General features: G+C 64.2%; 43 protein-coding genes and 1 pseudogene. 22 read left to right on the plus strand and 22 right to left on the minus strand.

The features are described from left to right. Positions 1–192: 192 nt before the first annotated feature. Positions 193–1,398 carry a multidrug effflux MFS transporter gene (locus NKJ37_RS28545; RefSeq protein ID WP_352776014.1) on the minus strand — a complete coding sequence of 402 codons (1,206 nt, stop codon included), beginning with the start codon at positions 1,396–1,398 and terminating at the stop codon, positions 193–195. A 188-nt stretch (positions 1,399–1,586) separates the two neighbouring features. Here NKJ37_RS28545 and NKJ37_RS28550 point away from each other — a divergent pair, with 188 nt between their 5' ends. The 4 genes from NKJ37_RS28550 (at position 1,587) to NKJ37_RS28565 (ending at position 3,386) form a co-directional block, all read left to right on the plus strand. Further along, complete coding sequence (locus NKJ37_RS28550; protein ID WP_128306088.1) at positions 1,587–2,276, plus strand: TetR/AcrR family transcriptional regulator; 690 nt, start codon at positions 1,587–1,589, stop codon at positions 2,274–2,276. A 118-nt stretch (positions 2,277–2,394) separates the two neighbouring features. Continuing rightward, a complete protein-coding gene (locus NKJ37_RS28555; RefSeq protein ID WP_128306087.1) occupies positions 2,395–2,937 on the plus strand; it encodes an SspB family protein in 543 nt (180 codons plus the stop codon). A gap of 16 nt (positions 2,938–2,953) precedes the next feature. Next, positions 2,954–3,151: a DUF4169 family protein gene (locus tag NKJ37_RS28560; protein WP_127260259.1), complete on the plus strand. Its 198-nt coding sequence runs from the start codon at positions 2,954–2,956 to the stop codon at positions 3,149–3,151. A gap of 10 nt (positions 3,152–3,161) precedes the next feature. Beyond that, entirely contained in the window at positions 3,162–3,386 is a 225-nt protein-coding gene (locus NKJ37_RS28565; RefSeq protein ID WP_128306086.1) for a ribbon-helix-helix domain-containing protein, read from the plus strand. Here NKJ37_RS28565 and NKJ37_RS28570 read toward each other — a convergent pair. After that, positions 3,383–5,185: a chloride channel protein gene (locus NKJ37_RS28570; protein ID WP_023813095.1), complete on the minus strand. Its 1,803-nt coding sequence runs from the start codon at positions 5,183–5,185 to the stop codon at positions 3,383–3,385. The genes NKJ37_RS28565 and NKJ37_RS28570 overlap by 4 nt on opposite strands. A 156-nt stretch (positions 5,186–5,341) precedes the next feature. On the opposite strand from NKJ37_RS28570, the gene NKJ37_RS28575 reads away from it, so the two are divergent. The 3 genes from NKJ37_RS28575 to NKJ37_RS28585 all read left to right on the plus strand — a co-directional run bounded on the left by NKJ37_RS28575 (position 5,342) and on the right by NKJ37_RS28585 (position 7,109). Continuing rightward, positions 5,342–5,779, plus strand: coding sequence for a MarR family winged helix-turn-helix transcriptional regulator (locus NKJ37_RS28575; protein WP_352442266.1), 438 nt, complete (start codon positions 5,342–5,344; stop codon positions 5,777–5,779). Between the two features lie 126 nt (positions 5,780–5,905). Beyond that, complete coding sequence (locus NKJ37_RS28580) at positions 5,906–6,211, plus strand: hypothetical protein (protein WP_128303532.1); 306 nt, start codon at positions 5,906–5,908, stop codon at positions 6,209–6,211. Positions 6,212–6,227: 16 nt separating this feature from the next. Next, the gene (locus NKJ37_RS28585; RefSeq protein ID WP_128303531.1) at positions 6,228–7,109 is read left to right on the plus strand and encodes an RNA polymerase sigma factor; all 882 of its coding nucleotides are present in this window, start codon (positions 6,228–6,230) and stop codon (positions 7,107–7,109) included. Between the two features lie 34 nt (positions 7,110–7,143). On the opposite strand, the gene NKJ37_RS28590 is transcribed toward NKJ37_RS28585, so the two are convergent. Then, positions 7,144–11,106 carry an AsmA family protein gene (locus NKJ37_RS28590; RefSeq protein WP_352442265.1) on the minus strand — a complete coding sequence of 1,321 codons (3,963 nt, stop codon included), beginning with the start codon at positions 11,104–11,106 and terminating at the stop codon, positions 7,144–7,146. Between the two features lie 131 nt (positions 11,107–11,237). Here NKJ37_RS28590 and NKJ37_RS28595 point away from each other — a divergent pair, with 131 nt between their 5' ends. Further along, a complete protein-coding gene (locus NKJ37_RS28595; protein ID WP_352442264.1) occupies positions 11,238–12,224 on the plus strand; it encodes a Dyp-type peroxidase in 987 nt (328 codons plus the stop codon). Positions 12,225–12,254: 30 nt separating this feature from the next. Here the strand turns inward: NKJ37_RS28595 and NKJ37_RS28600 are convergent, their stop codons facing one another. Both NKJ37_RS28600 and NKJ37_RS28605 read right to left on the minus strand, forming a co-directional pair. Further along, on the minus strand, positions 12,255–12,776 hold the full coding sequence (locus NKJ37_RS28600) for a hypothetical protein (RefSeq protein WP_352442263.1): 522 nt from the start codon (positions 12,774–12,776) through the stop codon (positions 12,255–12,257). Between the two features lie 119 nt (positions 12,777–12,895). Further along, the gene (locus NKJ37_RS28605) at positions 12,896–14,308 is read right to left on the minus strand and encodes an FAD-binding oxidoreductase (protein ID WP_352776019.1); all 1,413 of its coding nucleotides are present in this window, start codon (positions 14,306–14,308) and stop codon (positions 12,896–12,898) included. Positions 14,309–14,410: 102 nt separating this feature from the next. Here NKJ37_RS28605 and NKJ37_RS28610 point away from each other — a divergent pair, with 102 nt between their 5' ends. Then, entirely contained in the window at positions 14,411–14,890 is a 480-nt protein-coding gene (locus tag NKJ37_RS28610) for a thioesterase family protein (RefSeq protein ID WP_023813101.1), read from the plus strand. A 235-nt stretch (positions 14,891–15,125) separates the two neighbouring features. Next, positions 15,126–15,323: a hypothetical protein gene (locus NKJ37_RS28615; RefSeq protein WP_013531006.1), complete on the plus strand. Its 198-nt coding sequence runs from the start codon at positions 15,126–15,128 to the stop codon at positions 15,321–15,323. 16 nt (positions 15,324–15,339) lie between these two features. Here the strand turns inward: NKJ37_RS28615 and NKJ37_RS28620 are convergent, their stop codons facing one another. After that, positions 15,340–15,819, minus strand: a complete 480-nt coding sequence (locus NKJ37_RS28620) for an Lrp/AsnC family transcriptional regulator (protein ID WP_352442261.1) — start codon at positions 15,817–15,819, stop codon at positions 15,340–15,342. A gap of 89 nt (positions 15,820–15,908) precedes the next feature. Here NKJ37_RS28620 and NKJ37_RS28625 point away from each other — a divergent pair, with 89 nt between their 5' ends. After that, positions 15,909–16,817 (plus strand): EamA family transporter, encoded by a 909-nt coding sequence (locus tag NKJ37_RS28625; RefSeq protein ID WP_352442260.1) that lies wholly within the window; start codon positions 15,909–15,911, stop codon positions 16,815–16,817. Positions 16,818–16,827: 10 nt separating this feature from the next. Here the strand turns inward: NKJ37_RS28625 and NKJ37_RS28630 are convergent. Further along, a pseudogene (locus NKJ37_RS28630) lies at positions 16,828–17,715 on the minus strand (dienelactone hydrolase family protein). 432 nt (positions 17,716–18,147) lie between these two features. On the opposite strand from NKJ37_RS28630, the gene NKJ37_RS28635 reads away from it, so the two are divergent. After that, on the plus strand, positions 18,148–18,582 hold the full coding sequence (locus NKJ37_RS28635) for a hypothetical protein (RefSeq protein ID WP_013530999.1): 435 nt from the start codon (positions 18,148–18,150) through the stop codon (positions 18,580–18,582). Positions 18,583–18,717: 135 nt separating this feature from the next. Here the strand turns inward: NKJ37_RS28635 and NKJ37_RS28640 are convergent, their stop codons facing one another. Further along, positions 18,718–21,033, minus strand: a complete 2,316-nt coding sequence (locus NKJ37_RS28640; protein ID WP_352776023.1) for a glucose/quinate/shikimate family membrane-bound PQQ-dependent dehydrogenase — start codon at positions 21,031–21,033, stop codon at positions 18,718–18,720. 252 nt (positions 21,034–21,285) lie between these two features. On the opposite strand from NKJ37_RS28640, the gene NKJ37_RS28645 reads away from it, so the two are divergent. Further along, positions 21,286–23,949, plus strand: coding sequence for an ATP-dependent helicase (locus NKJ37_RS28645; RefSeq protein WP_352776026.1), 2,664 nt, complete (start codon positions 21,286–21,288; stop codon positions 23,947–23,949). Positions 23,950–24,236: 287 nt separating this feature from the next. Here the strand turns inward: NKJ37_RS28645 and NKJ37_RS28650 are convergent, their stop codons facing one another. The 5 genes from NKJ37_RS28650 to NKJ37_RS28670 all read right to left on the minus strand — a co-directional run bounded on the left by NKJ37_RS28650 (position 24,237) and on the right by NKJ37_RS28670 (position 29,220). Next, positions 24,237–25,286, minus strand: coding sequence for an ABC transporter permease (locus tag NKJ37_RS28650; protein WP_127293063.1), 1,050 nt, complete (start codon positions 25,284–25,286; stop codon positions 24,237–24,239). Then, positions 25,283–26,080, minus strand: a complete 798-nt coding sequence (locus NKJ37_RS28655; RefSeq protein ID WP_013530993.1) for an ATP-binding cassette domain-containing protein — start codon at positions 26,078–26,080, stop codon at positions 25,283–25,285. The genes NKJ37_RS28650 and NKJ37_RS28655 overlap by 4 nt, the downstream gene beginning before the upstream one ends. A gap of 89 nt (positions 26,081–26,169) precedes the next feature. Continuing rightward, entirely contained in the window at positions 26,170–27,183 is a 1,014-nt protein-coding gene (locus NKJ37_RS28660) for a substrate-binding domain-containing protein (RefSeq protein WP_352776029.1), read from the minus strand. Between the two features lie 100 nt (positions 27,184–27,283). Then, positions 27,284–28,192, minus strand: coding sequence for a sugar phosphate isomerase/epimerase family protein (locus tag NKJ37_RS28665; protein WP_352776031.1), 909 nt, complete (start codon positions 28,190–28,192; stop codon positions 27,284–27,286). Then, entirely contained in the window at positions 28,189–29,220 is a 1,032-nt protein-coding gene (locus NKJ37_RS28670) for a Gfo/Idh/MocA family protein (protein ID WP_352776033.1), read from the minus strand. The genes NKJ37_RS28665 and NKJ37_RS28670 overlap by 4 nt, the downstream gene beginning before the upstream one ends. Positions 29,221–29,416: 196 nt before the next feature. On the opposite strand from NKJ37_RS28670, the gene NKJ37_RS28675 reads away from it, so the two are divergent. Then, complete coding sequence (locus NKJ37_RS28675) at positions 29,417–30,442, plus strand: LacI family DNA-binding transcriptional regulator (RefSeq protein WP_352776035.1); 1,026 nt, start codon at positions 29,417–29,419, stop codon at positions 30,440–30,442. Positions 30,443–30,583: 141 nt separating this feature from the next. Here the strand turns inward: NKJ37_RS28675 and NKJ37_RS28680 are convergent, their stop codons facing one another. Together NKJ37_RS28680 and NKJ37_RS28685 are read right to left on the minus strand one after the other, a co-directional pair. Further along, positions 30,584–32,137 carry a trimethylamine methyltransferase family protein gene (locus NKJ37_RS28680; RefSeq protein ID WP_352776037.1) on the minus strand — a complete coding sequence of 518 codons (1,554 nt, stop codon included), beginning with the start codon at positions 32,135–32,137 and terminating at the stop codon, positions 30,584–30,586. A 12-nt stretch (positions 32,138–32,149) separates the two neighbouring features. After that, positions 32,150–34,561 (minus strand): GcvT family protein, encoded by a 2,412-nt coding sequence (locus NKJ37_RS28685; protein WP_352776039.1) that lies wholly within the window; start codon positions 34,559–34,561, stop codon positions 32,150–32,152. A gap of 218 nt (positions 34,562–34,779) precedes the next feature. On the opposite strand from NKJ37_RS28685, the gene NKJ37_RS28690 reads away from it, so the two are divergent. After that, positions 34,780–36,258, plus strand: coding sequence for an esterase-like activity of phytase family protein (locus NKJ37_RS28690; RefSeq protein ID WP_352776041.1), 1,479 nt, complete (start codon positions 34,780–34,782; stop codon positions 36,256–36,258). Between the two features lie 170 nt (positions 36,259–36,428). Continuing rightward, complete coding sequence (locus tag NKJ37_RS28695; protein ID WP_502902027.1) at positions 36,429–37,901, plus strand: MATE family efflux transporter; 1,473 nt, start codon at positions 36,429–36,431, stop codon at positions 37,899–37,901. A 33-nt stretch (positions 37,902–37,934) separates the two neighbouring features. Here the strand turns inward: NKJ37_RS28695 and NKJ37_RS28700 are convergent, their stop codons facing one another. Together NKJ37_RS28700 and NKJ37_RS28705 are read right to left on the minus strand one after the other, a co-directional pair. Continuing rightward, entirely contained in the window at positions 37,935–39,146 is a 1,212-nt protein-coding gene (locus tag NKJ37_RS28700) for an MFS transporter (protein ID WP_352776045.1), read from the minus strand. A gap of 184 nt (positions 39,147–39,330) precedes the next feature. Then, complete coding sequence (locus NKJ37_RS28705; RefSeq protein WP_023813119.1) at positions 39,331–39,732, minus strand: SH3 domain-containing protein; 402 nt, start codon at positions 39,730–39,732, stop codon at positions 39,331–39,333. A gap of 242 nt (positions 39,733–39,974) precedes the next feature. Here NKJ37_RS28705 and NKJ37_RS28710 point away from each other — a divergent pair, with 242 nt between their 5' ends. Further along, entirely contained in the window at positions 39,975–40,550 is a 576-nt protein-coding gene (locus NKJ37_RS28710) for a TMEM175 family protein (RefSeq protein WP_127293041.1), read from the plus strand. Positions 40,551–40,603: 53 nt separating this feature from the next. Here the strand turns inward: NKJ37_RS28710 and NKJ37_RS28715 are convergent, their stop codons facing one another. Then, positions 40,604–40,885, minus strand: a complete 282-nt coding sequence (locus tag NKJ37_RS28715) for a hypothetical protein (RefSeq protein WP_023813121.1) — start codon at positions 40,883–40,885, stop codon at positions 40,604–40,606. Between the two features lie 188 nt (positions 40,886–41,073). Here NKJ37_RS28715 and NKJ37_RS28720 point away from each other — a divergent pair, with 188 nt between their 5' ends. Further along, positions 41,074–41,940 carry an SDR family NAD(P)-dependent oxidoreductase gene (locus NKJ37_RS28720; protein WP_128303508.1) on the plus strand — a complete coding sequence of 289 codons (867 nt, stop codon included), beginning with the start codon at positions 41,074–41,076 and terminating at the stop codon, positions 41,938–41,940. 2 nt (positions 41,941–41,942) lie between these two features. Here NKJ37_RS28720 and NKJ37_RS28725 read toward each other — a convergent pair whose 3' ends face one another. Further along, entirely contained in the window at positions 41,943–42,368 is a 426-nt protein-coding gene (locus NKJ37_RS28725) for a low affinity iron permease family protein (protein ID WP_352722485.1), read from the minus strand. Positions 42,369–42,775: 407 nt separating this feature from the next. Here NKJ37_RS28725 and NKJ37_RS28730 point away from each other — a divergent pair, with 407 nt between their 5' ends. After that, the gene (locus NKJ37_RS28730; protein WP_352776047.1) at positions 42,776–43,876 is read left to right on the plus strand and encodes a hypothetical protein; all 1,101 of its coding nucleotides are present in this window, start codon (positions 42,776–42,778) and stop codon (positions 43,874–43,876) included. Positions 43,877–43,981: 105 nt separating this feature from the next. On the opposite strand, the gene NKJ37_RS28735 is transcribed toward NKJ37_RS28730, so the two are convergent. From NKJ37_RS28735 to NKJ37_RS28745, 3 genes are all read right to left on the minus strand, one after another. Then, complete coding sequence (locus NKJ37_RS28735) at positions 43,982–44,275, minus strand: hypothetical protein (RefSeq protein WP_352776049.1); 294 nt, start codon at positions 44,273–44,275, stop codon at positions 43,982–43,984. 190 nt (positions 44,276–44,465) lie between these two features. Next, positions 44,466–45,107: a DapH/DapD/GlmU-related protein gene (locus tag NKJ37_RS28740; RefSeq protein WP_352551811.1), complete on the minus strand. Its 642-nt coding sequence runs from the start codon at positions 45,105–45,107 to the stop codon at positions 44,466–44,468. Between the two features lie 68 nt (positions 45,108–45,175). Continuing rightward, positions 45,176–45,667, minus strand: a complete 492-nt coding sequence (locus tag NKJ37_RS28745) for a CreA family protein (RefSeq protein WP_352551976.1) — start codon at positions 45,665–45,667, stop codon at positions 45,176–45,178. A gap of 228 nt (positions 45,668–45,895) precedes the next feature. Here NKJ37_RS28745 and NKJ37_RS28750 point away from each other — a divergent pair, with 228 nt between their 5' ends. From NKJ37_RS28750 to NKJ37_RS28760, 3 genes are all read left to right on the plus strand, one after another. Then, positions 45,896–46,474 carry an SCO family protein gene (locus NKJ37_RS28750; protein WP_128303538.1) on the plus strand — a complete coding sequence of 193 codons (579 nt, stop codon included), beginning with the start codon at positions 45,896–45,898 and terminating at the stop codon, positions 46,472–46,474. Between the two features lie 10 nt (positions 46,475–46,484). After that, entirely contained in the window at positions 46,485–47,357 is an 873-nt protein-coding gene (locus NKJ37_RS28755; RefSeq protein ID WP_352776051.1) for a 50S ribosomal protein L11 methyltransferase, read from the plus strand. A gap of 146 nt (positions 47,358–47,503) precedes the next feature. Further along, a complete protein-coding gene (locus tag NKJ37_RS28760; protein WP_352776053.1) occupies positions 47,504–49,348 on the plus strand; it encodes an aminopeptidase P family protein in 1,845 nt (614 codons plus the stop codon). Positions 49,349–49,638 lie beyond the last annotated feature (290 nt).

The raw sequence follows: 49,638 nt of genomic DNA on the forward strand, positions 1-49,638 counted from the left end.
GCCAGCAAAACTACCCGCACACCTCATCCGATTAAGACAACGGCTGGGAGACCTCATCCTCCCAAAAACACGGGGGCGATCATGCTCCCGTGTCGTCAAAAAGCTACCAGCCAAATATCCTGTCAGAACACTGAAGGTGCCTAAGTGAACTGCATTAGGGATGAACCCGGCCTTTTTCATTTGTTTGGTTGCTTATTCCGCCGGTGCCTCGGCAACCTCGCGCGAGCGGCCGAGCGTGATCTTGGCCAGCGTGAAGGAAATCACCGCACACAGCGTGATGCCGGCCACCATCGGCAGCGGCGTACCGTCGAAGAACACGCCGGCGACACCCATGGCGAGCGCGCCGATGGCGAAATGCAGCGTGCCCATTAGAGCAGACGCCGTACCGGCGATCTCGCCATGCTCTTCCATGGCCAGCACCGAGGTGGTCGGAATGACCAGGCCAAGGAAGCCGTAGCCGACGAACAGCAGTGCCGCCATCACGTCGAGCCGGTCGATGCCTGTCGCCATTACCGCGAACAGCACCACCATCGTCGTCGCATAGCCGGTCACCGCGATGCGCACCACGCGCCTCAGGCCGAAGCGCTCGGCCAGCAGCCCCGTCATCTGCGACATGCCGATGAAGGCCACCGCGTTGATCGAGAAGAACACGCTGTAGACCGAAGGCGACAGCCCGTAATGGTCGATCAGGATGAACGACGAACTCGACAGATAGACGAAGAAGCTGGCAATGCCGAAGCCGGCGATCGCCGTCAGACCGAGGAAGTTGCGATCACCCATCAGGAAGCGGTAGGCCGACAGCGCGGTGCCGAACGAGGACCCGGCGCGATCTTCCACCGGTCGCGTCTCCTTGAGCGAAGTCGCCAGAAGGATGGTGGCCAGCAGAGCCGCGCCCGTCACCGTCCAGAACACGGCGCGCCAGCCGAAATTCTCGATGATCACGCTGCCGGTCAGCGGCGCCAGGATCGGCGACACCGAAAACACCAGCATCAGCAAGGACATCAGCTTGGCGGCCTCATTACCGGTGTGCAGGTCGCGCACGATGGCGCGCGGAACGGCCATGCCGGCGCTGGCGCCAAGCCCTTGCAGGAAACGGAAAGCGATCAGCCATTCGATGGTCGGCGCCATTGCCGAACCGATGCCGCCAACCATGAACAGCGCAAGACCGCCATAAAGCGGCAGCTTGCGGCCGACCATGTCGGAAATCGGCCCGACGGCGATCTGGCCAAACCCCATCGACAGGAAGAAGATCAACAGGCTCATTTGCACGGCAGCGGTGCTGGCATGCAGATCCGCGCCGATCGACGGCAGCGCGGGCAGATACATGTCGATGGCGAACGGGCCGATGGCGGACAACAAGCCGAGCACGACCGCGATGCGGAGGAATTTGGGACTCATGATAAAGGCTTCTTTCAAATCTGGTTGCCGCCGCCAGGCGACGTCTAACCTAGGACGTTCCCTCCCGTGAGATTCCGACACCTCAAGAGCGAATTCTATTCGTCTCTCTCACGCGAAATCTCTTTATCTTGTGTCCACAAATTTAGACACTCTTGTCTAAATCGTCAATCACCTCTATATAGTTTTTTATGAAGCTGCACGTTTCTCCTGACATTTTCCCGCCACGCGGCCATGAGGCCAAGCGCCTCTCGATCGTCGATTCCGCGGCTGCCGTGTTTTGCCGCGAAGGTTTCGCCGGCGCCAACATCGATCTGATCGCGGCCGAAGCCGGCGTTTCGCGCCAGACGATCTACAACCATCATGGCGACAAGCAGAAACTGTTCGTCGCCGTGGTCCGCGACCTCACCGAACGCTGCAATGCCGGCATCTTCGCCACCATTGCCACCTTCCCCGACCAGCCCAAGGATCTCGAAGCCGATCTGATCGGCTTTGCCGTGCGCTTGAACCAGAATTGCATCTGCAACCGCGACGGAAAATTCCTGCGCAAGCTGATCCAGACCGAAGGCGAGCGCTATCCCGAACTGTTTGCCGAATGGCGCGAACAGGGACCGGGCAGAACATGGCCGGCAATCGCCGCCCGCTTGGCCCGCCTCGCCTATGGCGGCTATCTCACGATCGAGGACCCGGATGTGGCGGCACGCCAGTTCCTTGGCCTCGTCAATGCCGAACTGCAGACCACCTTCATGCTTGGCGGCTCGCCGCGCGAGGACGAGGTGCTGCAATCCGCGACCAATGGCGTGCGCACATTCCTGCGCGCCTTCGGCAAGCGCCGGTCCGCGGCATCGTCCGAAAAGCAAAGCGCGCTCGCCAGCGCCTGAGCGATCAAATCGCTGGCAATAGTCTTCGCTTCCGCGCGAGGGTGATCTATATGCGGTTTACGCCGCCCTCAAGCTTGATTACAGCTATGCGGACGATTCAACGGAACCCGACCGCCACATGGCCGACGACCACATCCGCTACGACATTCTGGCCCAGGAGGCGTTGCGCGGCGTCATGCGCAAGGTCCTGGCCGAGGTCGCGCGCACCGGCCTCCCCGGCAACCACCACTTCTTCATCACCTTCCTGACCGGCGCGCCGGGCGTACGCGTGTCTTCGCGGCTGCGCGAGCGCTATCCCGAGCAGATGACCATCGTCATTCAGTTCCAGTATTGGGACCTGAAGGTGACCGATACCGGCTTCGAGGTTGGCCTGTCCTTCTCCGATGTGCCGGAAAAGCTCGAAATCCCGTTTTCGGCCGTACGCGGCTTCTATGATCCGTCGGTCAATTTCGAACTCGAATTCGACGTCAAGACGGATGGCGCGGCAGCCGAGGAACCAGCCGCTCCAGCCTCGCCTGAGCCGTTGACCATCGTCTCCGAGAAAAAGCCGAAGGCGGAGAAGAAGGCAGCTGCCGCCGAGGCGGAGAAGAAGCCCGCAGCGGCGGACGCCAGCACCAAGGGCGCCGAAGTGGTCTCGCTCGACGCCTTCCGCAAGAAATAGGCCTGCGGTTCACGCCATGGCTGACATCGTCAATCTCCGCCAGGCTCGCAAGCAGAAGGCGCGGGACGAGAAAGTGCGCGTCGCCGAACAGAACCGGGCACTGTACGGTCGCTCCAAGGCAGAGAAGCAACGCGACCGCATAGTCGCCGACAAGGCCGAAAATTTCGTCGCTGGGCACCGCCGCGAGCCATCCGGCGCCGAAGACGACCAGTGAGCTGTCACCAGTGAGCGCGGTCGAAAAGCGCTCGGTGACCATTCGTGGTCACCGCACCAGCTACTCGCTTGAAAAGCCCTTCTATGAGGACCTCGTCGCGATCGCGGCGACCAGGGAGCTGACGCTCGCTGCGCTTGTCGCCGAAGTCGACGAGACGCGGCCCCGCGACACCAACCTGTCCTCGGCGCTGAGGCTCTATGTGCTGGAGTGGGCGAAGCACGCAGAGAGAATCTAAAGGCTTTCGACGGCGTCGTTCTTTTTCGTGTGTCTGGTGCCGAAGCCAAGCAAGGTCGAACGCTCGCGCTCCTCGGCTTGTTTCCTGGACCGCACGCGCATCAAATCCTTCCAGCCGACATAGCCGACCAGCAACGAGCCTTCGCGAGTGACGACGGGCAGATGAGAGACGTTGGCCAGCAGCAGTTTGTCGGAGAGGCCTTCGAGATATTCGTCCGGATAGGCCAGCGTCACCTTGCTGCCGGCCAGCAGTTCGCCAAGCGTGGTGGTGCGGTGCGTGCCGGCGCGTCTCCAGCGCAATATCGCCGGCGGATCGATGAGGCCCAGCACATGGCCGCGCTCATCGACCACCGGGAAACTCGGATGCCGTGTTTCCGGCGCTGTCAGGAACGCTGCCGCGCCATGCAGCGTCATCGTCGCCGGCACGCTTTCGACTTGTGACGTCATCACCTCGCGCACCCTGGTCAGGGCGAAAGGGTCGACGCGGTATTCGCGAACCAGATGATGTCCCCTTCTGGCGATCTTTTCGGTCAGGATCGATCGCTTCATCAGAAGCACGGTGACGGCGTGCGCCGCAGCGCAGGCAGCAATCAGCGGCACCAGCATATGCGTGTTGCCGGTCAGTTCGACGGCGAAGAACGTGGCGGTCAGCGGCGCACGCATCGTGCCGCCCATGGTGGCGGCCATCGCCAGCAGCGCCCAGAAACCCGGATCCGCGGCAGGCAGAACGCCGGCGAGCACAGCGCCCATGGCCCCGCCCATGATCAACAGCGGCGCCAGCACACCTCCCGACGTTCCCGAGCCGAGCGCTACCGACCAGATGATCGCCTTCACCACCAGCAGGAGGAGTGCTGCCGTCGCGACGGTGCGGCCGTCCAGCATGTCAGTGATGTTGTCATAGCCGACGCCGAGCGCGTGCGGCTCGATCAGCCCGCCGATGCCGACCACCAGTCCGCCAAGCATCGGCCACCACATCCAGTGGATCGGCAGCTTCTGAAAACCGTCCTCGCAGGCATAGACCATCTGCGTCAGCAGCCCCGACAAAAGTCCTGCACAAACGCCGATCGCCACCCAGCCGGCAAGGCCGACAAAGGACACCTCCATGCCGCCCTGAAACGGAAAGATCGGTCCGGGCAGATGCAGCATGGTGCGCTCCACCTCGGCGATAACAGCCGCGACCGCCACCGGGATGAAGCTGCGCGGAGTCCATTCGAAAAGCAGCAGTTCGACCGCAAGCATGATGGCGGCGATCGGGGTTCCGAACACCGTGGTCATGCCCGCCGCAGCACCGGCCACCAGCAGCGTCTTGCGTTCGTTGTCGCTGACCGGCAGCATCTGCGCGATCAGCGAACCGATCGCGCCGCCGGTCATGATGATCGGGCCCTCGGCGCCGAACGGTCCGCCGGAGCCGATCGAGATCGCCGACGACAGCGGCTTCAGGATCGCCACCTTGGCGTCGAGTCTGGAACGCCCGAGCAGGATGGCCTCTATGGCTTCGGGAATGCCGTGACCGCGGATCTTCTCGCTGCCGAAGCGCGCCATCAGGCCGATGATCAGCGCACCGATCACAGGGACGATGACGGAGGCATAGCCCAGCGGCGTGTCCTCGAGCTTCAGATCGGCGAGCGTGAACTGGCCAAAATAGGCGATGTTGGTGGCCAGCCGGATCAGCTTCAAAAGCGCGATGCCGGCAACCAGTCCAGCTGTCGCCACCACCACGGCAATGGCGGCGACGAACAGCACCCTGGCATCCGTGGTGAAATCGCGCAGATGCTCCGGGTTCGAGTGAGGGGTCTTCATGGCAGTTTGCTTCCTGGCGGCGCGCCGTATGTCTGAGATGCGGCACGGTCGAAGCGGCCAGCCGGGCTTGTTGGTGGATATGTATCGTAACACGATATAAATATTCAAGCCGGTTTCGCCCGAAATCCGTTTGAGCTTTCGCCGGAAAACGAACACATGTCTGATATGTCGCAGCCACAAAAATCACGCCCCGCCATCAGCCAAGCCGATTACCAGCGGCTATCGGAGTTTCGCTACCTGATCCGCCGCTTCCTCGAATTCAGCCAGGTCCAGGCGGAAGACGCCGGCCTGACCCCGCGCCAGCATCAGGCGCTGCTGGCGATCAAGGGATTCCCCGGCGGCGGCCCGGTGACGGTTGGCGATCTCGCGGAACGCCTGCGCATCCGCCACCACAGCGCCGTCGAACTGGTCAACCGCCTTTGCGAAGCAGGGCTGGTCGCCAGAAATCAGGACAAGGACGACCACCGCCGCGTGCTGCTGCAACTGACCGAGCGCGCCGACGATTGCCTGGCCGAGCTGTCGGCGGCACATCTCGACGAGCTTTCACGCATCGAACCGATGCTGCGCCGGCTGCTCGATCGGGACCATGCGTAAGGCTCCAGACCTTGCACGAAAACGGCACCGAACTATTTTCCCGGCCTCCCGAATCCTTTGGCTTCGCCACAACGTCTCGGACGTAAGCGGCCCGCAAAGCGCAGGGCACGAAGAGGAAAAAACGCGATGAAACGCCACCTGATACGCTACAAGACGAAACCGGAACGGACCGATGAGAATGAACGGCTGGTCAAGGCCGTGTTCCAGGAGCTGCGGGAAAAGTCGCCGGAAGGTGTTCGCTACATGACATGGCGGTCCGACGACGGGACCTTTGTCCATCTGGTCGAGACGGAAACCGAGGCCCATGCCGACATCATCACCGGGCTGGCGGCATTCGAGGCCTTCCAGAGCGGCATCAGGGATCGCTTGATCGAGCGTCCGCAGCGCGAGGAAATGACCGTGGTGGGCCACTACCGGATGCTGGACCAGTAACGGCAAACAGAGGTGCATGAACATTCCTGGCGAGATCCGCGAGCCTTTTGACCGCCTGTTCGGCGAAATGCGTCCCAAACTGCACCGCTACTGCGCCCGCATGGCCGGCTCGGTCATCGACGGCGAGGACGTGCTGCAGGAAGCCCTGGCCAAGGCGTTCGAGGCGCTGCCGGATGCCGGCCCGATCGCCAACCCGGAGGGCTGGCTGTTTCGCATTGCCCACAATGCTGCGCTCGACTTTCTGCGCCGGCGAGCCCGCGAAAAGGCCTTTTCCGATGAGGACCCGGATATGATCGTCGACCCGGCCAATCCCACCGCCGATCGTCAGGCCGCCGCGGCCAGCCTGCACACTTTCATGCGCCTTCCCGTCACGCAGCGAAGCAGCGTCATCATGATGGACGTTCTGGGCTATTCGCTGCAGGAAATCAGCGCCACGCTCGATACCAGCATCCCCGCCATCAAGGCGGCGCTGCATCGTGGCCGCCACCGACTGCGCAATCTTGCGGACGAACCGGACGACCGTCCTGTTCCGAGACTGAGCGCCGCGCAACGTCTGCTGCTCGACGCTTACATCGACCGCTTCAACGCCCGCGACTTCGATGCGGTGCGCGACATGCTGGCCGATGAGGTGCGGCTGGAACTGGTGGCCAGGGCGCGGCTGAATGGCCGCAAGGAGGTCGCCACCTACTTCAGCAACTATTCCCGCGTGCAGGATTGGCATCTTATGCTCGGCTTCGTCGAAGACAGGCCAGCAGTCCTCGTCCGCGATCCCAATGACCCAACAGGGCGCCCCACCTATTTCATCCTGCTGGCCTGGCAGGACGGCAGGCTTGCCGCCATCCGCGATTTTCGCCACGCCCGCTACACCACCGACGGTGCCGAACTGTTCGTTCTTTGAAACGGTCTCGGGGCGGAAAGGCCTCCCCTACTGCCTACCGCAGCGACTTCAGCAGATTGTCGATCGTGAACGGATTGGACTTCGGCTTGGCCGGCGGCGGATTGTCATTGGCTTCCGGTGGCGGCGCACGCTCCACCTTCGGAGCCTGCTGCGCGGCCTTGCGTTCAGCCTCGAGCCTTGCCTTTTCCTGCGAAGCGATACGCATCGCCTCTTCCGCCTTCTGCCGCGCCTGCTCGGCTTGTGCCTTGGCCGCCTCGTCGGCGGCCTGCTGTTCGGCAGCGGCTTTGGCGTCCGCATCCGCCTTGGCTTTGGCATCGGCGTCGGCCTTGGCTTTCGCCTCCGCGTCGGCCTGAGCTTTGGCGTCGGCTTCGGCTTTCGCCTGCGCGTCCGCTTCGGCCTTTGCCTTGGCGTCGGCCTCGGCTTTCAGCCGTGCTGCTTCCTCCTGCTTGCGCAATTCCTCGGCGGCGTTCTCACGTTCGATCTGCAGCGCCGCGTAGTAGCGGACCTCGCGCCGAAGCCGCTGCTTTTCGAGCAGCGCGGCCTGCATCGCCTCGACGCGCTGCTGTTCCTTTTCCAGCGCGCGTTGGGTCAGGAACTGCGCCAGCGGCTCACTGTCGAACTCTCGTTTCACCGCGCCGAACGGCCCCTCGGCGGTGAAATTCACGACCGGCTCGGAGCCGACCAGCGCCTCGTCGCCAGGCCGATAGGTGATCGCACCCTTGGCCGACACCGTGGCCGCGTTGAGATCCGCCGTGACGTCGGCGGACAAGGTCGCCGCCGGATTTTCCAGGCTGACCGGCGGCGCCCGCAGCGTGCCGCCGGCAACCGTGAAGGCTATGTCGGTGTCTTTGGCGGCTAGACTGCCATCAGCGGCGATGTCAGGCGCGAAGCCGGCAGTCTTGGCCGCATCGATGTCACGCCCGATCGCATCCGCCTTGACGAGGAACGCACTGAACGCATCTGGATTGACGCCAGCAACTTTCACGCCCTTCAACGCCGCAGTGCCGGAGCCTGATAAGGCGGCCACCATCCCTTCGACCGATTTGCCGCTGCTTGACAGCGCTGTCGAGAAGTCGCCGATGCCGCTGATGCCGGCATCCGGCAGCACGGTCGCCAGATCGGCGCCCGCCAGTTTCATCTGGCCAGTGAACAGCCCGGTGCCGTCATTGTTCTTCAGCTCGAACAGGCCGCTGAGCGCCCCGCCAAGCAATTTCGCCTTGAGATCCGAAACGCGGATGCCTTCCTGGTCGAGCTTGAGCGAAAAAGCGGCGTCATAGGCCGTGGCGAACCGCCCGGCGGCAAGTGCTGCCGTGGTCAGGTCGAGGTCGGCGGTGAAAGGCAGGCTGGATTTCTGGCTGAACGGTGTCGCCGGCCACACGCCACCCTTGCCTGCCCCATCCTTGTCGGTCCCGTCTTTGTCGGCAAGAAAGGCGGAATCGCCGAACAGCGCCACCGCCATGGGATCGAGGTCGAGTTCGTCGAGCGCCAGCGCCCCAGCCAGATGCGGCACGCCGTTCTTTACATCGATATTGACGTCGCCGGACACCGCCGCTTCGTTGATGGCGCCGCTGAGTTCGTCCAGCACCAGCAGACCGTTGCCATAGTCGCCCTGCGCGGCGAGCGACGTCGACATGCCCGCCCCCATGCCGGGCAGACCGATGCCTGACGTCATCAGCCATGGCTCGATGTCGGCGGCATCGAGGCTGAGCTTGCCCTTGGCGGCGAAGCCCTGCGGCGTATCGGCGATCGTGCCTTCGAAACCAGCCTTGAAGTCGTTGCCGGCAAGGCTGAAATTCGTCGCCAGGCCGCCACCCAGCGTTCCCTTGGCCTGAATGTCGGTGCTTGCCTCGCCCAGCATGCCGAGCGGCAGCGCCGGCAGGCCGTAAAGGGCCAGCAGCGCGGTGGCGTCAGGGTTCTTGGCGTTGAAGGTAAGCGCCACCGGCGCTTCGAGAAGCTTGTCCACCACCCCCTTCCCCGACAGCGATGCGGAAAAGGCCGAGCCGCCGGCCTTGCCTTGTCCGCTCACCGCCAGGCCGGTGGTGCCGTCGCCATTGTCGGCCGCACTCGCCACCAGGTCGACACGCGCATCCTGGAACAGCTCGGGATAGGCAGCGGCGCGGCTCGCCAGCCCTTTCAGCACGGCACTGTCGGGATAGTGCTGGGCGGCGACGTCGACCAGCGGCTTCAGGTCGACGGCAACCACCGACGCATCGAGCTTGCCGGTCGGGCTCGCCGGGAAATCCTTGATCCTGCCGGTGGCGCTGATCGAGGCGCCGGCCAGCCCGCCCACCGACAGCCGGTCGATTTCGAGCAGCCCGTCGCGCAGCCTGAGCGCCGTGTCGACGGTATCCGCGGTCAACCCGCCAGCGTTGACCGGCCCTGCCTTGATCTGGAAATCGAGGTCGCGGTCGGCAAAGCGATTGGCGCCCTTGTCGCTGACGAAGATCGAGGCGAAGGCCGCCAGCCCGTCGACATCGAGGTCGCCCCCTTCGAGACGCATCAGCACTGAGGGCTTGGCATCGTCGGGCTGGCTGGAATCGATGCGGCCGGAAAACCTCGCCTTACCCAGGATCAATTCGAGATCGCTGAAGGCCTGGCGCTTCTGCGAGAGGTCGACCTTGGCCTTGAAGCCGGCGGCAGGCAGACGGCGGATCGCCTCGTCGACATCCTTCGACAGCCAGGCGGCAAAGCCGGAGGGTTGCGCCACGGCCAGCAGCAGCGAGCCGTTGAAGCCGAAATGACCCTCCAAATTGAGCACGAGCATGCCATCGGCTTCCAGCGTGGTGCGGCCGGGCAAGGTCGCGGCAAGCGATTTCACCGACCAGCCGCCATCGACCGGCTCGGCGGAAAGATGCACGTCGCGCACCGTGGTGTCGCCGGCCACCACCGCCGGCAGCTTGACCTCGACGGTGCCGGGGATAGTCGGCTTCGGCATGTCGAGCAGCGCCTGCTCAAACGCCGCGATGCGCTGGTCCAGCGTCAGGCCGGCGCCGGCCTCGGCGCCCACCGCCTCGTCGAACTGCACCTGCGCGCCATTGGCCTCGATGGCGAAACTCGGTTTCAGCCCGAGATCGACAGAAGCCTTGCCATCGGCGGTGTAGGGGTTGTCGAGCGGCCCGGTCTCGAAGCGGAATTCGTCGACGCCCAACTTCTGGTGGTCGAGCGAAAACTTGCCGTTCAGCCGAAAGCCCGGATCGGGCTTGCCGGCGGAAACCTTCACCGTCTCACCGTCGGTGCTGCGCAGCTCGGCGCTGTTCTTGTCCGCACCGGAGATTTTGAATTGGCCGGAATAGACGGCAGCGCCATTGACAATGCCAGCATTGCCGTCGGCTTCGATGACCAGCGGATAGGCGTCCGGATCGGCCTTCAGCCGCAGCCGCATCTGCCCGTTGCCTTCAGCCTTGCCGGTGGACGCGGTGACCGCGGTGCGCAACCCGTCCAGCCGCAGCGTGCCGTCCATGCGCCATGGCCCGGCCAGCGATTTGGCCGAGATAGTTGAATTGATCTCGGAAAACAGATGGCTGCGCCCGCCGGCGGCATGGCGCAGTTCGATCTGCCCTTCCGTCACCGTCAGCTTCTCGATCGAGATCTGGTTGAGGTCGAAGGGCGAGGACGGCCGCATCGCCCAGTCGACCGTGCCATTGTTGGCGATGTCGATGGTCGCTTTCGGCCGCACCAGCCGCATGTCGAAGATCAGCACTTCGCCACGCAGGAAGGGCGCCAGTTCCGCATCCATCGAAAACGTCTCGACGGTCATGGCCGGCTGGCCATTGGGGCCGCCGGCGACAGCGACATTCGAGAAGGTCACCGAGGGGAACGGCAACAACCTTGCCGTGGCGTCGCCCTGCACAGTCACCTTGCGGCCGAGAATGGCGCTCGCCTCGCGCTCGAATTGGGCGCGGTAGCCTGTCCAGTCGACAAAATACGGCACCACCAGCGCCGCACATAGCACCAGCACGAACAGGCCACCAAAGATCACGAACAGGCGTGCGAGCATCAGCTCCGAATGGGTTGATTGAAATTCTGCCGCACTCTACCCGCATCCGCGTGTCGATAAAGAGGCAATTCATCCAGTGTTGCGCGATCCCGGATGATCTGAAACAAATCCTCGCAAAGCGGAGAATTCGGATGTCTGGGAAGAACTGGGATCGCGTGCCGATCGACGCGCAAAGCGTCGACGCTCCGCTGTCGCTTTCGGCGGTCTTTCTTGTCGTCACCGTCGCCGGCGAGCAGACCGCGCTCGCCAAGGTGGCCTCCGTGCTTGGTGGGCTCGACGATCTCGTCAAAACCGTCGGGTTCCGCGATCTTTCCGGGCGGCTTTCGTGCATTGCCGGCATCGGCCGCGATCTCTGGGATCGTCTTTCTCCAGATCGGCGGCCGCTGGAACTGAAACCGTTTGCGCCGATCAAGGGATCCGTTCATTCGGCGCCCTCGACCGCTGGCGATCTTCTCTTCCACATCCGCTCCGAACGCCCCGACATGTGCTTCGAGTTCGAGCGCATTCTGCTCGACAATCTCGGCGACGGCGTGAGCGTCGTCGACGAGGTTTCCGGCTTTCGCTATTTCGATGCGCGCGACCTGCTCGGCTTCATCGACGGCACCGCCAACCCGACCGGCCTCGATTTGCCCGCCTCTGCGCTCGTCGGCGATGAAGACGCCGACTTCGCTGGCGGCAGCTATGTCGTCGTCCAGAAATATCTGCACGACATGCAGGCCTGGGCGCGCATTCCGACGCCCGAGCAGGAAGCGATCATCGGCCGCACCAAGATCGACAACATCGAAATCGACGATGACGACGCGCCGCGCAAATCACACAAGTCGCTGGCCACCATCGAGGATGCCGATGGCAACGAGTACGACATATTGCGCGACAACATGCCGTTCGGCAGGCCCGGACAAAACGAGTTCGGGACCTACTTCATCGGCTATTCCAGATATCTTTGGGTCATCGAAAAAATGCTGCAGCGCATGTATATCGGCGACCCGCCGGGCGCCTACGACCGCCTGCTCGATTTCTCGACGCCGCAGACCGGCACACCGTTCTTCGCGCCAACCCGCCCCATGCTGCAGGCGCTTGTCGAGGGCGCGCAGGAGAAGCTTCCCGCCGCCCGGTAAAGAACGGCTGACGGCCTCTATCGGCGAAGATCAGCGTGCGTCGCGCTTCGCTTGTGCCACCTTGCCCGCCTTGCGCTGCCGGCCGAGTTCCGCCGGCCGGACCAGCTTCGGCGCCCGCTTGCTAGCCACGGCGCGCATGCCCTTGTGAGCCGTCCGCGAATTGAGCGCGGGACCGTCCGCCGGCGCATTTTGCTTCATGGCCAGCACCTTGCGCGCATTCCCAACCAGCGAAACGCTGGCCGCCAGTTGCCGGCGCCGCTCGGCCTCGCCATTCAGCCGCCGCATCGCCATGGCCAGCACCGCCAGCTTTACCTGCGAACCGCCATCGGATTTTGAGGGCGCAGCACCTTTCGGCGCTCCCTTGCCCCGCATTTCGCGGCGGCGCCGATGCGCCTCGGTCTGCGCCTTGTCGCGCCGGTCCCGCAACAGCTTGACCAGACCGGCAAGATCGGCGTCGGAAAGCTCCTGCACCGAAGGATGGTGCGATTTCTCCACCAATTCCTGTTCGTCGGCGCTCAGCGCCCGCGCCTCTTCCTTGCGTGAAATCGCCATGACGCTTCTCCTCCGCTGGCACGCCTGTCTGTTTCAGGCCTCGCTGCTCGGCGAAGTCTCGGCCCGAATGGTCGCATGGTCAAGAGGAGCCGCCTGCGGCCTTGCGCTGGAGGACTCGCCTAGTCCCCCGGCAATATCTTGCCCGGGTTCATGATATCGAGCGGATCCAGCGCCTGCTTGATCGTGCGCATGATGTCGACGCCGTGGCCGAGCTCGTGGCGCAGGAAGCCGATCTTGCCCTGGCCGATGCCGTGCTCGCCGGTGCAGGTGCCGTCCATGGCGATCGCCCGCATGTTGAGCCGCGCGACGAACTTTTCCGACAGTGCGATCTCCTTCGGATCATTCACATCCATCAGCACCAGAACGTGAAAATTGCCGTCGCCCGCATGACCGACGATCGGCGCGATCAGGCCCATCTCGACAATGTCGGCTTCGGTCTCCATGACGCATTCGGCAAAGCGCGAGATCGGCACGCAGACATCGGTCGACAGCCCCTTGGCGCCTGGCCGTAGCGTCAGCGACGACCAGTAGGCGTCATGCCTAGCCTTCCACAGTTTGGTGCGCTCCTCGGCGACGCTGGTCCACAGGAACGGCCCGCCGCCATTCTCTTCCGCGATCATGCCAAAGGTCTCGGCCTGTTCGGCAACGCCGGCATCGCTGCCGTGAAACTCGACGAACAGGCACGGGCTTTCGGGATAGTCGAGCTTCGAATAGTTCTTCATCGCCCGCATCTGCAGCGCGTTGACCAGTTCGATGCGCGCCACCGGGATGCCCATCTGGATCGTCGCGATGACCGCGTTGCAGGCCGCCTCGACGCTCGGAAACGGGCAGACGCCGCCAGAGATCGCCTGCGGGATGCCTTGCAGCTTCAAGGTCAGCGAGGTGATGATGCCGAGCGTGCCTTCCGAGCCGACCAGCAGCCGCGTCAGATCATAGCCGGCCGAGCTCTTTTTCGCGCGCTTGCCGGTCGTCACCGTCTCGCCGTCGGCCATCACGGCGGTCAGCGACAGCACGTTCTCGCGCATCGTGCCGTAGCGCACGGCATTGGTGCCGGACGCCCGCGTCGCCGCCATGCCGCCGAGCGAGGCATTGGCGCCCGGATCGATCGGAAAGAACAGGCCGGTGTCGCGCAGATGCCGATTAAGGTCCTCGCGGGTGACGCCGGGTTCGACCGTACAGTCGAGGTCCTGCGGATTGACCGCCAGGATGCGGTTCATGCGCGACGTGTCGACCGATATGCCGCCGCCCGGTGCGTTGGTGTGACCCTCCAGCGAGGAGCCGACGCCGAAGGCGATCACCGGCACGCGGTGCGCGGCACAGGCCCGCACGATCTCCTGCACCTCGGCGGCCGTCTCGGGAAACGCGACGCCGTCCGGCGCCTGCGTCGGAATATAGGTGGTGGTGTGCGCGTGCTGCGAGCGGATGGCTTGGCCGGTCTGGAATCGCTCGCCAAGCTGCTGCTTGAGGATGCCGAGCACAGCGGCGATGCCCTCCTCGTTGCGTTCGACCGGGTTGAGGTCGCTCAGAGCCATGAATTCCTCCGCGAATGGACCAGCGTCCACGCTTGTTATGCGTCTATGGATGCGTAGTCTCCGGAGCCACGCTCTGTCCAGCACCAGAACAAGGAAGTTTCGATGCCCATCCCCACTCCCTTCGTCTCAAAACCCATGGACATCGAGAAGGACTGGATCGACTACAACGGCCATCTCAACATGGCCTATTACAACGTGCTGTTCGACCGCTGCTCGGACGATGCCTTCGAGGCAATGGGCATGGGACCGAACTATGCCAGGGATCGTCGCCTCACCATCTACACGGCCGAAGTCCATGTCTGCTACGTGCAGGAGCTGCACCTCGAGCATAAGGTCACGGTCTCATTCCAGCTCATCGACCACGACGACAAGCGGCTGCGGGCCTATCAGGAAATCCGCCATGTCGACGGCTGGCTGGCCGCGACGTCCGAATCGCTGTCGCTGCATGTCGACATGTCCGGGCCGAAGGTGGCGCCCTTCCCCGCCGATGTGCTGGCCAGGGTCGAAGCCATGCGCGCCGCCCATTCGGCACTGCCGATGCCGGAACGGGCCGGCCGCTCGATCGGCATCAAACGCAAATAGGGGGAAGCCGACACGTCTCGTTTCCTGCTTCAAAGCCACACCGGCAATCTAAAATCGCAGAACCCTCCCATCGGCCGGCAGCAGTGCTTGAAGCAGCGCGGCGCCCACGTTAACCTTACCAAGGTTTTAACGGGAACAAGCCATTTGAGCCGTTGCGCGACTCAGCGGGTCGGTCGAAAACGATCCGCATCGAGGTAGCGACACGGGCGGCGCGGCGCCGGTTCGAGGAAAGTGCATGAAAACCGACATCAAGGTCGAGGTGGACAGGCTGGCTGCCGATCCGCGCATCACCGACTATGATTTCTGGCGCTCGCTCAAGAACGTCAACAACGAGATCTTCCACATCGCCAACAACAACGAGCCGATCCCGTTCGACATGATCCGCTGGCGCGCCATCCTGAAGCAGGCGCGCATGAAGCGCGGCCACGCATAGGTCCTCTCCCTGTACGTCAAGCCTGGCGCCTCAACGCCGCCAGGGCCGAGCGCGCCACCACCGGCGACGACTGGATGATCGCCGTATTGGTCATCGCATAAGGAATGATGCGGTCGATCACCCGCTCGAGGTCGGCCACCGAGCCGACATGCGCCAGCGCGACGAAACAATCCTCTCCGGTCACGCGATCGCATTGCACGATCTCCGGCAGTTCGCGGATGATCTCGGCCACGACGGCCAGTTGCCCCGGCACCGGCCGGATGCGCAGCCATGCCGACAGCGGCAGGCCGAGTGCCGCCGGGTTGATCCTGACCGAATAGGCCTCGATGACGCCACTTTCCTGCAGCCGCTTGATGCGCTCTGCCACGCTCGGCGCCGACAGGCCGACCGAGCGTGCCAGCTCCGCCGTGCTGGTGCGCGCGTCCTTTTCCAGCAGACGCAGGATCTTCATGTCGGCGGCATCGAGATCGGCACTTTCAGTTCGAAGGCGTTTCATAGGAAATTCCTTGCTTCCGAGAGAACTCTCCCCAGACGAGCCCATCATCACTCATATAAACCGGCAAATATGCCTGCGATACTGATCCGATGGATGATCAAACGCAAGCTCTTACAGCAGACCCTGCCCCCGGCAATCCCACCCTCGGCAGGCTGACGGAAAAATTGCCGCCGCATGTCTGGTTCGGCGTCAGCGCCGTCTTCCACTATCTCGGGCCGGCTTTCGCCGTGCTGCTTTTCCCGCATGTCGGCGTGCTCGGCATGGCGTGGCTGCGCATCGCCACGGCAGCACTCATCTTCGCACCACTGACCCGCCCATGGCGAAGCCTCGCCCGCGCCGATCTCTCGACAAGGCTGCTGTTGCTGGCCTTCGGCGCCTGTCTGGCGGTGATGAACTGTTCGTTCTACCTGGCGCTCGACCGCCTACCGATCTCGCTGGTGGCGGCGATCGAATTCGTCGGCACCATCGGCGTCGCGGTGGTCGGCCTCAGGAGCCCGCGCAATCTTGCCGCCCTTGCCGTCGCGGTGACCGGCACCTTGCTGCTCATCGACGTCAAATGGTCCGATGATCCCATCGGGCTGTTCTGGGCCTTCCTCAACGGCGCGCTGTTTGTCGGCTACATCGTGCTCGGCCACCGCGTCGCCGCGTCAGGCGCAGGCAGCGGCATTGCCGGCCTGGGTGCCGCCATGGCGATCGCTTTCGTGGTCGTGCTGCCGATTGGCTTCACCGATGCGCTGCCCGCCTTTTTCTCACCATTGCTGCTGCTCGCCGCCATCGGCGTCGGCATCTGCTCGTCGGTTATCCCCTACATCTGCGACCAGCTCGCCATGTCGCGGCTGCCACGCGCGAGCTTCGCGCTGATGCTGTCGCTGCTGCCCGTCACCGCTACGCTGATCGGCGTCGTCGTGCTGCGCCAGATTCCAAGTTTTGCCGACTGCCTCGGCATTGCGCTGGTGGTCGCCGGCGTCGCCTTCCACAAGCCGGCGAACACGGATTAGACGGGTGCCCCTACGCCAATTTCTGCTTGAGGAAGGCGATCGTTCTGCCCCAGGCCAGGTCGGCCGCCTTCTTGTCGTAGCGCGCTGCCGACGTGTCGTTGTTGAAGGCATGGTTGGCGCCTTCATAGACATAGACCGTGTATTCGACATGCGCCGCGTCGAGTTCCTTCTTGAAGGCGTCGATGCCGGCATTGATGCGCTCGTCCAGTCCGCCCTAGTGCAGCAGCAAGGCCGCCTTGATCTTGGACATATCGGCGGCCTTCGGCTGCATGCCGTAATAGGCAACGCCGGCACTGAGATCGGGGGCGTTGATGGCCAGCATGTTGACCGTGCCGCCACCCCAGCAGAAGCCGATGGCGCCGACCTTGCCGTTGCCGTCCTTGTCGCTCTTGAGGAAAGCGACGGTCGCAACACCGTCGGCGATGGTCTGCGCCGGATCGAGCTTGGCGAACATGTCGCGCGCCTTGTCTTCATCGGTTGGCGTTCCGCCGAGCGGCGACAGAAAATCCGGCGCCAGCGCCACGAACCCCTCCAGCGCCACGCGTCGCGTCACATCGCGGATATGCGGGTTGAGCCCCCTGTTCTCATGCACGACGATCACCGGGCCGAGCTTGCCCGCCTTGTCCACCGGCTTGACCAGATAGCCCTTCATTTCGCCGCTGCCGCCGGGATAGCTGATGTCCTCGCCCTTCACCCGCGGATCGTTGTCGGCGACAACAGCCGCTTGCGCCGAATTTGCCGCCAGAAGCGGGGCGATCGCGGCGGCCGCCGCACCCGATCCGGCAAGCCGGGTCAACTGCTCCATGAACCGGCGGCGATCGAGCGTCAGATGCGTATATTCGTCATAGGCGTCGATCATCGCCTGGGTGATGGCGGGCTTGGCGTCGGGTTTCGTCATGGATCGGGTCCTCTGCTTCGGGCTTTAATTGCCAGCTACATAGGGACCAAGCCGGCATGGTCCAGTCGACCACTCATCGCGGCCGTCGACCGCTTCAGGGTATGCCGCCGGCCGCGTCCCGGCAGTAAAGCCGGTGCCATGCGCGGCCGTGTCATCACTTTTTGGTCATTGGCGATAAATCCTGCTGGCGCTGCCACAATCGTGAGGGAAGGTGGCTATCGACGGTATCTTGACCGCGTGCCTACACGTCAAACCCAGAAGGAAGCGATGACCATGACCATGCCTTCCCCGATCCTCGCCAGCGCGCTCGTCCTTGCGGCGGCCGTCGCTTTGGCCCTGTGCTCGATGGTTCTGAACGCAGGCAGACGATCGTTGATCAGGGTCCGCGCTGAGCGGAACCGCAACACGAAAACCCAGGGTTGAGGTGACGCTATGAACGTCCAGGACATCGTCAACACCGTTTCGCAGAAGGCCGGCCTCGACCAGGCGACGACGGAGAAAGTCGTCGGCACCATTTTCTCGGTGCTCGAACACGAGGCGGAAGGCACAAGCGCCTCGGCGTTCTTCGCCAAGATCCCCGGCGCCGACGACCTCGCCCATCAATATGACGTCATGGCCGCCGCTCCGGCCGGCGGTGGCGGTTTTCTGTCGTCGTTGCAGGGCGCGCTTGGCGGCGTTCTCGGCGAGAAGGCCGGCGCGCTGATCAACGGCATCGCCGCGCTCAAAGCATCCGGGCTCGATATGGCGCAAATCCAGAAGGCCGGTGCAACGCTGATCCAGCAGGCCGAAGCCGCCGCCGGCCCCGACCTGACCAACAAGGTGCTCGGCTCGGTGCCCAGCCTGAAGGGTCATCTAGGGATTGGCTGATCGACAACGGGTCGATCGGAAGATTTGCCGCCCCTCATCGCCCAGTCGGGCACTTCTCCCCGTCACTATACGGGGAAAGACACCGGCACAGATGAGGGGCGGCGCGACCTCTGAAAGATCGCGTTACCCTGTCGCCTACTTCGGCAGCGCGTAGGCCATAACATAATCCCCGGGCTTGGTGCCGACCGAACCGTGGCCGCCGGCGACGATGACCACGAACTGGCGGCCGTCGGCGACCGTATAGGTCATCGGCGTCGATTGCCCGCCGGCCGGCAGCCTGGCCTGCCACAGCTGCTTGCCCGATGTCAGGTCATAGGCGCGCAGATAGTCGTCGACCGCGGCCCCCAGGAAGGCGACGCCGCCAGCCGTGATCATCGGCCCGCCGATGCCCGGCACCCCGACTTTCAGCGGCAGCGGCAGCGGCGTCATATCGTAGACGGTGCCGTTGCGGTGCTTGTAGGCGATCTTGCCGGTCCTGAGATCGGCGCCGGCGACATAGCCCCAGGGCGGCGCCTGGCAAGGAATGCCGAGCGGCGACAGGAACGGTCCCATCACCACCGCATAGGGCGCGCCCTCGTTGCGGTTCAGCCCCTGCTCGCTGCCGCGCCCTTCGTCCGGCGGCGGCACCTGATCGCGCGGGATCAACTGCGATTTGAACGCCAGGTAGGTCGGCATGCCGAACAGCACCTGCCGGACCGGATCGACGGCGACGCCGCCCCAGTTGAAGGTGCCGAAGTTGCCGGGGTAGATCAGCGACCCCTGGACGGAAGGCGGCGTATAGCGACCCTCATAGCGCAGGCCCTGGAATTCGATCCGGCAGGCCAACTGGTCGAACATGGTTAGGCCCCACATGTCGGCGCCGGTGAGCGGCTTCGGCATGAAGGTGAGATCGGAGACCGGCTGCGTCGGCGATGTGTGGTCGCCTTCGATCGCGCCGCCCGGCGCCGGCACTTCGTTGACCGCAATGACCGGCTCGCCGGTGCGGCGGTCGAGCACATAGAGGTCGCCCTGCTTGGTCGGTCCGACCAGCGCCGGCACCACCGTGCCGTCGGGTTTGGTGATGTCGATCAGGCTCGGCTGTGCCGGTACGTCCATGTCCCAGAGATCGTGGTGCACGGTCTGCCGCACCCATCGCACCTGACCGGTGTTGAGGTCGAGCGCGGTGATCGACGACGAGAACTTCTCGACATTGGAACTGCGCCCGGCGCCGAGCTGGTCCGGCGTCTGGTTGCCGAGCGGCACGTAGAGCAGGCCGAGCTTCTCGTCGGCGCTCGGCGTCGACCACATGTTGGGCGAGTTGGCGGTATAGGTCTGGCCGGCCGGCAGCGGCGTCGTCTGGTCCGGATTGCCGGAATCCCAGTTCCACACCAGCGCGCCGGTGGCAGCGTCGTAGGCGCGGATGACACCGGACGGCTCCTGCGTCGAATAATTGTCGTTGACCGCGCCGCCGACAATGATCTTGCCGCCTGATATCAGCGGGGCCGAGGTCGAGTAGTAATAGCCCGACTTCGGATAGGGCATGTTGGTCAGAAGGTTCAGCGTGCCGCCCTCGGCGAAAGCCGGGCAGACCTGCCCGTTGGCGGCGTCGAGCGCGATCAGCCGCGCGTCCGAGGTCGGCAGGTAGACGCGGGTCGCACAGGGCTGCCCGGCGGCGCCGGCGGCATCGGCATAATAGGCCACGCCGCGGCAGGTCTGGTGCTGGCGGTCCTTGTCGAGCTTGACCTTGGGATCGAAGCGCCATTTCTCCTTGCCGCTCGCGGCATCGATGGCGATGGCGAAATTGTGCGGCGTGCAGATGTAGAGCGTGTCGCCGATCTTCAGCGGCGTCACCTGATAGGTGGTCTCGCCGACATCGTCCGGACCCTTCACGTCGCCGGTCTGGTAGGTCCAGGCAGGCTGCAGCTTGGCGACATTGTCCGGTGTGATCTGGTCGAGCGGCGAATAGCGCTGGCCGAACTGCGTACGTCCGTAATAGTGCCACTCGCCGGCCGGCACATCATTGCCAAGATTGGCGTTGGCGACCACCTTGTCAGTGCCAAGTTCGCCGGCAATGTCCTTCGGATCTGAAGTCATCGAATAACCGGCGACGGCCAGCGAGGCCAGCACGGCAAGGATCAGCGGCGCGCGTGCGTCAGGGCCGACAAGACCCCGCCTCGCCCACGGCGTCAGCAGCCACAAAGCGAGAAGCACGATGATGCCGCCGCGCGGTCCAAGTTCCCACCAGTCGAAGCCGGTTTCCCAGACCGCCCAGGCCAACGTGCCGAGCACGATCACCGCGTAGAGCCACAGTGCGGTGGACCGGCGCCGGTAGAGCAGCCAGGCGGCGATCAGGAAGGCAAGGCCGGCAACGACATAGTACCAGCTGCCGCCCAGCATCGCCAGGCGGATGCCGCCGCCGCCGAGTGCCAGGCCGATGAGGAAAAGAATGAGGGATGTGATGGTGACAGCCAAGATGATACTCCTTCGACTGTTGCGCTTCGCGGCGCGGCCATGGCAACCCGGCATTGCGTCGCTGCCCGAAGCACAACTTTCTCCTGACGGTCCCGCCTGTCAAGCACGGGCCTCAAGCGCAGGCGGTAATGGTCCATCGCAATTGGAATAACATCGACCGCAGTGGGAGCGCGGGGCAGCAATCGGGCACTTTAGCGGAACAAAACGTAGACAGTTCTGGTCTTTCCCCACCGAATCACTACATTCGGGGCAATGTCCGGCTTTTCCGAAGACATGCCCTTTTTCGACGAACCCAATGCGCGGCCCACGGCCCCGTCGGGCATCGCCGCGCGCGCCATGGCTGCCCGCAGCGGCCACAACAACGCGCCCGACTATCTCAAGGGGCTGAACCCCGAGCAACGGCTGGCGGTGGAAACCACCGAAGGCCCGGTTCTGGTGCTGGCCGGAGCCGGCACCGGCAAGACCCGCGTGCTCACCACGCGCATCGCTCACATCCTCGCCACCGGCAAGGCGTTCCCGTCGCAGATCCTCGCGGTGACCTTTACCAACAAGGCCGCGCGCGAGATGAAGATCCGCATCGGCGTGCTGATCGGCGAAGGCAATGTCGAGGGCATGCCATGGCTCGGCACCTTCCACTCGATTGGAGTGAAGCTGCTTCGCCGCCATGCTGAACTCGCCGGTTTGCGCTCCGATTTCACCATCCTCGACACCGACGACGTCGTGCGGCTGATCAAGCAGCTGATCCAGGCCGAAGGTCTGGACGACAAGCGCTGGCCGGCCAAGCAGTTCGCCCAGATGATCGACGGCTGGAAGAACAAGGGGCAAGGCCCGGCCGACATCGCCGAGGGCGATGCGCGCGCCTTCGCCAACGGCAAGGGCCGCGAGCTCTACAAGGCCTATCAGGAGCGGCTGAAGACGCTGAACGCATGCGATTTCGGCGACCTGCTCTGCCACCCGATCCGCATCTTCCGCGCCAATCCGGACGTGCTCAAGGAATACCATAAGCGCTTCAAATACATCCTCGTCGACGAGTACCAGGACACCAACACCGCCCAGTACATGTGGCTGCGGCTCCTGGCGCAAAGGCCGGATGCCGGGCGCAAGCCTTCGGCGACTAATCTCCAATCGGCCGAAGGCCGCAAGGACGACCGTCCGTCCGAGCCGTTGCGAGGCCCCCGCGGAGGGCCCGCGCCGGCAGGCGCGGAACAGCCCGTGAGCGTGAATATATGCTGCGTCGGCGATGACGACCAATCCATCTATGGCTGGCGCGGCGCCGAGGTCGACAACATCCTGCGCTTCGACAAGGATTTTCCCGGCGCCACCATCATCCGGCTGGAGCGCAACTACCGCTCGACCGCGCACATACTGGGGGCCGCCTCCCACCTCATAGCCCACAATGAGGGCCGCTTCGGCAAGACGCTGTTCACCGACCGCAACGAGCCGGAGGACGGCAAGGTGCATGTCCACGCCGCCTGGGATTCCGAGGAAGAAGCGCGCGCCGTCGGCGAGACCATCGAGACCTACCAGCGGCAAAAGCACAATCTCAACGACATGGCGATCCTGGTCCGCGCGTCCTTCCAGATGCGCGAATTCGAGGATCGTTTCGTCACGCTCGGTCTCAACTACCGCGTCATCGGCGGCCCGCGTTTCTACGAGCGCATGGAGATCCGCGATGCGCTGGCCTTCTTCCGCGTGGTGGCGCAAGGCGCCGACGACCTCGCCTTCGAGCGCATCGTCAATGTGCCCAAGCGCGGCCTTGGTGAAGCCACCATCCGCCAGATCCACGACACGGCCCGCGCGCTGCGCATCCCAATGCTGGAAGCCGCCGCCAAGCTCGCCGAAAGCGACGAGTTGAAGCCGAAGCCGCGCGCCGCCTTGCGCGAAGTCGCGGCCAGTTTCGAACGCTGGCAGAAGGCGCTGGAAACCACGCCGCACACCGAACTCGCCGAGACCATTCTCGAAGAGAGCGGCTACACCGACATGTGGAAGAACGACCGCTCGGTTGAAGCCCCCGGCCGGCTGGAGAACCTGAAAGAGCTGATCCGCTCGATGGAGGAGTATGAATCGCTGCGCTCCTTCCTCGAGCATGTCGCACTGGTCATGGACGCTGAGCAGAACGCCGGGCTCGACGCCGTCTCGATCATGACGCTGCATTCGGCCAAGGGCCTCGAATTCGAGACCGTCTTCCTGCCCGGCTGGGAAGAAGGTCTGTTCCCGCACCAGCGAGCGCTGGACGAAGGCGGCCGCTCCGGGCTGGAGGAAGAGCGCCGGCTTGCCTATGTCGGCCTGACTCGCGCCAAGAAGAACCTGCATCTGTGGTTCGTCTCCAACCGCCGCATCCACGGCCTGTGGCAGTCGACCATCCCGTCGCGCTTTCTCGACGAACTGCCGGAAGCCCATGTCGAGGTCGCCGAAAGCGGCAACTCCTATGGCGGCTACGGCAACTCCTACGGCGGCGGTTCTTTTGCCTCCGGCCGCGGCGGCCAGGGCGCAGGACGGCAGAACCCCTATGGCGCCTCGCGCTTCGACAATGTCGGCGCCGACACCGAAAAATCCGGCGCCTTCTCCAACACCTATGCGACGCCGGGCTGGCAGCGCGCGCAGGCCAACCGCACCGAAGCCACCGACCGCAACTGGGGCTCGCGCTCCGGCCACCAGGTCGAGCGCATCGGCTATGGCGAGACCGATTCCGGCTACGGCGCCGGCCGCACCTCGGTCAAAGGCCGCACCATCGACGGCGAACTGGTCGCCAAATCCGTCGCCGACACGCCATCGCCCTTCAATGTCGGCGACCGCGTCTTCCACCAGAAATTCGGCAACGGCAACATTTCCGCGATCGAAGGCAACAAGCTGACCATCGACTTCGACAAGGCCGGCCAGAAGCGCGTGCTGGACGGGTTCGTCGCGGCGGTGTGAGCGCCCGCTTGCCCTACAAGCGACCATTCTCTGGCGGAAGCCCCACCTTCGTCATCCACGGGCGGAGCAGGAGCGTAGCGACGCGGCGCAGACCCGAGGATCCATGCCGGGACTCAAACGCGTCACCACGGTGCAGAATTCTGCTCCGCTGCATTCCTGGGCGAAGGTCGCGGCATGGATCCTCGGGTCTTCGCGACGGAGCTGCGCTCCTGCTTCGCCCGTGGATGACGAAGTGATTGATGTCTCCGCCAATCGTCAAGGCATGCGGTTCGCCAACGAAACAGCCCTCACCGATACCTTGCCTGGTTCCACTTATGCCCGAGCAGCGACAGGATGATGATCAGGCCGTTGAAGAACTGCACGTAGAAGCCGCTCAACCCCGCCGCGACGACGCCGGTCTGGATGAAGGACACGGTGACCGCGCCGATAGCGCCGCCGACCACGGTGCCGATGCCGCCCCAGGTCGGCGTGCCGCCGACGAACACCGAGGCCAGCACCGGCAGCAGATAGCCGTCGCCGGCGGTCGGCCACCAGGTGAAGTTGATCATCACCGAGAAGGTGCCGGCGAGCGCCGCACCGATGCCGACGAAGACGAACACTTTCACCCGCACGCGCTTGACGTCGATGCCCATCTGCTGGGCGCTGTCGGGATTGTCGCCAACCACCCTCACCTGCGCGCCGAAGCGATGGCGGTTGTAGAGCATCGCCGACAGCACGACGAAGCCGATCGCCCAGAAAATCTGCACCGGAATTCCCAGGAGCTGGCTTGAAAAGATCGTGTAGGCCCAGCTGTCGCTGAGGCTGGTCAGCGCCATCGACTTGCCTTCGTTGATGATCTGGATCAGGCCGCGCAGCAGGAAATTCATGCCGAGCGTTGCGATCAGCGACGACAGCCCGCCATAGACCACCAGCGAGCCTACCAGGAAGCCGAGCAGCATGCCGGTGACGAGTGCGGCGGCGATGCCGAGGAACGGATCGTAGCCGGCCTGCACGACCAGCGCGAAGACCCATGAGGCGAAGCCCATCGTTGCCGGAAACGACAGGTCGATCTCACCGCAGGTGACGACGAAGACCAGCGGCACCACCACGAACAGCGCCACCGGCAGCGTCGTCAGCACCGAGCGGTAGAGATACCAGGTGGTGAAGACGGTCGGGTTGGCGATCATGAACACCGCCATCATGACGATGAACACGGCGAGCGTGCCGAGCGCGGCACGGTTGTCGAGGATGAAGCCGCGCATCCAGTGATCGGATGGGTGTTTCCACTCTTTCTGGGCACTGGGGCGGGGAATGCCGGCGGACGGCTCGTGCAGGTCGGGCTCCATGGTCTTGCTCATCGTGCTCTCTGCTCCGCGTCGCCGGCATCGTGCAGCCCGGCCAATCCGCCGGGATGCGCGACCTCTTCCATGAAGTTGATGAGATCTTCGGCCGACTTGACCTCGCTGCGGTCAGTCGTCAGTGCGACCTTGCCACGGTCGAGCACGACGAAGCGGTCGGCGATGTCGAAGACATGATGGATGTTGTGGCCGATGAACAGAATCGAGCGGCCGCTCGCCCGCACCTGACGCACGAAATGGAACACCTTGGCGGTTTCGGTCAGCGACAACGCCGTCGTCGGCTCGTCGAGGACGATCAACTCCGCCTGCTTGTAGATGGCGCGTGCGATCGCCACGCCCTGGCGTTCGCCGCCCGAAAGCTGGCCGACGATCGACTGCGGCGTGAACACTTTCGAGGTGAAGCCGATCTCGCGCATCAGCCGGCTCGCTTCCTCGATCTCCTTGTTGACCCTGAGAAAGCCCATGAAGCCGGTCAGTTCGCGGCCCATGAAGATGTTGCGAACGATGGTCTGCTGCACGGCCAGCGCCCGGTCCTGGAACACCGTCTCGATGCCGGCCTCGCGGGAACGCGCCGCGCTCCACCCGGTCACCGGCTTGCCGCGCACGAGGATTTCGCCGCTGGTCGGCTTGACCACGCCCGAGAGGATCTTGATCAGCGTCGACTTGCCGGCGCCATTGTCGCCGAGCAGGCCGACGACCTCGCCGCGGTCGACGCTGAGGTTGACCCCGCCCAGTGCATAGACCTGGCCATAGGATTTGCTGATGTCGCGCAGTTCGATGAGGCGCTCTGCCATCGGATCCTCGCTTTGATTGTCTCTTGCCGGCTTCGTCGCCAGCGGTCCCGCCGGCCGGGGCCTGAGATCCCGGCCGGCGGCTTGGGAGGTCAGCGCAGCGCCTGCTTGGCGAGCTCGGCGACGATCTCGTAATTTTCGGGCGTGACGAAGCCGGCGCCGGTGTCGACATTCATCGGCGCAAGCCCCAGCACCACCTGCTGGCAAAGGCTGAGGATCGGCAGATAGCCCTGCAGGAACGGCTGCTGGTCGGCGGTCAATTGCACCCAGCCGCCCTTAAAACCCTCGACGATCTGCGGGCTGGTGTCGAAGCCGAAGTTGAAGATCTCGCCCGCCTTGCGTCCGGCCGCCTGCATGTAGGTCGAGACATTGCCGAGCATCTGCCCGCCGGGATAGCCGACCGCCTTGACGTCGGGATTGTTGAGCAGCGCCGCGGTGATCACCGGAATGGCCAGATTGGGATCGGACGCCCATTCGCCGCTCGGCGGTGAGGACAACTGGATGACCTCGACGCCGGCCTCCTTGAGCGCCGCCACCGTGCCGCGCTCGCGCGCGCCGCGACTTTCGTTTTCGAACGGACCGATCATGATCGCCTTGTCGCCGGCCTTCAGCTTGCCGAGCTTGAACGCCTCGGCGCCGAGCGCGCGGCCCTGCTGTTCCTGCTGGGCGCCGACATAGCCGCCGCCAAATGCCGCCATCACCTTCGGCACCGGCACGTTCTGATACATCATCTTGATGCCGTCCTTGTGCGCCTGTTCGGCGAGCGGCATGATCGACGCGTCGCCCGGATGGCCCATCATGGCGATGCCGTTGGGCTTGACCGCGACGGCCTCGCGCAGTTGCTGCACCATCTTTTCGATGTCCCACTGGGAGAAGATGTAGTCGACCTTCGGCCCGAGATCGGCCTCTGCCTGCTTGGCGCCATTGTAGACGATGGTGCCGAAAGCGTCGCCCTCGGCGCCGCCGACGAAGAAGCGGATGTGGACATCCTTGCACCATTTGGCGTCGAGCGCCTGCGCGGGCAAGGTGGAGATCGCAGCGGCAAGCACCGTGGCGGCGGCCACGACGGTCGAGCGCAGAACTGTCCTTCTCATCGTCATGCTCATGCACTTATCCTCCCTTTTTGTCCTCGCAAGCGAGGGGTTTCGACATTCGCTTCGGCAATGCGCGCTGCAGACATCCCGGCCGGCTCCTCCCGCCGGCCGATCACATCGGGTTCGGCAGGTAGCTGGCGCCTCCCCGGCATTGCTTCAGATATTCCAGCGCCCGCACCTGCCCGGTGATCTCGAGATCGTCGCGATAGACCGGGTCGTGCCAGCCTTCGATATCGATGGCACCCTTGTACCCGGCCAGCCGCAATTCGCTGATCACCCGCGTCCAGTCGCTGTCGCCGAAGCCTGGCGTGCGCATCTGCACGAACGGCAAACGGCCGAACACGCCATGCTCGCGGATGACATCCCAGCGCACCGTCGCGTCCTTGCCATGGACGTGGAAGATGCGCGGCGCCCATTTGCGGATCTGCGGCATCGGGTCGATCAGATAGACGAGCTGGTGGCAGGGCTCCCATTCCAGTCCGAGATTGTCGTCGGGCACTTCGTTGAACATCAGCTCCCAGGCGTCGGGATTGTGGGCGATGTTCCAGTCACCGGCGGCCCAGTTGCCGTCCATGGCGCAGTTCTCGAAGGCGATGCGCACGCCCTTGTCGGCGGCACGCCTGGCCAGCGGCCCCCAGACTTCCTTGAAGCGCGGCAGGCTGTCGGTCAGCTTCTTGCCGCGCAGGCGACCGGTGAAGCCGCTGACCATCGAGGTGCCGAACAGATGCGCATTGTCGATCACGGTTTCCCACGCTGCGAGCACGCCGCGATCGACCTCGCCGTCTTCCAGCGGATTGCCGAACACGCCGAGCGAGGACACGGTGACGTCGGCATCGCCGATCGCCTCGCGGATCTGGCCGGCGAGAAGCGGCAGGTCCTTGTCGCCAAGCGTCTGCCAGAAGAAGGGCTGGATGCTCTCGAAGCCGTGCGGCAGGATCTGTTTGACGTAAGCCGCCGGATCATCGAGGTTTGCCCGCACCATGGTGCCGATCCGGACGTCGAGAAGCGGGTTTGGCATCATTTTGCGTCCTCTGCGATTGCCACGCGGCGTCCTGTTTCGGCGCTCTCGATGGCGCCAAAAACCATGGCCAGGCTCTTGATGTTGTCGGCGCCGCGCGTTTCCGGCTCGGTGCCGGTCTCGATGGCGTCCACGAAATCCTGGAGAATGCCGAGATGGCCGCCGACGCGATCGGACGCATCGAGCGGCGGCACCGCGATCGGCTGGGTTTTGTCGAACATCCCATCGCGGCCCGGCATCACTGCTTCTGCCCTCAGGTCGTCATGACCGTCCCAGATGAGGCTGCCGCGCTCGGCGACGATGCGCCATGTACTTTCCCAACTGGTGCGGAAGCCGGCGGCGCACCAGCTCCCGGCATAGGTGAAGACCTTGCTGCGGCCGAGATCGAAGACGGCGCTGGCCGACGATCCCTGCCGGTACCAGGAATTGGCCGGCTCCCATTCCTGGCAATAGACATTGGCCGGCTCGCCGGCGACCATGTAGCGGGCGGCGTCGAATGTGTGGATCGCCATGTCGAGCAGCAGCACATGCGCCATCTCCTCGCGAAAGCCGCCGAAATGCGGCGCGACGAAGAAGTCGGCGTGGATGCTGGTCGGCGTACCAATGGCGCCGGAATCCAGGAACCTGCGGATGCGCCTGACATTGGCGACATAGCGGCGGTTCTGCACGACGGCGTGAATGCGCCCGGCGCGGCGAGCGGCCTCGACGATGGCGCGCGCATTTTCCGGACTGTCGGCGAGCGGCTTTTCCGTCAGCAGATGGCAATTGTGGGCAAAAGCGGAAAAAGCGACTTCGCGCCGGGCGGCTGGAACCACCACGTCGAACACCGCTTGCGGTTTGGTCTGGTCGAGCACGGCGTCGAGATTGCTGCCGATGACAGCATTGGTGAGGTCGTATTCGCGCGCCCTCGCCCGTGCCCTGTCGGCATCGAGATCCACGAGGCCGACAAGGGTGAGCCCGTGGATCTGCCTGATGGCATCGAGCCAGGCCTTGCTCATCGCTCCGCAGCCGACCAGGACGACATCGATCATCCAGCGCTCCTCCTCCGCTCGGTCCCTCCAGACCGATCGTCGCGGCATCCACGGCAGGACCGTAAACGTTTTTCCGTAAACGTTTACGAGAACACACCCTAAGGCGTAGAATGTCAATTGGCCGTTGGCGAAAATCGTCCTGTCGCCTTGGCCTGAGCGGCTACCGGTGCTAGCCAAGCAAGGGGAGTACAGTCACTTGGCATCCAGCATTCACGACCTTGCCCGTCACTTGAACATATCGATCGGCACGGTGTCGCGAGCGCTGAACGGTCGCGCCGATGTAAATGCCGACACGCGCCAGCGCGTGCTCGAGGCGGCCAGGACGCTCAACTATTCGCCGAACCAGTCCGGCCGCAGCCTGAGGCAAGGCGCCACCCATTCGATCGCGTTCATGCTGCAGCCGCATCCCGGTGACCAGCAATATGGCGAGCCGTTCTTCATTCCATTCCTGATCGGGCTGCAGGCCAGGCTTGCCGAAAGCGGGCTCGACCTGACCGTGGTCATGGGGGCGCCGGGCGACTACCAGCAGGAGCGCCTGCGCCGGGTCGTCGAAACGCGCCGCGCCGACGCGGTGCTGCTGGCCTGGACGCGGCGCGAGGACGAGCGCATCGACTATCTCACGCAAGCCGGCTTTCCCTTCGCCACGCTCGGCCGCAGTCGCTCCGGGGCCAAGTCCTATCCTTCCCTCGACCTCGATTTCGAGAAGGCCGGCGCCGACGCCGTCGACCGCCTGGTGGCGCGCGGCCACCGCCGCATCGCCGCCGTCCGTCCGTCGCTCGACCTCAACTTCGGCTATTTGTTCCTGGCCGGCTACCGCAAGGCCCTGAAGCGGCACGGCATCGAGATCGACCCCGAGCTGATCGCCTCCGGCTTCATCAACGAGGCAGGTGGCTACGAGGTGACGCCGCAGGTGATGCGCTCCAACGCCCCGCCGAGCGCCATCATCTTCAACAATGACGCAATGGCGCTGGGCGGCTGCAAGGCGCTGGCCGAGATGGGCATCCGGCCGGGCCACGACATCGCGGTGACCGTCATCGTCGACACGCCGCTCTGCCGCTATTTTTCCCCAGCCCTGACCGCCTTCCGCCCGGCGCTGGAGCCAATGGGACAACGCCTCGCGGAAATGCTGCTGGCCTCGATCCCGGCCTTCGCCGGCCCCGAGGGTCCACGGATCATCCGCGAGGTCTGGCCGCTGGAGCTGGTCGCGCGCGACAGCGATTGATGGTGGCAGCAGGACCGCCGATGTCGTCCTCCCCTCAAACAGCACACCGGTGCGCAGTGCACCGGCCGCAACCTTGAATGCGCGGGAGGCGCTGTAGGCTCCGGACCGCGCCGCAATGAGGGCGATCAGCGAGAGCCGGCCTTAAGACACCGGCGCCGCTCCGCCCTCTGCCGTGCGCCGCGCGATGAACTCGTCCAGCACGCCGGCGGTGGCGGCAGCCGTTGCCGGCGGCGCGAAATCGGAGAGCACCCGCCTCCAGACACCGGTGGCGCGCTCGCTTGCCGTCTTCGATCCACTTTGCGTCCAATTGCCGAAATTCGACCAATCGGCCACCAGCGGTTCGTAGAAGGCGGTGCGGTAGCGCGCCATGGTGTGGCCGGCCGAGAAGAAATGGCCGCCCGGCTGCACCTCGGCGATCGCCTCGAAACCGATGGCATCGCTGTCACCCGGGGTTACGGCACAGAGTTCAGCCACCGTCTGCAGCGCCTCGATGTCGGTGATCAGTTTCTCAAAGGAGACACTGAGGCCGCCCTCCAGCCAGCCGGCGGCATGGATGCACATCGTCGCCCCGGCCAGCACCGAACCCCACAGCGCGAACTGCGTCTCGTGCGCGGCCTGCGCGTCGGAGATGTTGGCGGCACTGCCGCCGCCGGACCGCCACGGCAGCCCGGTGAAGCGCGCCAGCTGACCGGCGCCCAGCGTCGCCTTGACATGCTCGGGCGTGCCGAAGGCTGGCGCGCCGGATTTCATGTCGACATTGGAGGAAAACGAGCCATAGACGACTGGCGCACCCGGCCGAACGATCTGCGCCAGCGTCAGCCCGGCCAGCGCTTCGGCGTGCTGCAGCGTCAGCGCGCCGGCGACCGTGATCGGCGCCATGGCGCCCGCCAGGCAGAACGGCGTGATGACGGAGATTTGGCCCGCGCGGGCGAAATCGATGATGCCTTGCGCCATCGGGATGTCGAGCTGGCGCGGCGAGTTGGTGTTGATGACGGTGTAGCAATATGCATTTGCCAGAAACTCGTCCTGCGACAGGCCGCGCGCCAGCCGCAGCATCTCGAACCCGTCCTCGACCTGCGGCGTACCGCGCGCGAAGACGAATGGAAACTTGTCCGACAGCGTCAGCTGCGCGCGGTTGACGGCATAGTGCCGAAAGCGGTTGTCGACATCCTGCGGTTCGATGCAGGGCCCCAGCATATGCAGCACGTCGAAATGCTGCACCAGCCGCATGAGATCCTCGAAATCCGCCAGTGTTCCCGGCCGCCGGCCGCGCTCGAGATCGGTGACGTTCGGTGCTCCGCTCCCGGCCAGGAACGCCATCGAGCCAAGTTCGAGCGTCAAATCGCGCGCGCGGGAACCGGCATGGGCGTGGATCGAGTTCGGCGCCGAGGCCAGTGCCGCCGTCACCATGTCGCGACCGATGCGCACCATGTCGGTGTCCGGATCGACCAGGGCGCCGGCATTGGCGAAAAGCTCACGCGCCTGCGGCAGCAGCACCTTGATGCCGAGCTCTTCCAGCACGCGCAACGCCGTGTCATGGATGGCGGCGACCTGATCATCCGAGAAGATCGGCTGCGGCAGGAACGGATTCTTCAGCGAATGGTAATTGGGCCGGCGGCTGCTTTCGCTGCCTGCCTCGCCCGTGCGTCCACGCCGGCGCTCGCGCCTGCTGTCCCGTGCCGCGTCATCGACCATGGTGTATTCTCCTCATTGCCGCATCGCCTTGCCCTCGGGATCGTAGGGCGAGGCCGCGATGACGCGTGCCGGCCGCTCGACGCCTACAATGTGCACCGAAAGCGCCGTCCCCTCCTCGGCAAAATCGTCGTCCACCAACGCCAGTGCGACGCTCTTGCCGATCGTGTAACCAAATCCGCCCGAGGTGACGAAACCGACGCGCCGACTGTCATGCCAGACTGGCTCGAAACCGCTGGCATCGGCATCAATAGCGTCGATCTCCAGCGTCACGATCCGCTGCGAGGCACCGGCGTCGCGCTCCTTCAACGCCGCTTCGCGGCCGATGAAGTCGCTCTTGCCGAAAGCGATGAACCGGTCGAGACCGGTCTGGCCCGGCGTGTAGCCTTGCGTGAATTCGCGCGACCAGATGCCAAAGCTCTTCTCCAGCCGCAGCGCATTGAGCGCATAGTAGCCGATTTCGGCAAGGCCCAGATCCTCGCCAGCGCCCAGCAGCGTGTCGCGCAGAGTGGCATGCATGGTCACGGGGCAACTGATTTCGAAGCCGAGTTCGCCTGATATCGACAGCCGCGCAACACGTGCCTGCACCATGCCGATATCAAATGCGCCGCAGGCCATGAACGGCAGCGCTGCGCCGGAAACATCCTGATGCGTCGTTCGCTCCAGTATTTTGCGCGCGTTCGGCCCCGTCAGCAGAAAGCCGCTCATCGTGTCGGAGAGGTCGTCGACGGTGACGCCTTCAGCCGCATGGCTCTCGAACCAGCGCATGTGGAATTCCCGGAGATAGTAGGAGCCCATCAGCCAATAGCTGCCGCCGCCCCAGTTGAAGACGGTGAGGTCGCCCTTCAGCCGTCCGTCATGACCGAGCATCGGCGCCAGGCCGGCCCGCCCCGGCTTCGGCAGCCTGCAGGCGAGCAGCCGGTCGAGCCAGGCTTCCGCACTTGGCCCCGCCACCGCATAGCGCGAATAGGCCGAGATATCGACGAGACCGGCGGCGCGCCGCACCTGCAGCGCCTCGTCGCCGACGATGTCGAAGGCGTTGGAGCGCCGCAGCGTCGTGTTCTCGGCAAATCCCATCGGCGCGAAATAGGCCGGGATTTCCAGCCCCCACGACGCTGTCCATTCGCATCCCGCGGCCGTCATGCCGTCATAGGCGCCGGGGCGTTTCAGCGGCCGGCCGGCGGGCAGCCGCTCATTGGGAAAGGTCATGACGAAGCGGCGCGAATAGAACTGGCGTGTCGTCTGCTTGAGATATTCCCGGTTGGCGGCGAAGGCGCCGTAGCGGGCAATGTCCATGCCAAAGATGTCGGCCTGCGGTTCGCCGAAAATCATCCATTCGGCCAGCGACTTGCCGACGCCGCCGCCCTGGCTGAAACCGGCCATGACGCCGCAGGCGACCCAGTAATTCTTCAGCCCGCGCACCGGCCCGACAATCGGATTGCCGTCCGGGGTGAAGGTGAAGGCGCCGTTGACCCATTTGCGGATGCCGGCCGTCGCCAGGCAAGGAAAGCGCTCATGCGCCTTGGCGAGTTCGGGGCTGATGCGGTCGATGTCTTCCGGGATCAGCTCGATGCCGTAGTTCCATGGCGCGCCATCCATGTTCCAGTGCTTCGGGTTCTGCTCGTAAACGCCCAGCAGCACGCCCTTGCGCTCCTGCCGCAGATACGAATAGCCGTCGAGATCGACGGCGATGCCGATTTCCCTGTCCAGCGCCGCGATCTCGGGAATGTCCTCGGTGATGAAATAATGGTGCTCCATCGGCGTCACCGGCAGGTCGACGCCGGCCATGCGGCCGAGCTGCTTTGCCCACAGCCCGCCGGCGTTGACGACATGCTCGGCGATGATGGTGCCCTGCTCCGTGACGACATCCCAGCGACCGTCGGCGCGCGGCTTCAACTCGACCACCCGGTTGCGCAGTATGATGTCGGCGCCGCGCTTTTTTGCAGCGCCGGCATAGGCGTGCGTCGTGCCGTACGGGTCGAGATGGCCTTCGTTGGAATCATGCAACCCGCCAAGCACACCGGTGACGTCGACGATCGGGCAGATCGTCTTGATCTCATCGGGCGTTACCAACCTAGCGGTCTCGATGCCGACCGACTGGAACACCGCCCAGGCCGATTTCAGCCACTCCCAGCGCGCGGGATCGCTGGCGATGTTGACGCCGCCCTTCATGTGCAGGCCGATATCCCAGCCGGATTCGGCCTCGATCTCCCGGTAGAGATTGATGGTGTAGTCCTGCAGCGCCGCCACGTTGGGATCCGCGTTGAGCGAATGGAAGCCTGCCGCCGCGTGCCACGTCGAACCGGCCGTCAGTTCGGCGCGCTCGATCAGCGCCACATCCCTCCAGCCGAACCGCGTCAGGTGATAGAGCACCGAGGCTCCAACCACGCCACCTCCGATGACGACTGCGCGGTAGTGCGACTTCAAGGCTTCCCCTCCACGGTTAGTCCGAAGGCTGGAGCATATATTCACTGGACATAAGTGTCTAGTGCCGCGCGCGCGCATCGTTTTTCGTCGACCGCCGGCATGCACCGCGCGCTGTCACGTAAGCATCATGTTCGCGCCGTAGACCGCGTTTCGGGGAGGCCTGCGCGGCATCATCGATGTCGCGCCTCGCGGCACATCCGTCACAAAGAGGATTATCCATGAAACACCTGTACCGAACCGCGTCGCTCGGCGTCGCGCTGGCCTTGTTCACCGCCTTGACGCCGGCGCTCGCCGACAGCACCGCGACCGTCGGCGGCCTCGTCAACAAGGGGCTGGTCGGTGTCGGCCGCATCGCGGCCGCTCAGCGCGACAAGTTCGGCGAGACGTTTGGTTCGGGCTCCGGCATGGCGATCGACACATCAGGCTGGACGCATGATGCTGGCGGCTACAAAGGCTCGCTCTGGCTGCTGCCGGACCGCGGCTACAATGTGGTCGGCACGACCGACTACCGGCCGCGCCTCAACACGATCGGCATCGAATTCACGCCGACTGCATTGGGTGCGGCACCTGCTGCCGGCCAGGAGCAGACGGGCGTCAAGGCGACGCTTGCCGACACTATGCTGCTCACCGACGACAAGGGCGCTGATGCCACAGGCCTCGATCCGCTCAACGGCGTGCGCGCGGCAAGCGGCGACATGCCGATCCTGCCGCAAGCCGACAATGGCAAGCTGGCGCTCGACAACGAGGCGATCGTGCGGCTGCCCGATGGTTCGATGTTCATCTCCGACGAATACGGCCCGAACATCTATCGGTTTTCCGCCGACGGGCATCTGCTGTCGGCAACCCAGCCCCCGGCCGCCCTCGTGCCGATGCGCCACGGCACGCCGAACTTCGCCTCGGACAATCCGGGACCCGGTGCCGCCGAGCCCGATCCGAAGGATCCCGAAACCGGCCGCCAGAACAACCAAGGCCTCGAAGGCATGGCAGTGACGCCAGACGGCAAGTTCCTGATCGCCGTGCTGCAGTCGGCGCCCCGGCAGGACGGCGGCGATTCGCCCGCCACGCGCCAGAACACCCGCGCCCTGGTCTACGACGCATCCGACCTCGGCCATCTCAAGCTGGCGCATGAGTATGTCGTGCCGCTGCCGGTGTTCAAGGATGCCAAGGGCAAGACCAAGGTCGCCGCGCAGAGCGAGATCGTGGCACTGTCGGATCAGACCTTCCTGATGCTGGCGCGCGACAGCGGCAACGGCCAGGGCCTGAAGGGCGATGCCTCGCTCTATCGCCAGGTCAACGTCGTCGACCTATCCACCGCGACCGACATCGCCGACAGCGCCTTCGATGCCGCTGACAAGCCGGTCGCCCCCAAGGGCGTCGTCGACCCATCGGTGACACCGGCCAAGCTGACGCCATTCATCGACATCAACGACAGTGCCGAGCTCGGCCGCTTCGGCCTGCACAATGGCGCGCCGAACGACAAGAACAACCTGTCGGAGAAGTGGGAGGCGATGTCGGTGGTTAGCGTGATCGATGCGAAGCTGCCCGACGACTACTTCCTGTTCGTCGCCAACGACAACGACTTCCTTGCCCAGGACGGTTTCCAGGTTGGCGCGCCCTACAAGGCGGAAGACGGCGCCAATGTCGACACCATGTTCCTGGTCTATCAGGTCACGCTGCCGGGTCTGGCCAAGAAGTAACGACCACTGCACGGACGGGCGCGCTTGGCGCGTCCGCTGGGGCAGCGGCTGATATGAACGGGGGGCAGCGGCTTTCAGCCGTGCGGCGCGTTCGCAAGGGTGCATCTCGGTCCCGCCTGCGATATCATCGTGGACTGGATCCCAAATCACCATCTGCCGAGCTGCCCGCCATGGACGAAAAAATGCCCGCGCGCCGGCGCACCGGCGACCTGACCAGCGGCCCGATCCCGCGCACGCTTCTGCTGTTCGCCTTGCCGGTGCTCGGCTCCAACGTGCTGCAGTCGCTCAACGGATCGATCAACGCCGTCTGGGTCGGCCGTTTCCTCGGCGAATCGGCGCTGACCGCCACCTCCAACGCCAACCTCGTCCTGTTCCTGATCCTCGGCACTGTGTTTGGCATCGGCATGGCGGCCACCATTCTGGTGGCCCAGTCGGTCGGTGCCCGCGACCTGCCCGAGGCGCGCCGCATCGTCGGCACCAGCGCGACGTTCTTCTTCCTCGTCTCGGTTATCTTCGCGGTCTGCGGCTGGATCTGGGTCGACGCCATTCTCAACACGCTCGGCACACCGGCCGATGCCTTGCCGCTGGCCCGGTCCTATCTGCGCATCATCTTCGTCGCCGTGCCGATGATGAACCTTCTGTCCTTCGTCATGACCGTGCTGCGCGGTGCCGGCGATTCACGCACGCCCTTCTTCTTCATGGCTCTGGCCGTCGTCCTCGACATCGTGCTCAACCCATTGCTCATCCGCGGCATCGGGCCGTTTCCCGAGCTCGGTATCGCAGGCTCCGCCACGTCGACGCTGATCGGCCAGACGGTAAGCGTGATCGCCATCCTGATCGTGCTCTATGTGCGCAAGCATCCGCTGCGGCTGGCCGGCGCCAACCTCGCTCTGCTGCGGCCCGATCCCACCTTGCTTCGCATCGTCGTCTTCAAGGGCGTGCCGATGGGTCTGCAGATGATTGTCATCTCCGCGGCTGCATTGACAGTGATGGGCATGGTCAACTCCAACGGCTCGCAGGTCGCCGCCGCTTACGGCATCGCCGCCCAGCTGTGGACCTATATCCAGATGCCGGCGCTCGCCATCGGCGCCGCGGTGTCCTCGATGGCGGCGCAAAATGTCGGCGCCGGGCGCTGGGACCGGATCGGCCGCATCGCCGCCTCCGGTGTAGGCTTCAACCTGGTCCTGACCGGCGCGCTGGTTGCCGTGCTGTCGGTTTTCGACCGTTCGGTGCTGAGCCTGTTCCTGAGCAGCGACAGCGCGGCGATCGACATCGCCGTCCACATCAACAATGTCGCCTCGTGGTCGTTCATTCTGTTCGGCATAACCATCGTGCTGTTTGCCACCGTAAGAGCCACGGGTGCCGTGATGCCGCCGCTGATCATCCTGGTCATTTCGGTGCTGATCGTGCGCACCGGCTTTGCCTATTTCATGCGTGGCGTGATCGGCGAGGAAGCGCTGTGGTGGAGTTTCCCGGCCGGTTCAATCAGCTCGCTTATACTGGCCTCTGCCTACTACCGTTTCGGCCGCTGGCGCACCACGCACATGATCGAGAACAGGCCGGCCGCCGGCGAGCCGCCGGACACCGGTCTTGGCGTGCCGCGCGGACGCGCGCATCTTTCGCCTGAAACACCGAACGGCTGAAGCCAACCCGGTTCCGCTGGACAGCTCCAGGGCTCAACGCCCGTGTTGTTTCAGCTCAAAAGCCAGTGCCACCAACGCAAACGCCAGGATCACGCAGGCGAACGCCAGGCTGGCGGCGATGGGACTGGCATAGGTCGAAACGATGCCGATGCCGATGACGGGCAAGGCGTTGCCGACAAAGCAGCAGATGAAGAAGCTGGACACCACTTCGGCGCGACGAGCCTTCGGCGCGATCTCGTTCACCACTTGCAGCCCGCCACGGTAACCAAGCGCCGCCGCAACGCCGCAACAGGCCGTCGCAGCAACCATCAGTGCCATCGAGGCCAGTGTCTGCGCCGCCACCACCAACGAGACGCTTGGGATCATCAATGCCAGCGCAGCCAGCATCGCTTTGTTGCTCTTCATGTGCATCAGAACGACAATGCTGATCGCGGTGACGATCGCCAGTTCGAACAACAGCGCGCCGGCGACGGCGTGGTTGGTCACATGCAGCTGCTGCGCCAGGATGCTCGGCGCCAACGCGGCGTAGAACCCGACCAGCGCCATCGCGCCGAAGCCGGTCACCGCCGGCGCGACGAAGCGCGCACGGATTTCCTCCGGGACGGAAAGTTGCGGCCGCAAGGAAAGCCGCCGCAGGCCGCCCGGCTTCGCCACCGTTTCGCGAGTGCGCCAGACCAGGATCGTTACCACCAAAAGTGCTGCCAGATAGACGATGAAGATCAGCCGCAACGGCCATGGCTCATATTCAGCCAGAAGTCCCGAAATCAGTGCGCCGAAGCCGAGGCCGAGGAAATTGGTGCTGGTGGCGATCACACTGGCGCGCGACTTGTCCGCGCCGGGAAGAAGCTCGGCAATCCACGCAGTTCCGGTCCCCGCGCCGACGCCGATGCCAAGCCCGCTCAGGATGCGGGCGACGTCGAGCGAGACGACGTTTCCGGCAAACAGGAAGACAAGCGCACTGACGATGGCGACAAGCATCGCCGCCAGGCTCGCGGGCCGGCGCCCGACGACATCGGACACCCCGCCGAACATCACCAATGCCGCCAGATTGCCGACGACATACACGGCGTAGATCAGCGTCAGGGTGATTTGTGAAAAGCCGAATTGCTGCTTGTACACGATATAGAGCGGCGTCAGCACCGTGCTGCCGGCAAACAGCACCGCAATCATCGCGGCGACGGTGGGGATTGCAAGAGCGTCGCCACCTGCTCCTTCGTGCGTATGCGCAAAATTGCGAATGGCCATGGCCAACCTCGTCACCAATTTCGGGGATCGAGGATTTAACGCGGTTTCATCCACGACGTTCCAGCCGACAGGGAGGCTCCTGACAGCACCGTGGACATTGCTTGAGCGGGATATCTGCCGGCTGAACAGGCTCGGATCGGGGCCAGCGGCTCCGATCCGTCATCTATCGCTCAACCGGTCGGCCTCACCTGCAGGGGAAGCCGGGCGCGATCTTGCACTTGCCGGGGCGCGGCTTGTGCGGCGGGCGATGGTGCGGAGGACGGTGCGGCCTGTGCTGCCAGTGCGGCCGATGCGGCGGGCGCACGATGATGATCGGCGGGCGAACGATCTGGGAGCGTTCGAGATAACCGGCGCTGGCCCAGCCGCTCACGCCGCCGCCGTGGATTCTACACCAGCCCGGCTGGCAGCCGGTGACATTGACCCTGAAGCCGGCGGGCAGCGTTCCCACCCTGGCGTATCCCGCTCCCGGCCCGCTGCGGACGTTGAGGTTGGTCGAGGTGTGGGCGCTGTAGGCGAAGGCCGCGGCCGACGTCCCGAAGACCGCGGCCAGGATGGTCGCGACCACAAGCAGAAAACGAAATCTCATCAGTCCCCTCCATTCGAATCCCAGCCGTACATCTGCTTCGGCCAAGACTGCCCTGCAAGAGGAGCGGCCAAGCCAAGAAAAGTCAACGGTGGGCGGCCGTAATCGTCCTGACCAGCGGGACTGATGCCGGATTTTCCTTGGACATGGTTGAGGAATTCCCCGGTTGCCATTTATTGGCTCCCCAACATCCGCTAGCGTTTACTCTCTCTTTCGACAATTCATCGCGGGCAAAGGTGGGATCCATGGGCAAAGGCAGGGTCGAGGCATTCACCGATGGTGTCGTGGCCATCATCATCACCATCATGGTGCTTGAGTTGAAAGTGCCGCACGGCGAGGACTTCTCCGCCCTGGTGCCGTTGTGGCCGATCTTCTTCTGCTACGTGCTGTCCTTCATCAATGTCGGCATCTACTGGAACAACCTGCACAACATGTTCCACGCCGTGCAGCGGGTCGACGGGCGCGTGCTGTGGGCCAACCTCAATCTGCTGTTCTGGCTGTCGCTGATGCCGGTGACCACAGCCTTCATGGGCGAGAACCACTTTGCGCCGGTGCCGGTCGCGGTCTATGGCACCGACCTCGCGCTATGCGCCATCGCCTACACCATACTCGCCGCCGCGCTGCATCGCCTGCACGGCAATGATACCGCCTTTGCCAAGGCGCTGGGTACTGACCGCAAGGGGAAGCTCTCGCTGGCTGTCTACATCGCAGCCGTCGTGCTGACCTTCGTCAGCCAGTGGATCGGCGTCGCGCTCTATGTGCTGGTCGCGATGATTTGGCTCGTGCCGGATACGCGCTTTGCGCGGGTGATTGAAAAGTAGCTGTCTTCACGCATTTTCAAGGCAAAGCGCTGCACGTCTTTCCCAGAGTTGCGCTACTTGCGCATCGCTTTCAGTTTTTCCGCCACCGATGCGGCGAGGTCTGCATAGCGCTCCTCCAGCCGTTCCGCGGCCTTGATGATCGAGAAATCATGGCCGAACTTTTCCAGCGCCATGCGCAGCTTCTCGACGAACTCGGCTTGTTTCTCCAGGGCGGAAAAGAGCGTCTTCACCTGCGTTTCGCTGATGTCGGGATTGGCCAGCATCTGCGGCACCTCGCGGCCCATCTGGTCGCCAATGGCGGTCTGTTCTTTCAGGATTGCAACCCAGTCCGTCAATCAGGAAATCTCCGTTTGCCCCCAGGGCTAAAGTTTGTTTTGTCCCCAGGGCAAAATCTCTTTTGCGGAGGCAAAGGGCAACATGCGCAGCCTCGACCGCACTGGTCAACCCGACAAGGCGAGCAGAGGCTTGCACCGGCCGGCTCCGGCGCTAAGTTCGGCGCCATCGAACAAGGAACCCATCGCCCATGATCACCGACGCCGAGATCCAGACCGCCCTGCCCGCGCTTGCCCCAGGCAATGCCGCCGTGATCACCGGCGCCGCCAGCGGCATCGGTCTGGCGGCCGCCAAGCGGCTTGCACTGATGGGCATGAAGATCGTGCTGGCCGACATTGGCGGCGCGCGGCTTGACGACGCCTCGCGCGCCGTTTCTGCGATTGCCGGCGACGATGCCGTGCTTGCCGTCGCCGCCGACGTTTCGAAGGCGGATGAGGTGGACCGCCTCGCCGAGAGGGCGTTCGGCGCCTTCGACGGCGTGTCGCTGCTGATGAACAATGCCGGCGTCGGCGACAATCCCGGAAAGCCATGGGAAAACCGCGATGCCTGGAAACGGCTGCTGGACATCAATTTCTGGGGCGTCGTGCATGGCGTGGAGGCCTTCGCGCCGCGAATGCTGGCCTCGGCCGGGCCGGGTTTGATCGTCAACACCGGCTCCAAGCAAGGCATCACCACGCCGCCCGGCAATCTTGCCTACAATGTCTCCAAGGCAGGGGTGAAAACCTTCACCGAGGGCCTGGCGCATGCGTTACGCAACGAACCCGGCGCCCATGTCGCTGCCCATCTGCTGATCCCCGGCTTCACCTTTACCGGCCTGACCGAGGGCGCGACGGAAAAACCGGCCGGCGCCTGGACCGGCGAACAGGTTGTGGATTTCATGCTGGAATCCCTGACCAGAGGCGATTTCTACATCCTGTGCCCGGACAATGAGGCGGCCCGCCCGCTGGATGAAAAGCGCATGGCCTGGGCGATCGGCGACATCATCGAGAACCGCCCAGCCCTGTCCCGCTGGCATCCGGACCACAAGGACAGTTTCGCGGCGTTCATGAAGGACTGATCTTAGGCCGCCTGCTTTTTCGACCCGCGCTTCCTCGTCACAACCTTCTTCGCTGCCATGTCGGCGATCTGTTCGTCATGCCGCTTTGCCGCACGCTCGCATTTGGCGCGGATTTCCTCGACTTCGGATTCGGTCAGATGCTCGATGCCTATGAAGTGGTTGTGGCCCTTGCCGACCCGGATCAGTTCGTCGAGCTTGGCCTGGATCGCCGCGCCGTCGCGGTTCTGAGTGTTCTGGATCAGGAAGACCATCAGGAAGGTGATGATGGTCGTGCCCGTGTTGATGACGAGTTGCCAGGTGTCCGAAAAGCCGAAGAACGGACCGCTCACCGCCCAGACGATGACGATCAGGCAACAGACGGCGAATGTAGGCGGCAGGCCGGCTATGCGGGCGACCCAGTTGGCGACCTTGGTGAAATGCTTTTCCATCTATCGTATCCTCGACGCTGCGGCGCGATGAGAAACAATCAGCGACCGTTTCAGGTTCCCGACGCAAACAAATACGTAAGTGCAATCGAATGCACGCATAAGGAGAATAAGGCAGAAAACACAGCTTATGGGTTCAATGTCACAGTAACCCTGCAGGCAAGAGTGCCTGTTCCTTCCGCTTCACAGCGGTTTACCTCCAGCCCCTTCCGCTGCGCCACCCCCGCATGGCGGAAGGGGTTTCAGTCCGGAGAGCGCGGAGCATGGTTTCCCGAAAGCGCCGACCGGCAGAAAGACGGACGGTCGCTCCACTTTCCCGCAGATTGCTTGGCAGCGCCGGCCTAGGCCTGCTGATGGCCTGTGCGACCGTGAGCGCCAGGGCAGAACCACCAACAGCACCGGCTGCCGAAATGGCGACCGATCCGACTATCACCGGCAGTCTCGAACGGCATTGGACCAACAACGCGCTGGACAGCGACCATGCGGTCAAGGACTGGTACACACTGTTGCGCGGTACGCTGCAGCAGCAATGGGGCGACAACGACGCCAACGCGAAACTCAGCGCGGACTTTCAGGTAACGCATTTCGACAAGACGTCGATCGAGGACGACCGCGGATTGTCGCTGTCGGCCGAGGCCTTCCGCCGGCTCGGCCCGGGTCTCGAACTGAGGGGATCGCTGAGCTATCGCGTCTCCAGCACCGGCGACAATCTGGACATCGGCCCGCTGACGCTGGGTACGCGCGAGTTCAAGCAGGTCTTCGGCGCCCAGACACAACTCGGCATCGACCTCGGCAACGCCACCTCGCTGATCCTCGAGGCCGCCGACAGCTACGAAAAGCTCGGCGCGACGCATTTCCAGGAAGATCTCATCCTGCCGGCGAAGCTGCATGCCGACCGCAATCTCTTCCAGTTGGCGGCTCGGGTCACCCAGACAGTTGGCCAGCTTGCCTTCGGCGCGTCCGCGTCCGCGCTGTTCGCCAGCGTTCAGGAAATCGGTTACCCGCCGCTGTTCCTGTCGTTCAACGCCTACACGCTGCGCGCCGAGGCGGCCTACAAGGCCACTGATGGCTCGACGCTCGGCGTGGCGTTGGGCGCGCAGTTCCTGCGTGGCGCCGACGACATCTACCGGCGCTGGCGCCCAACCTGGCAGGTCACCTTCGGCAAGCCGCTGCCGCACGGCTTCGAGCTGCGCGGCACCTATTTCGGCCGCTACGAAACGTCCGAAACCGACGATCCGCTAGCGTCATGGCTGCAGCGCGCGGAGCTGGAACTCGGCATGAAGGTGCGCGAGAACCTCGGCATCGCGTCCGGCATCTTCTATGAGCTCAAGGACAACCTGCTCTACGAGAACCAGGAGCGCCGCAAAGGCGTCTATGCCGAAGCGACGTACAACACGACCAAATCGATGGCCATTGTCGTTCGCGTCGACGTTTCCGAGACCTTCAAGACCGTGATCGACGAGCGCGAGCACACGGTCGATGCATTTGTGGGCCTGCGGGCGAAGATCTAGCTCATTCCCGCGCTTGACTGGGCAGACCCACAAGCGGAGGCAGGAGGGTGTTGAAGACCCTCCTGCCCACGACACGTGACAGATGATTGCCCGTGATTCTCCTGCTCAGCGGCGGCTGCCGAGCTTGTAGCTGTTGCCGCCAAGGATATTGACGCCGATACCGCTGAGAACGCCGGTAAGGACGTTGGTCTTGTTGCCGTTCAGAATGCCTTGGACGACATTGCCGCTCAGGATGTTGTTGCCACTCAGGATGCCATTGAGCGCGGTCACCTGGCCGACGCCGATGGACGGCGACACATTGATCAGGCTACCCGAGCTACCTCCCCAGCCGCCGGCATAGGCGCCGACAGTCGAGAACGAAACCATAGCAGCGGTGAGTACAAGTGCGAACTTCTTCATGACTTCTCTCCATTGATGCTAGTAGTGTTTTCTTCGACTTCTTACGACTTACCCCCGAACCGAGTAGTGCATTTTGCCGAAACTCTTGCAACTTTGGAGTGTTTCATTTCACGGATACAATCCGTTTTCCATTTCTTAACTTTAATATTTTACGTTAAGAAAATTGGTTACCGTCGAAGTCTTGAGCTGGTCAGACGGCGTCGTTTTCCCAGCGATCGAGGAACGCTTCGATCGGCATTGCCTGCATGTCGGGAACCGCTCTGGCCAGCTTTTCGACCGGCCAGTCCCACCAGGCGAGAGCTTCGATCCGCGCCGCGATATCCGGAGCGAAGCGTGGCCGGAGAGCCTTCGTCGGCACGCCGGCGACGATCGCATAGGACGGCACGTCACGCGTCACCACGGCGTTGGCGCCGATGACGGCACCGTTGCCGACGGCGACCCCAGGCATGATCACCGCGCCGTGGCCGATCCAGACATCATGGCCGATGGTCACCACTTTCGCCTGCCGCCGCTCGCGGAAGGCGGCATCGACGCCCAGCCAACGAAAATACTCGTTCGGCCGGTAGCTGAGCTTGTGCTGGGTCAGCCGCTCTATGGGATGCTCCAGCGCATTGATGCGGCTGTTGGCGGCGATAGAGCAGAATTTGCCGATCGTCGTGTAGATCGCTTCGCAGTGGCGTTCAAAATAGGAGAAGTCGCCGACATTCACCTCGCGCAGCACCACCCGCTCGCCGATCGAGGCATAGCGGCCGAGCTTGCACGCCTTCAGTTCCGCGGTCGGATGAATGCGCGGCTCGGAATCCTTCGGCACAAGACTTTCAGTACGGTCCATGCCGGCGGCTTTACCCCCGAGCGATTGGTCCCGCAAGCGGGACCAATCGTCCGAAGGTCGGCAGCCTGTTACGGCTTGCCTTTGCTCCACACCACGTTCTGACCGTAGAGCGGCACGGTGGTGACCGACATTTTGGCCGAGCCGTTCTGCACCTGGCGCGAATGCGAGAGATAGATCAGCGTCTCGTTGGCCTTGTCGTAGATGCGGTTCACCACCTGTTTCTTCCAGATCAGGCTGATGCCTTGCTTGAACACTTCCTCGCCGCCCTCGCTCATGTCGATGTCACCGATGGTGATCGGACCGGTCTGGCGGCAGGAGATCGAGGAATCGGACGGATCCTCGAACCAGTTGCCCTTGTGCAGGCGATCGATGATGCCGCGATCGAAATAGGAGACATGGCAGGTCACGCCCTCCACTTTCGGATCCTTGATCGCCTCGACGATGATGTCGTTGCCGAGCCAGTCGACGCCGACCTTGCCGACTTCCTCGGCGACCGCGGCACCGGCGCCAAGGACAACGCAGGCGGCCAAGGCGCCGCCGATCAGTTTCCGCCCAATCAGTCCGTGCCCAATCAGTCGTCGCCCAACCAGTCGTCGCAAACTAGCCTCCTGCGGTTCGAGTTGCCGGTCACAGGTGGGGCGAGCAGCCCGGCTTTGCAAGCAGATAGGTCGACACCGCCGCGGTTGCGGCAACGCGGCACTTTGCCTGTGCGAGGCCGAACCGCTAAGACTGTCGCACAGGCGCGGCATTGAGCCGGCGCGGCGATTTCTGCAGACGGACTTTTGATGATGATGCGTTCTATCCTGGTCGGCATTCTCGTCCTGATGGCGGCCGGCATCGGCTGGCTGACCTTCGACTGGTACCGCGGCCACTATGGCGGCGAACCGTTCGGGGCCGCCTTCACCCTGGTCGACCAGAAAGGCACGCCGATCACCGAAGCCGCCTTCAGGGGGCAGCCCAGCGTCGTCTTCTTCGGCTTCACCCATTGCCCCGAGGTCTGCCCGACCACGCTGTTCGAACTGGCCGGCTGGCTGAAGACGCTCGGCGACGACGGCAAGAACCTGCACGCCTATTTCGTCTCGGTCGATCCCGAGCGCGACACGCCGGAAGTGATGAACGCCTATGTCAGCAATTTCTCCGACCGTATCGTCGGCATCACGGGCGCTCCGGACAAGGTCCATGCCATGGCCAAGTCGTTCGGCATCTACTGGAAGAAGGTCGACACCGGCGACGGCGACTACACGATGGACCACACCGCCTCGGTGCTGCTGCTCAACGCCAATGGCGACTTTGCCGGCACCATCGCCTACGGCGAAAGCGCCGATACGGCCATCGCCAAGCTGAAGCGGCTGGCGGCGAAAGGCTGATTACCATTTCATGACCCAGACGCGCCTTTACTTCACCACCGGAAAGACCGAGTCCGTCAGCATTTTTGCGGCGCTTGAGGCAGCCTTCGAGGAAGAAGGGCTGCCGATCGCCGTCCTGGAGGTCGACGAGGACAAGGACATCCACGAAGTGTCGCTCTATGCCGATGGCGACGTCGATGCGGTCGAGACCCGTTTGAAGGACATCCTTGCCGGGCTTGCTTTGTCGAAGCCGATCAAGCGCGAGGCCCTGCCCGACATCGACTGGGTGGCGCATTCGCTGGAAGAGCTGAAGCCGGTGCGTGCCGGCCGTTTCTTCGTCCACGGCGCGCATGACCGCAGGAAACGCCACAGCGGCGAGCTCGCCATCGAGATCGAGGCCGGCCTCGCCTTCGGCACCGGCCACCACGGCACCACCGCCGGCTGCCTGGAAATGCTGGAAAGAGTGGTTCGGCGCGAGCATCCGCGCAATGCGCTCGACCTCGGCACCGGCAGCGCGGTGCTGGCGATCGCCGTCGCCAAGCTGGCGCATATTCCTGTGCTGGCCACCGACATCGATCCGGTGGCGGTGCGGGTGGCTGCCGCCAATGCGCGGCTCAACCACGTCAAGGCACTGGTGGAAACAGCAACCGCGCCTGGCTTTCACCATCCGATCTTCGGCAAGCGCGCGCCCTTCGATCTGATCGTCGCCAACATATTGGCGCGGCCGCTGATGCGGCTGGCGCCGCAAATGGCTGGTCACATCGCACTTGGCGGCTCGGTCGTGCTGTCAGGCATCCTCGAGCGTCAGCGCGACGCCGTCATATCGGCCTATGTCGGCCAGAATTTTCGCCACGTGCGCACCTTGCACCGCGAAGGCTGGGTGACGATCCATCTGAAGCATTGAGGCATGCAGGCCGGCAACGACCGAGCTTGGACCAAGTTCCGCCGATTGTCAGCCAAGCGATGCTGTAGCAGGTTGCGCCCAGCCGGAAATCGATTCCGATTTCCGCGACCGTACGCTACGGTTGCGCTGACCGCAGGAGGCCCACAATGTTCCAGACCTTCGATTCCGCCGGCGACCCGGCCGTCGGTAAACCGCGTGTGGCGTTGCTGCGCCAATGGCTTGAAGCCAACGGGCTGGACGGCTTCATCGTGCCGCGTGCCGACGAGCATCAGGGCGAATATGTCGCCGACCGCTCGGCGCGGCTGAAATGGCTGACTGGCTTCAGCGGCTCGGCCGGTGTCGCCATCGTCCTGCGCGACCGCGCCTTCGTCTTTGTCGACGGGCGCTACACGCTGCAGGTGCGCAGCGAGGTCGATCTCGACGTCTTTTCGATCGAAAGCCTGGTCGACAATCCCCCGGCCGTCTGGCTGAAAGACAATCTTGGCAAGGGCGCACGGCTCGGCTTTGATCCATGGCTGCACACGATCAGCGAGGTCAAGGCGCTGCAGGCTTCGGCCGACAGATCGGGCGCTGTGCTGGTGCCGCTCGACAAGAACCCGATCGACATTATCTGGAAGGATCAGCCCGAGGCGCCGGTGGCTCCCGTCGAGCTTCACCCGATCGGCTTTGCCGGCGAGCTTGCCAAGGACAAGCTGGCGCGGCTGGCGGCGGCGATCGCCAAGGATGGTGCCACCCATGCGGTGCTGACCGACCCCTCCTCCATCGCCTGGGCCTTCAACATCCGTGGCGGCGACGTGCCGCACACGCCGCTGGCGCTCGGCTTCGCCATCCTCGCCGCCGATGGGTCGCACCAGCTTTTCATGGATAAGCGCAAGTTCTCGCGCCAGGTCGCGGCCTACCTCACCCAGCTCGCCGAGCCGCATGAGCCCGGCGAATTCGAAGCGGCGATTGCGGCACTTGCCAAGAGTGGCGCGAAAATCGCGCTCGATCCGGTGCTGGCGGCCGACAGGCTGCGCATGCTGGTCGAGGCCAATGGCGGCACCGTGATCGCCGCAGCCGACCCCGCCCGCATCCCGCGCGCCACCAAGAACCAGGCCGAAATCAACGGCTCGCGCGCCGCGCATCGGCGTGACGGTGCCGCCGTGGCGAAGCTTCTGTGCTGGCTGGAGCGGCAAAAACCCGGATCGCTCGACGAGATATCGGTGGTCACCCGGCTGGAGGAACAGCGCCGGCAGACCGGCGAAGAGACCCAGATGCCGTTGCGCGATGTCTCCTTCGACACCATTTCGGGCGCCGGCCCGAACGGTGCCATCATGCATTACCGCGTGTCGCGCGCCACCAGCCGTAAGCTGCAGGCCGGCGAGCTGTTCCTGCTCGATTCCGGTGCGCAGTATCAGGACGGCACCACCGACATCACGCGCACCGTGCCGATCGGCCAGCCGACGCAGGAGATGCGCGAACGCTTCACCCTGGTGCTGAAAGGCATGATCGGCATTTCCACCTTGCGCTTTCCCGCCGGCACGCGCGGCTCCGAGATCGATGCCGTCGCGCGCATGGCGCTGTGGAAGCACGGTTGCGACTTCGCCCACGGCACCGGCCATGGCGTCGGCTCGTATCTGGCCGTGCATGAAGGGCCGCAGCGTATCGCCCGCACCGGCACCGAAAAGCTGCTCGAAGGCATGATGCTGTCCAACGAGCCGGGCTACTACAAGGAAGGCGCCTACGGCATCCGCATCGAGAACCTGATCCTGGTGACGTCGGCGCAAGAGATCGAGGGCGGCGATATCGCCATGCACGGCTTCGAGACGCTGACGCTGGCGCCGATCGACACAAGACTGGTGCAGTCGGACCTCCTGACGCGCGACGAGTTGCACTGGCTGGACACGTACCATGCGCGCGTGCTGACCGAGATCGGCCCGATGCTCGACGGCGAAACGCTGGCCTGGCTGGAGAAGGCGACAGCGCCGCTGCCGCACGACGCGAAGATTTGAGGTGAGCTTCTTTCTCCCGTTTACGGCAGGACTATCGCGTATGGAATTCTTGAGATGGCTGCCCGGCACGGACCCCCACCCCTAACCCCTCCCCACAAGGGGGAGGGAGACTTCCGTTGGCGCTGACCCAGGAGAATCGCCTGTCTTTTCGGCGCCAAGAAGAATTAAAGGCACGCGGCAGCGTTCCCTCCCCCTTGTGGGGAGGGGTAGTGTGCTGAGAGTTCTGCAAATTCGCTGAGAGAGGGCGGTCATGGCAGGCTGGTGATGTTCAACGTCACCGATTCCCGCGA

Source organism: Mesorhizobium sp. M0140, assembly GCF_040322475.1.
GTDB lineage: Bacteria > Pseudomonadota > Alphaproteobacteria > Rhizobiales > Rhizobiaceae > Mesorhizobium.

What these genes read in the sequence shown, in the direction of transcription:
- NKJ37_RS28620 (WP_352442261.1), bottom strand. Translation starts at nt 15,819, where the DNA reads ATGAAACGCCTTCGAACTGAAAGTGCCGATCTCGATGCCGCCGACATG.
- NKJ37_RS28730 (WP_352776047.1), top strand. Translation starts at nt 42,776, where the DNA reads ATGGCGACCGATCCGACTATCACCGGCAGTCTCGAACGGCATTGGACC.
- NKJ37_RS28760 (WP_352776053.1), top strand. Translation starts at nt 47,504, where the DNA reads ATGTTCCAGACCTTCGATTCCGCCGGCGACCCGGCCGTCGGTAAACCG.
- NKJ37_RS28570 (WP_023813095.1), bottom strand. Translation starts at nt 5,185, where the DNA reads ATGAAGACCCCTCACTCGAACCCGGAGCATCTGCGCGATTTCACCACG.
- NKJ37_RS28585 (WP_128303531.1), top strand. Translation starts at nt 6,228, where the DNA reads ATGAACATTCCTGGCGAGATCCGCGAGCCTTTTGACCGCCTGTTCGGC.
- NKJ37_RS28705 (WP_023813119.1), bottom strand. Translation starts at nt 39,732, where the DNA reads ATGAGATTTCGTTTTCTGCTTGTGGTCGCGACCATCCTGGCCGCGGTC.
- NKJ37_RS28545 (WP_352776014.1), bottom strand. Translation starts at nt 1,398, where the DNA reads ATGAGTCCCAAATTCCTCCGCATCGCGGTCGTGCTCGGCTTGTTGTCC.
- NKJ37_RS28700 (WP_352776045.1), bottom strand. Translation starts at nt 39,146, where the DNA reads ATGGCCATTCGCAATTTTGCGCATACGCACGAAGGAGCAGGTGGCGAC.
- NKJ37_RS28735 (WP_352776049.1), bottom strand. Translation starts at nt 44,275, where the DNA reads ATGAAGAAGTTCGCACTTGTACTCACCGCTGCTATGGTTTCGTTCTCG.
- NKJ37_RS28580 (WP_128303532.1), top strand. Translation starts at nt 5,906, where the DNA reads ATGAAACGCCACCTGATACGCTACAAGACGAAACCGGAACGGACCGAT.
- NKJ37_RS28720 (WP_128303508.1), top strand. Translation starts at nt 41,074, where the DNA reads ATGATCACCGACGCCGAGATCCAGACCGCCCTGCCCGCGCTTGCCCCA.
- NKJ37_RS28625 (WP_352442260.1), top strand. Translation starts at nt 15,909, where the DNA reads ATGGATGATCAAACGCAAGCTCTTACAGCAGACCCTGCCCCCGGCAAT.
- NKJ37_RS28750 (WP_128303538.1), top strand. Translation starts at nt 45,896, where the DNA reads ATGATGCGTTCTATCCTGGTCGGCATTCTCGTCCTGATGGCGGCCGGC.
- NKJ37_RS28600 (WP_352442263.1), bottom strand. Translation starts at nt 12,776, where the DNA reads ATGGCGATTTCACGCAAGGAAGAGGCGCGGGCGCTGAGCGCCGACGAA.
- NKJ37_RS28660 (WP_352776029.1), bottom strand. Translation starts at nt 27,183, where the DNA reads ATGAGCATGACGATGAGAAGGACAGTTCTGCGCTCGACCGTCGTGGCC.
- NKJ37_RS28610 (WP_023813101.1), top strand. Translation starts at nt 14,411, where the DNA reads ATGCCCATCCCCACTCCCTTCGTCTCAAAACCCATGGACATCGAGAAG.
- NKJ37_RS28615 (WP_013531006.1), top strand. Translation starts at nt 15,126, where the DNA reads ATGAAAACCGACATCAAGGTCGAGGTGGACAGGCTGGCTGCCGATCCG.
- NKJ37_RS28575 (WP_352442266.1), top strand. Translation starts at nt 5,342, where the DNA reads ATGTCTGATATGTCGCAGCCACAAAAATCACGCCCCGCCATCAGCCAA.
- NKJ37_RS28655 (WP_013530993.1), bottom strand. Translation starts at nt 26,080, where the DNA reads ATGGCAGAGCGCCTCATCGAACTGCGCGACATCAGCAAATCCTATGGC.
- NKJ37_RS28710 (WP_127293041.1), top strand. Translation starts at nt 39,975, where the DNA reads ATGGGCAAAGGCAGGGTCGAGGCATTCACCGATGGTGTCGTGGCCATC.
- NKJ37_RS28755 (WP_352776051.1), top strand. Translation starts at nt 46,485, where the DNA reads ATGACCCAGACGCGCCTTTACTTCACCACCGGAAAGACCGAGTCCGTC.
- NKJ37_RS28650 (WP_127293063.1), bottom strand. Translation starts at nt 25,286, where the DNA reads ATGAGCAAGACCATGGAGCCCGACCTGCACGAGCCGTCCGCCGGCATT.
- NKJ37_RS28605 (WP_352776019.1), bottom strand. Translation starts at nt 14,308, where the DNA reads ATGGCTCTGAGCGACCTCAACCCGGTCGAACGCAACGAGGAGGGCATC.
- NKJ37_RS28555 (WP_128306087.1), top strand. Translation starts at nt 2,395, where the DNA reads ATGGCCGACGACCACATCCGCTACGACATTCTGGCCCAGGAGGCGTTG.
- NKJ37_RS28645 (WP_352776026.1), top strand. Translation starts at nt 21,286, where the DNA reads ATGTCCGGCTTTTCCGAAGACATGCCCTTTTTCGACGAACCCAATGCG.
- NKJ37_RS28695 (WP_502902027.1), top strand. Translation starts at nt 36,429, where the DNA reads ATGGACGAAAAAATGCCCGCGCGCCGGCGCACCGGCGACCTGACCAGC.
- NKJ37_RS28665 (WP_352776031.1), bottom strand. Translation starts at nt 28,192, where the DNA reads ATGATGCCAAACCCGCTTCTCGACGTCCGGATCGGCACCATGGTGCGG.
- NKJ37_RS28670 (WP_352776033.1), bottom strand. Translation starts at nt 29,220, where the DNA reads ATGATCGATGTCGTCCTGGTCGGCTGCGGAGCGATGAGCAAGGCCTGG.
- NKJ37_RS28725 (WP_352722485.1), bottom strand. Translation starts at nt 42,368, where the DNA reads ATGGAAAAGCATTTCACCAAGGTCGCCAACTGGGTCGCCCGCATAGCC.
- NKJ37_RS28635 (WP_013530999.1), top strand. Translation starts at nt 18,148, where the DNA reads ATGAACGTCCAGGACATCGTCAACACCGTTTCGCAGAAGGCCGGCCTC.
- NKJ37_RS28740 (WP_352551811.1), bottom strand. Translation starts at nt 45,107, where the DNA reads ATGGACCGTACTGAAAGTCTTGTGCCGAAGGATTCCGAGCCGCGCATT.
- NKJ37_RS28560 (WP_127260259.1), top strand. Translation starts at nt 2,954, where the DNA reads ATGGCTGACATCGTCAATCTCCGCCAGGCTCGCAAGCAGAAGGCGCGG.
- NKJ37_RS28595 (WP_352442264.1), top strand. Translation starts at nt 11,238, where the DNA reads ATGTCTGGGAAGAACTGGGATCGCGTGCCGATCGACGCGCAAAGCGTC.
- NKJ37_RS28550 (WP_128306088.1), top strand. Translation starts at nt 1,587, where the DNA reads ATGAAGCTGCACGTTTCTCCTGACATTTTCCCGCCACGCGGCCATGAG.
- NKJ37_RS28690 (WP_352776041.1), top strand. Translation starts at nt 34,780, where the DNA reads ATGAAACACCTGTACCGAACCGCGTCGCTCGGCGTCGCGCTGGCCTTG.
- NKJ37_RS28680 (WP_352776037.1), bottom strand. Translation starts at nt 32,137, where the DNA reads ATGGTCGATGACGCGGCACGGGACAGCAGGCGCGAGCGCCGGCGTGGA.
- NKJ37_RS28590 (WP_352442265.1), bottom strand. Translation starts at nt 11,106, where the DNA reads ATGCTCGCACGCCTGTTCGTGATCTTTGGTGGCCTGTTCGTGCTGGTG.